Here is a 55128-nt window from a genome sequence, read left to right on the forward strand (position 1 = left end):
TGGCAGTACTGGTCCCGCCCCGGCTTTGTCAGGGCTGCTTCCCGCCCTCCCCGGCACCTCCCGGATCAGGCTGCCCTCAGCTTCAACCCCCTGCTACGACAGCGAGTTGGTGCAGGTTTCTCACCTCCACACGATCAACAAGCGCCTCACGGCGCACCCGTTCGACGACCCAGCGGTGACGGCCGAGCCTGTGGCCGGACTCGATGCCCCGGCGGGCGATGCGCGAGACGATGCCGCGGCTGCGCAGGAAGATCCGCAGGTGGGGGTAGTCGTAGCCCTTGTCCCCATGCAGCTTGGCGGGCCGGCGGCGTCGTGGCTCGCGCCGGGAGCGGATCGGCGGGATACTCCGTATCAGCGGTTGCAGGGCCAGGCTGTCGTGAGTGCCGGCCGCGCTGATCGCGATAGCGAGCGGCAGGCCGGTGCGCTCGGTGATGAGGTGGATCTTCGAGCCTTTCTTACCGCGATCGACGGGGCTGGGGCCGGTCAGGCCCCCCTTTGACCGCGCGCACGCTGACCGAGCCGATCGCGCACCGCGACCAGTCCAGCTCGCCTCGGGCGCCGAGTTCGTCCAGCAGGAGGCGGTACAGCTTGGCCCACACCCGGGAGGTGCTCCATTCGGCGAAACGGCGGTTGACCGTCTGCCAGGAGGCGCCGAAGACCGGCGGCAGCTGCCGCCAGGCGCAGCCGGTGGTGGCCACGTAGACGATGGCCGCAAGAATGACGCGGTCATTCACCCGTCGCCGCCCGCCGCCTTGCGGCCGGGCGGGCGCCGGGGGAACCACGCGCTGGAACAACTCCCACAGCTCGTCGGGCACCAGTCGTTGAAGGAACGCATCCACGAGTGATCTAACGACCGATCGCCAAATGAGTCACGGCCTAAACATCCCGACCACATCAGGCGTCCCAATCACATCAAATGTCCCAACCGCCGGGGTGTCTCCCAGGGGAACGGACGGGAAAGTGCCGCAACCGTCGACGCCCAGCAACGGCTCGCCGCCGAGGACACAGCCGAACGGCCGGCGCAGCATCCACTGGAACGGCGTGCATCTCGACGGCAATCCCAACGAGGACGGCTGCATGTTTATCACCAACGGCACCGCCACCACCGGAGTCGTCGAATCGGTTTCCTTCACCGTGATCTCCGGCCCGAGGTCGGCCGCCGCCCGCGCCAACGTCACGCACTGCGCGCCCACCGGAGCTCCCCCGTGTAATGGGATACGACTGGGGGCCGGCAGCTCGTGCCTCGCGGGAGCGATCCTCACCGGCGACGCCTCGCCGACCCCCTATCTCGTTCAGGCGGCGGTCCACTTCCGATACGTGTGTGTCACCGTGGAGGACACACCCTGCAACGAGGTGAAGGACTGGCAGGGGCCGCCTCCGACATTGGGAGCGCCGGTCGAGATCAGCGGGACGACCACTGACGTCCCTCAGATCGAGGTATACGTCGGCTCTTCCTCCTCCCCTTCCCCCTCCTCCTTGTCTTCCCCTTCCTCCTCGCCCCCGCCCTCGCCGTTGAGGGAAACATCCCCCGCCCCGTCTCCTACCACCATTCCGGAGAATCCCGGCCCGTCGACGGAGGAGCCGGAGGAGGAGTGACGAGCGAGGAACCGGCAGCGGAGGAACCGGCCCCGGCACCACAGGAACCGATCTCGACCCGGATCCAGCAGCTCACCGAGGCGATCGGCCCGACGACGCTGGCGACCGCGCTGCTGATCTACTTCGGCTATGTCGCAACGCGCGCCCGCTTCGACTACTTCGGTGTCTCCCTGGAGATGACAGGCCTGTCCAACCAGAGTCTGTTGTTGTACGGGCTTGAGGTCATCTACGTACCGGCAGCGCTGATCTTCCTGGGCGCGTTGCTGGTGGTCGGAGTCCACGTCGCCATGACGTGGCAGCTCGCCCGCCACCCGGACGACATCGCCAACACCTTTCTCGTGGCCGGGATCGAGCTCGTCGGCCTGCTCCTGATCGGCCGCGCACTGATCGGCGTGTTCGTCGAGGGCGCCGCCACAAGTGTGGTCATCGGCGTCACCCCGCTGTCACTGGCGTTCGGCCCGGCCACCGTGGTCTACGGCGTCTGGGCCTACGGAAAGAACCGCGATCGCCCGCTGGTGCCGCAACGTCTCGCCAGAAACAGTGTGATCTGCGCCATCGGCCTGGCCGTCGCAGGTCTGTTCTGGGCCTCAACCCAGGTCGCCTGGGCCTACGGCACCGGCAGAGGAGAGGAGGACGCCCACGACCTCGCCAAGCGCCCCGAAATCATCATCGACACCAAGGAGCCGCTGTCGGGGCTCCCGTCCGGCGTCACCCAGAGCGCTCTCAGGATCACCGGCAAGAATCCCGCCTTCGCCTACCGGTACCGAGGCTTCCGTCTGCTCCTGGCCTCCGACGGCCGTCTCTTCCTGGTCAGCGGGACCTGGACCCTCGGCCGTGACCAGACGATCGTCGTTCCCTACGACGACAAAACCCGGATCCAGCTTGTCTCCCAGCCGTGACGTCCTGGGCGAGACCCGCCGCAAAAATCCTCGCAGCACGGCCTTGCAAGCTCACGGCTGTTGTCCTTTCCTCCCACAGTCCCGCTGACAGAGTTGGCCACGTCAGGAGAGACCGGGCCCAGGTCGGCGGCGTGGTGGGCGGTCACGTGGTCGAACAGCGGGGTGAGCCGTCCCGCGCTCTGCCCGCTCCAGCCAGGCGATGCGTGAACCTATCGCGGAAACGCCTATCAGGCCCACTCTCCGAACTCTACGCTTACTGGCGAACACTCCGCGTCAGGAGCCCGGCGAGGGAGAGAAGACACATGGGAGAGCACCAAGGGAAGCCCGGCGAAAAAGAAGAGGACTTCGTGCCGCCACCGCAGACGAAGGAGAAGTCCGACGGCCGTCCCGACGACGGCAGGCATGCGAAGCCCAGCGCGAAGTGACCACCGGCGTGGGGCCGGGACGGCGGCGTCTGCGTGAGCACCTGCTGGCCTCCGGCGCGATGTCCCCGGACTGGGCACCCGCCTACGACGCCGTCCCCCGCGAGTTGTTCCTGCCCGAGGTGATGTGGCCCTCCGTCGAGGGACGGCGCATCGTGGTCTCCAAGGCCGACGACCCCGCCGAATGGCTGCGGTGGGCTGACGCGGATGTGCCCATCACCACGCAGTGGGACGACGGCCGTCACGACGGCCCCGAGCGCGGCGAGCTGGCGACCAGCTCCAGTTCGATGCCCGGTGTGGTGTTCGACATGCTCCGGGAGCTGTCGGTGTTCGACGGGGCGAGGGTGCTGGAGGTCGGTACGGGAACCGGTTGGTGCGCGGCCCTGTTGTCGGCCCGGCTGGGTGAGGACAACGTGGCGTCGATCGAGATCGACGAGGCGGTGGCCAAGACGGCGCGTACGGCGCTGGCCGCCGCCGGGTGGCATCCGCGGCTCGTCGTCGGTGACGGCCTGCTCGGCTGGCCGGAGCGGGCGCCGTACGACCGGATCCTCGTGACGGCGGGGGTGCGGGAGGTTCCGCGGTCCTGGATCGAGCAGACCCGGCCCGGCGGCGTGCTGGTAATGCCATGGGGGCCGGCCTTCACCGATCAGAACGCCCTCGTGCGGCTGGCCGTCGACGTCGACGGCGCCGCCGGCGGGCGTTTCGTCGGCCCCACCCGGTTCATGCACGTGCGTTCCCAGCGCGGCGAATGGCCCCGGCATCGGGACTACCTGCCCAACGGCTGGCCCGCCGACACCCGCGAGTCCACCACCTCGCTCACCGCGACCGACGTCCTGTCCGACGATTCCTACGCCGCGGTGGACTTCGTGCTCGGCCTGCTGATGCCCGAGTGCGTCTACACCCACGGGCGCTCTCCGCGCGGCACCATGACGGTATGGCTGTACGGCCTGGGTGACCTGTCGTGGGCGGCGGTGTACTTCAACGAGGACGACCCCTCGGCCTCGCGCGTCTCCCAGGGGGGACCGCGCAGCCTGTGGGGCGAGGCCGAGGCCGCTCACCGGTGGTGGAGCGCGCGGGGGCGGCCGGGACACGAGGAGTTCGGCCTCACCGTCACCGCCGACGGGCGACAGCGTGTGTGGCTGGGCGATCCGTCCGCCCTGATTCCGCAGGCTGAGGCATTGACTGGTACGGCAGCCGCCATTCGTTAGTTGAGCTGGGTATACGCGGTTACGAGACCACCAGCGGAATGATCGCCGCCCGGGTGCTCGATTCTCAGCAAGCGAGGCGGCTAGCGGGTGCGGTGCTCCACCCAGGCACGGCCGGCGTCGGCCGCGCGAGCACGTGACGCCCGGATGCGCTGAGGGCCGTTGCGGGCGACGAACTCCCGGAACAGGCTCCACACGGCCGCAAGACCGGTCACCGCGGTTTCCGGGGCGACTTTCCACACCGGGAGCCTCGCCGCTAGCGCCTCGGCCTCCGCCGGAGTGTGCCCGGCGGCGATGAGGCGGGGGATCAGCAGCGCGACCTCCGCCCATGCCGGTCCCTGGCAGGCCAGGCCCCAGTCGATAACGTGAAGGTGGTCCGTCCCGGCCAGGAGGTTGCCCTCGTGCAGGTCAGCGTGGAGCAGGGAGGTCCCGGTGAGCGCGTCCACCTCCAAGCCCCGGCGGGCGCTGCGGTACTGAGTCAGGCTCTCCAGGTCGGGCGGAGGGGCGGCGAGCAGCGCGTCGGCGCGGCGGACGAGAAAGGCCACGTTGTCGGCGAGGGGCGGCACATCGGCGCCCGGGTTGGGGGTGAGCCTCTCCCCCAGGAGCGCGACGACGTCAAGAAGAGCGACCACGTCAGGGGAGGGCGGCCCCAGATCGGCGGCGTGATGTGCGGTCACGTGGTCGAACAGCAGGGTGAGCCATCCCGCGTTCTGCCCGCTCCAGCACAGACGGGGCGTGGGCACCTCGGCGGGCAGTACGGCGTTGACGTGCCGTTCGCGCTGGTAGAGCACGGCCGAGGGGGAGTCGGCGGGCAGTGCCTTGAGGAAGAGGGGGCCTCGTTCGGTGTCCAGCCGTACGGCGATGCCTGCGGTCAACCCTGCGGGCACGGCGGTGACCTCACGGATGAAACCGCAGAAGTTCTCCACCTGAGCACGCACAGCGGCAGGAAGGTCGGTCCATTGGTGTTCGGTCACCCCAAGCACAGTACGCCGTCCGCAGGGCCGGGATCGACTAGTTACTGTCAGTGCACCCTTGGTGGCACTGGGAACACGGATCGGGTTTACACTTGCCCTCGCAGTTCGCCTTCACGGACCATAAATCATTGATCACTGGCAAACCCAGATCACGCATGACCGTGACAGTGGCGGAGGCGGTTGATCCGCTGCTGGGCCGATCGGGAGTGTCATCAGGAACATGATGGATGAATTGTCCCGCGACTCGGTGGCAAAAATCGGCATACTCACGGGTGTAAAGGACGAAGGCGTGCCAACCAAGGTCCACCAACTCAGAAGGAGCGAGCCGGACTGTCGGATGGGCGGCACATGCTGCCAGAAAGGCCAGTGTCTGTTCCATGATGGGCTCAGCGATGTCGGCGTGCTCCGGATGCTCAGCGGCGATGCGCTTGGTGAGCCGGGTAAACAGCTCAGGCGTGATCAATGTCCGGGGAGTAGCCGCAGAATCATTGGCAAGGCCGACCAAGCCCTTGCCGTACAGGTCGATCATGGGGTTTCCTCTCCGATCGCGTGCAGGACTAGCGACACACTCATTGCACATCGCCCGCCAATAGCGGTCAATAACAGTTTTCATCCGGCTCCACCGAAACTGACACCCAGCGCCATTCCTCTAGGTCAGCATGGTAAGGGACACCTTCCGGAACGGCCATCCTTGCCGGGGGATGAAAATTCTGTGGCCACTTCGGGACACAAATGAGCCCTGCGCACTTAATCTGAAGACGTTCCAGTTCTTCAGCGAAAGGGCAGGGCCATGTCTGACCGTAACATGACGGCCGAGCTTTCGGGGCTACTCAAATCCATTCGTAAGCGACGTGGTCTCACTCAAACCGAACTTGCCGAAAAGTCCGGTGTGTCGGCGAGTTGGATCAGTCAACTGGAGCGGGGAGCCGTCGAGGACACCCGACTGGAGACCGTCCACCGGCTCGCGAAGGCCTTGCGCGTGCCGACTTCGACCCTGCTCCCGGCAGGTGACGGTGCTCCCGCCCACACCTCCGACGTCGAACAGTGGACTCCCGTCCGACGTGCGCTGGAAGGCCAGTACGACGGGGCCGAACCCGAGGAGACCCCCACCCTGGAAGGGCTCACCGAGATCCTCACCGGCACCGCCGCGCCTGCGTTCGCAGCCACCCGTTACTCCACACTGCAAGCGATCTTCCCTCCCATGCTGCGCGACCTGGACCGGCTCGTGAACCTGTCGGAGGGGCAGGCCAAGGCCGACGCGCGCAAGCTCCGCTCGCAGGTGCTGCAGATCGCCGCCTGGCTCATGTCACACACCTGGCAGCACGAGGTGGCCGAGCAGGCCGTCGCCCTGGCCCTGGACGACGCCCCCGACGAGGAAACCGCCACGGCGGCGATCGACCTGAAGTGCTGGGGCCTGATCCGGCAGGGGCGGTTCGCGGAGACCCGGGATCTCGCCATTCGCTGGGCCGACGACATCGAGCCGCGCATGACCAAGGCCAGCCGCGGCGACCTGTGCGGCTGGGGCCGGATAATGCTCCGGATGTCGGTGGCCGCCTCCCGCGACAACCGGCCGGGCGAGGCGGAGAACGCCCTGCGGTTCGCGCAGATGGCCGCGGCCGGGGTCGGCCCCGACTACATCCGGGACGCCGGCAACTCGACCGTGTTCGGGCCGATGACGGTGGCCATGATCCGTTCGGAGAACGCCCTTATCCAGGACCGGCCCGAGGTGACCCTCAAAATCGGCGCGCGCATCGACCGCTCCAGGTTTCCGAGCACGCGAGTCTGGGCGCGCCACCGGCTCGATGTCGCCTCCGCATATGTCAGGACCGGTAACACCACGGAGGGGATGGAGATTCTGCAGGATATTCGCCGACGCACCCCGGAATGGATCACGACACAACGGTACGCACGCGACATTCTCGGAAAAGTCATTGAACGGCGCCGCACCCTCACTCCCGAGATTCGCGAACTCGCCGACGCGATCCGGCTGCCGTATTGACCGGAGAGAACCCGCCGTCACTGACAGTTAACCATCCAGTCTAAATAAACTGTGAGTGACTTACGGTGACGAGGGTTATACAGTTTTCCTGTGTCCCTCTTCCATTCAACGGCCACACAATTCGCGGCGGCTATGAAAACGCGCGAAAACAGGACCGGCGAAACTCTCATTCCGACCTTCGCCGGCCCGGTCACCCGCGAGGCCTACCATGCCTGACGCCGCCGCGACCACAGCCGTGTCGGGCGGCCGACGCCGGAAGTTCGTCTTCGGCCCCCGGCACAGGAGCGCCGTCGTCATGGCCGCCCAACTCCAGGACGCGCTGCTCGCACACGAGGTGAGGGCCGACGCCCACGTGCTCGCCTCCGGGCGCATCGCGCTCTCGGTCGCCCCCGGCCTGCTCGTCCGCACCGACGGCGAACACATCTGGTGGACGATTCAGGGGCCGGGCCGTCGCACCAGACCCCGGCTGGCCATGTACCGCACGCCGGTCCTGGCCGCCGAGCACCTCGCCAAGCACCTCATCCAGCAGCCGCCGGGTGCCCCGGAGCATCGCGATGCGCTCCCCCAATGACCTGATGGCCGACCCCACCGCCGAACGGATCCAGCCCCCGGCCAAGGGTGACCGACCGGTGGTGTGGCGGCTGTACGGCCACCACCCCGTCGCCTTCTCCTCCCGCTCCCCCGGCGGTCCGGCGATCGGGCCCGCGCCCTCGATCACCTGGCGGCGCGCCTCCACACCCAGGCCACCGGCCTCCGTACCCCGGCCATAGACCAGCGGCGGGCCCCATCCACCGCAGTGACCCCCTGCCCGCTTCCCCGGCACGAGGCAAAGGGGCCACGGCGGAGGCCCGCCGCTCCCAGTGGCCCCGGGAACACCCCCACTCCCCCCGCCCAGCCGCCAAAAGGAGGGGAGCCGGACGGGCGCTCCCGGGGCCACACCCCTACCCACCGGCAACGGAACCGACCACCCCCGCAACCCCACCCCAGCCCCATACCCCAGCCCCGGCCCCCAGCCCCGCCTTCAGCCCACCGGCCACGAAACACCATCCCGCCCCCCGCATCGCATCGGCAAAGGAGCCCACCGTGATCCTCTTCCCGCTCCCCCCGACAGCCCCACCGGACGCGGCCCTCCACCGGCCGCGCACCGCCGCCGTCGCCGCCGCCGGCCGCCTGCAACAGGCCCTGCACCACCACGGCGTCCACACCTCCACCGCCTACGACGACGGACTACCCCGCCTGCACATCAAAAACGACCTCACCATCTGGACCGACCCCACCGGCCACACCTTCTTCTGGTCCGCCCACCCCGGCCAACGCGCCGAACACGCCCCCGCCACCCAGATCGACCACATCGCCGCCCACATCGCCGCCCACATCGCCAACCACCTCACCACAACCGGCACCCCGGCCAAACCAGAGGCGGCGGAGGCGGAGGCGGACCCAGCAAAGGCCGCGGAAACGGCGAACCCGGCGGAAACGGCGAACTGAGACCGGCGCGGCGGCCGGACAGGAAGGCAAGCCCAGTGGGGGGCCGCCTCCCACCACCGCCGCCGCGCCCCCTTTCCGCGCCTCCCAGGGACACCGAAAGGACGGGACACGCGGAAAGACAGGTGCGGGCCGGTCCCAGGGGTGGCACTCAACCGGCCCGCACCACCCTCTCGCAACTCCACCAGGCCAGCCCCACCACACCCACCGGAGAGGCCATGCCCGCCCCCGACACCCCCGACCTTGGCCCCACCCCCAGCCCCGGCTTCGACCCCGGTCCAGGCCCCGGCCCCGGCCCCGGCTTCGACCCGAGCCTTGATCCCGCCCCCGGCCCCGGCTCCCGTCCGGGCCCTGATCTCACCCACGGCCCCGGCTCGGCCGACACCGCCCGCGACCTGGAGGCCCGCAACCCCGGCTGGGCCATCCTCTGGCGCCCCTGGGCCCGCCGCTACTGGGCCTTCCCCTGCTGGATCACCACCCACCCCGAACCCATCGAAACCCGAAACCCCCACGACCTCATCAACCTCATCCAGCAAACCGAACTCCACCACCCACCACCCGGCGGCCCCCGCCACCCACCCCCCTACCAGCACAACCCGCGACCGACCGCGTGAAGCGGGAAAACGGAGCGGGGAGAGGGCGTCCAGGCAACCAGGCCCGCCGCTGTCAGCTCCAGGGGTCGCAGGCGGGATGGTGGACGATGTGGTCAGACGCGGTCAGGCCCGGCCGGTCTTCGACAGGGTCGCGTAGACGATGATGTTGTCGGTGTAGTGATGGGTCTCACGGTTGTAGACGCCGCCGCAGGTGATCAGCCGCAGGGTCGCCTCACCCGTGTTCCCGTAGACCCGCCTCGACGGGAACGTCTTCTTACTGACCTGTTCCACCCCGTCCACCGTGAACTCCGCGACGGTCCCGTCCGACCGGAACACCCTGATCTTGTCTCCGCGCCGGATCTCCTTGAGGCGGCTGAAGACTGCGGCTCCGGCGCGGGTGTTCACGTGCCCCAGCAGCACCGAGGGGCCCTGCTGGCCGGGGATCGGGCCGAGTTTGTACCAGCCGGCCTGGTTCGGCTTGCTCAGCGGCGGGGTCTCGATCTCCTTCTTGGCGTCCACGCCGAGCGGCATCAGCGGAGCCAGGACACCGATCTTCGGGATGGCCAGCCGGGTCGGCTGTACGCCCTCGCCCTTGAGCGGCGCCGGTGGTTTGACGACGGGCAGCGGCGGGGGCGCGGTGGGGGCCGCGGCCGTCAACGGCACGTCCAGCCCGCCCGGCCCCACACTCGACGGCAAGGTCGTCGCGGGCTCCGGCCGCTGCTCCGGCCGCTCCGGGGCCGTCTGCTCCCCCGGCTCCGGAACATTCTCCAGGAACAGGGTGTTCGCCGCCTGCGGCACGGGAGGTCCGTACGACTCGTCCTCGGCCGCCGGCGACAGGTAGGTGAGCAGCCCCGCCATGATCGCGGCCACTCCGCCGAGCGAGCCGACCACGAGCAGGGTGGGGAGCAGGATGCTTCCCCTGCTCCTGGCCGCCCGGCTGTCGCCGTAATAAGCGTCCGGATCGTCCTGCGAAGGCCCTGGATACATCCCGGCCCCTCCTTACCTATCTTCGACCACGCACGTGCGCCGCCCGGCGCCTCTTCAGGGCCACTCCACCGAACACGCTGCCGAGAAGCATGGCAGTTCCCCCGCTGATCAACCCCATCCCTGAGGGACGGCCCTCATCGGGGGCCTCACCGGTATGGGCGCCTCCCGTGGGCGTCACGAACACCTGGGGAGCGGTCGGGGTGGGCCGGGTGGGGGTCACGGTCGCCGTCACGGTCAGCGTGGGCTTGGGGGTGGCGGTGGAGGCCGGCGGGGTGGTCGTGTAGGTGACCCCGGGGGTAGGCGTCTTGGTGACCGTGACCGTCGGAGTCGGAGTGGGAGACGGACTGACGGGCGTCCTGTCCACCTTTACCTTCAGCGTTCGAATCACAGTCTCGCTCGCCGGCTTGCAGACCACTCGGTAGGGGGACGGCTCATCGGCCGCAACGGTGGAAGAGTAGACCTTGAACGCGTCTACACGCATCGCGTTGTCGGACGCATTTTTCAACGTCAGAATGTGCTTCCCGTACGGGAGATTGGTTTTCGACCAGAGCGACTGCTTTACATACACGGTGTCACCGGTAATGGGCTGGCCATTATAAATCGAGGCGTTGACGGTGTCGGTGATGACCGGAGGCTTCGGCTCGGCCTGCGTTTCCAAGGAAACGTCTACGGCCCCCACGCCCTTGGCTCGCTCACCGAAATACTCTATGCCCGTTCCGATGAACTCGACTGTGGCGGTCGCACCCCTGGTCTTGGTCTCATGAATATCGTTACCGTAAGCCCTGTCATCAGGCTCTCTGTCCTGGCCTCGCGCTTCCTGGGTCCATCCTCCCCCCGGAGACGGCCCAAACCGAACGACATGAGGATCGTCCGAGCTCGGCCCGCCGGGGTCGCTGTCGTTGATCAAACGTTCGGCAGGGGCGAAGTCGACAGAAATATCTCCCGGAATGATGTCGGCGGTTCCGCCTTTCGGAGCCGTCACCTGGCCGGAAAGATCTTGTGGGATCTCAATTTGATCGTCGGCCTTAATCACAGAAAGATCTCTACGCCCCAGCGATGGGAGGGTGAGATAGGTCCGGCTGTTTTCTTCCCAGAGTCCAGTGATCTTAGAAGTCGCCGTGGCGAGGAAGTGCCCCCCCTTGGGAAAATCTCCGGGGGATGCCAGCTTGAAAGACCCCAGCTTCCACTTAACAACCAGTGGCCGATCCACATAAACCGGGCCGGGGACCGCGACCGTCACGGAAACCCGGCCGACTGGACCCTCGCCTTTGTGGCAGTCATAGAGATACGGCTCGTAGTCATCCGCGGCACTTGGGGGTGGAGAGGCTACGAGCAGCGCTCCCCAGATGAGACCGAGGGTCGAAACGACAAGAGATCTACGGAGCCCTGTTCCCCTGCGAAACATCGCGCACTCCGATCGTCGGCACCTGGTTACAAAGTGGTCATCTGATCACAAACTAGGCCCGGATCGTACTGCCCTCGGATGTCCCCTCGCAGGGGGATGACAAGACCCCCAGGAGACTGTGGCAAACCTGTGATCTGTCCGGGTTGCGAACGAAAACGGTACACAACCCTCACCAACTGGGCATATTCAAAGGCGCACCCGCCTGTACCTGAAAGTAACAGAATTGTATTCTGTTACTACAGGCTCCTGAGGAGGCAGTCAATGGAACGAGACATTTTCCAGGAGGAGCACCTGCTCTTCCGTGAGACCGTGCGCGAGTTCCTGGCCCGCGAGGTGGTGCCTCACCACGCCCAGTGGGAGAAGGACGGCATCGTCCCACGCGAGGTGTGGAAGAAGGCCGGAAAGATCGGGATGTTCGGTTTCGGGGTGCCGGAGGAGTACGGCGGGGCGGGGGTCAAGGACTTCCGCTACAACGCTGTGATCGTGGAGGAGATCATGGCGATCGGGGCGACCGGCCTGGGTTACTCCCTGCACAACGACGTGATGGCCCCCTACTTCGTCGATCTCACCAACGACGAGCAGAAGGCCCGCTGGCTGCCCGGGTTCGTGAGCGGTGAGCTGATCACGGCCGTCGCGATGACCGAGCCCGGGGCGGGCAGCGACCTTCAGGGCATCCGGACCACCGCGGTGCGCGAGGGGGACGACTACCTCCTCAACGGCCAGAAGACCTTCATCACCAACGGCATCAACTCCGACCTGGTCGTCGCGGTCGCCAAGACCGACCCGGAGGCGGGCGCCCGGGGCATCTCGCTGTTCGTGGTCGAGCGGGGCATGGAGGGCTTCGTCCGGGGTCGCAACCTCGACAAGATCGGCATGCACGCCCAGGACACCGCGGAGCTGTTCTTCGAGAACGTCCGGGTGCCCAGGGCCAACCTGCTGGGCGAGAAGGAGGGCCGGGGCTTCTTCCAGCTCATGGCCAACCTGCCGCAGGAGCGCCTGTCGATCGCCGTGATGGCCGTGGCCGCCGCCGAGACCGTCCTGCGGCAGACCATCGAATACTGCAGGACCCGGAGGGCGTTCGGCCGCGCCATCGGCGGCTTCCAGAACACCCGGTTCGTGCTCGCCGAGCTGGACACCGAGGTCGAGATCGCCCGGCACTACGTGGACAGGTGCGTCCTGGCGCTCAACGCCGGCCGGTTGAACGCCGTGGACGCCGCCAAGGCGAAGTGGTGGACCACCGAGCTACAGCACAAGGTGATCGACCGCTGCCTCCAGCTGCACGGCGGCTACGGCTACATGACGGAGTACCCGGTGGCCAGAGCCTGGATGGACAGCCGCGTTCAGACGATCTACGGCGGCACGACCGAGATCATGAAAGAGATCATCGGCCGCTCGTTCGACTTCTGAACCCAACTTCTGAACCCGATTTCCGCACCGTGCCCTCCGAGAGGATCGGGGTTCCGGCGCCCCTCAGGGGAAGGCCCCTCGGCCGTCCCTTCGGAGAGATCGGGATCCGGACACCCCTCCAGGCTCCGGACAGATCGGGACCTCGGAGGTCAATCCTTGACGATCTCCTCGATCCGCACGGCCATACCGTCCGAGACCATTACCTTGGCGTAGAACGAGACGCCCGCCTTGAGGGCCTTCGCCAGTTGCCTCGATGAGCACCGGTGCGGGATCGCCCCCTCGGCGCAGACGCTCCCCTGCGTGTCGAGCACCACCGTGTCGCCGGTGAGCAGCGCCTCCTTCACGCCCCGGCCGGTGTCCACCACGATCGACCCGGTGCCCAGCAGACTGAGCTGCCCGGTCTCCTCGGCGTCGATCTCTCTGATCCCGGAGACGTTCCCCTCGCCGAGCGGCGTCTCCCGCGAGGGCGTCGCGGTCCCGCCCGGGGTCGTGATCCCGCCCGGTGTCACGGCGTCCGGGGTCACAGCCTCACCGGGGGACGCGGCACCCGGAGACGTCACGGAGGCGGAGGCCGCCGGTGAACCGGAGGCCTCGACAGGCGAACCGTCCCCGCCCGAACAGGCGGACAGCCCCGCGGCCAGCACGGCCCCCAGCAGGACCGGCAGCACACGTGTCATCTTCGCTCTGGTCACGTGGGCAACCATGCCACGGGGCCCCGTGCCGTGGTTAATCCGTGCCCGGCCGTCATCCGATCGTCGTCGCGGTTAATCATCACAAGATCCTCACCGCCGGCGCATACTGGTCAGCGTAGGCTTCCCAGAGGCGGTGTTGATGGACAGCGGACTGATCTTGCTGATCTTCCTGGCGTTCCTGTTCGCCTGGGGGCTCAACCGGCTACGGCGGGCCGTACGGCTCGGCCCGATCGCCTACGCGGGCATCATGGTGGTGTTCATCCTGGTGATGCTCGCCCTGTGGGGACAGACGTTCCGCTAGGGGACGGCCTGTCCTCACGTCCAGGAGGGCTCAGCGGGTCTTGGTGGGGATCTCGAACCAGACGGCCTTGCCCTCCTTGGTGGGGCGTGAGCCCCAGCGCTTGGCGAGCTGGTCGACGAGGTAGAGCCCTCGGCCACCCTCGTCGTTCTCTCCGGCGCTGCGGATGCGGGGCAGGCGCAGGTCCTGGTCGAAGACCTCGACCCAGACCGACTCGCCGCCCCGGCGGAGGCGGAGCGTGAACTCCTTCTCGTTGACGATCTCCTCGTCGAGGCTGTCGAAGCCGGAGACGTCCCAGGACTCCTCGAACGGGATCGGCGCGGCGGCGCCCACCACGAGCCCTCGTCGCGGGACACTGGAGTTGGCGGCGTGCAGCACGACGTTGGTGACCACCTCCGAGACCAGCAGGCAGGCCAGCTCGGCCGGCTCCTCGGGGACGTTCCACCCGGTGAACGCCTCCGCCGCCATCCGGCGGGCCTCGCCGACCATGATCGGCTGGGCCGGGAAGGTGCGCTCCTCCACGTCGAGGTCGTCGCGGGCGGACCTGACCACCAGGATCGCCATGTCGTCGTCGATGTCGCCGGGCACCGCGTCCGTCGCGGCCTGGGCGATGTGCTCCGCCGGGGCGTCGCAGGTGTCGGCGAGTCTCTCGCAGAGGATGTCGAGGTTCTCCTCGGCGCTGAGCGGCCGGCCGTCGGCGTCGCGGCTGGGACGGCGGTCCACCAGGCCGTCGGTGTAGAGCAGCAGCGCGGCCCCGGGGGGCAGCATCCGCGTCTCCTCCTTGTAGACCAGGTCGGCGTGGAGGCCGGTGGCGCGGACGCCGAGCGGCTGGCCGACCTCCTCGATGTGCAGCTCGGTGCAGGTGCCGTCGACGAGGAGCAGCGGCGGGGAGTGCCCGGCGTTGGCGAACGACAGCTGCCGCGACCAGGCGTCGTAGACGAGGTACTGGCAGGTGACGATGGGCGGGACGCTGACGTCGACGCCGCTGTCGTCCCTCTCGGGGATGGCGACGATGTTCGTCCACTCGTCGAGCTTGGCGAGGATCTCCGCGGGGGGCTTGTCATCCTGGGCGAAGGCGCGCAGCGCGGCCCGGAGCTGGCCCATGACGGCGGCGGCCTTGGGGCCTCGGCCCTCGACGTCGCCGATGACGATGCCGACCCGGCCCGCCGACAGCGGGATGACGTCGTACCAGTCGCCGCCGACCTGGGTCTGAATGCCCTGGCCGTGCGAGGCGAGCGGGGCCGCCGGGCAGTAGCGGACCGCGATCTCCAGCCCGTCGAGCTCGGGCAGCTCGGCGGGCAGCAGGTGCTTTTGGAAGGACTCCGCGGTGTGCCGCTCCTCCTCGAACAGCAGCGCGTTGTCCACGGCCAGCGCGACCCGGGTGGCGATGGTCCCGACGAAGTCACGGTCGAAGGCGTCGTAGTGGGGGCTGCGCCGGTCGGTCAGGTTGGACAGGCCGAGGTACATCAGCCCGAGGACCTCACCGCGCACGCAGAGCGGCGCCACGATGGCCGAGGTCATCCCGACCTCGGCCGCGAGGCGGGACTTGGCCGGGCCCGTGCTGGGGTAGTTGGTCTGGGAGAAGTCCTCGACCAGGACGGTCTCCTGACGGCGCAGCGCGATGTCGGCGTAGTGCCCCGCCGGGTAGTTGACCTCGGCGCCGAGCGGTGCCCAGGTGTCGGGCGGCGGCTTCCAGCCCGGCACGTGGGTGGAGACCCTGCGGGTCATCCGGTCGCCCTGCATCAGCTCGATGAAGCAGTGATCGGCGAACTGCGGGACGAGCATCTCGGCGACGCGCTTGAGGGTCTCCTCGACGTACAGCGAGCCGGCCAGCCGCTCACCGATCCGCTCCAGCAGGCCGAACCGGTCCTTCTCCCGCTCGTTGCTGCGCATCGCCTCGCGGGCGGTGATGACGATCCCCGTCACCGATCCGGACGGGTGCCGCAAAGGCACCGCCTGGGCTCGGACGTAGATGATCGTCCCGTCACCGCGCCTGACGTCGAAGGTGCCCTCCCAGACGCCGCCCTTGAGCACGTGCTTGGCGAGCTCCACGGCGAGCGGGTGATCCTTCTCCATGATGCCCAGGGAGCGCGACCGGTCGCGGCTCGAAGTGCCGGGGTGGCCGAACAGCCTCTCGGCGAACGGATTCCAGTACACGACGTTGCTGAAGCGGTCGGTGACGACCACCGCCATCTCGGCATGGTCAAGGACGGATCCGGCCGAAAGGTGGTCGGCGGCATCCTGTGACAGATCCCCCCACCGTTTCATCCGGTGACCACTCCTCGGGGAAGGCTGTGCGCAAAGCGAACCACGGTGGCTCCTGCTGCGGTCTCGGCAGGGGAGTAAGGGGTCTCCCGAGGGGAATTCAACCAACCAGAGGGGCAGTGGTCAGCGTGTGGAGACGAAAACGTGCGCGGCGATGTCTCGCGGAAGATCCGCCAGAGTATTCTCCGCCTCGTCGTCACCTGTCACCCGCACACCGTCGTCGCTCGCCGCGAGCGTTACCTCGCGTCCGGGTTGTATCCCAACTTGCTTGAGTTTAAGCATCACAGCCGGATCGCTTTGCACTTGTTCGCTAATTCGACGGACGACAACGGGTATATCTCTGGGTCCGGCCATCGCCGCCATGGACGGCAGGGACTGCCACTCCACCCTCGGAGCGTCCATCACACCGAGCTCCTCAAGGCCGGGGATGGGGTTGCCGTGCGGGTCCTCGGTCGGGTTGTTCAGCAGGCTGACCAGCCTCGCCTCCACCGATTCGGACATCACGTGCTCCCAGCGGCACGCCTCGATGTGCACCTCCTCCCAGGGCAGCCCGATCACCTGGGTGAGCAGGCACTCGGCGAGGCGGTGCTTACGCATGACGCGGGTCGCGAGCGTGCGCCCCAGCTCGGTCATGGTCAGGTGACGGTCACCTTCGACCCTGACCAGTCCGTCGCGCTCCATACGGGCCACCGTCTGGCTGACGGTGGGGCCGCTCTGCTGAAGCCGCTCGGCGATTCGCGCGCGCAGAGGGACGATTCCCTCCTCCTCCAGCTCGAAGATCGTGCGAAGGTACATCTCCGTGGTGTCGATCAGTCCGTGTGCGGTCAAGGCTCCTCCCGCCCTACTCGTTTCCGGGCCCGTCGCGGCGTCCTCCCCCGGGGACCGCGCGGGACCGAAAAGTCTCAGACCACGACCCTATTGCGAGATCCGCCCACGATGGTCATGGACGCCAACACCCGGACGCCTCGAATCCTTCCCGGCCTGGTCAAACACTCCGCGCCACGGGCCGGTAACTCCTGAAGGCCGGTACGGCCAGCCCGACGGCGAGCACGACGACCGCGCACGCGATCCCGCCGCCCACCCACGCCCCGGTGGCCCCGAACCACACCGCGCTCGCCCCGGCCCGCAGATCCCCCAGCCGGGGGCCGCCGGCGACCACGACCGTGAACACGCCCTGCATCCGCCCGCGCATGTCGTCGGGGGCGTGGGTCTGCAGGATCGTCTGCCGCCATACGGCGGAGACCAGGTCGGCGGCGCCGCCGAGCGCCAGCAACGCGACCATCAGCCACAGCTCGCCCACCAGCCCGGCCACGGCGACGCTGAGCCCCCAGGCGGCGATGACGAACGTCAGGGCCATGCCCTGACGCCGCACCCGCCCCACCCAGCCCGACAGCAGGCCGCCGGCCACCGAGCCGATCGAGATGCTCGCCGACAGCCAGCCGAACGCGATCGGCGAGCCGCCGAACCGCTCGGCGACGATCTCCGGGAAGAGCGCCCTGGGCAGCGCGAACGCCATGGCGATGATGTCCACCACGAACGACATCATCACCACCGGGTGCCCGGAGATGTAGCGCAGGCCGTCCACGACGGAGCGGAGGCCGGGGCGGGTCACCTCGCCGACCGGTTCGAGCGCGGGCAGCCGTACCGCGGCGTAGAAGCCGACGCCGAACAGCAGCGCATCGATCAGGTAGGCGGTGGCGACGCCGCCCTGGGCGAGTACCACCCCGGCGACCAGCGGGCCGACCACGGTGCCGAGGTTGCCCACCAGGAAGTTGAGGGTGTTGGCCGCCGGGACCAGTTCGACCGGGACCAGCCGGGGGACGATCGCCCCTCTGGTCGGCCCTGTGAGGGCGAATCCGGTGGCGTGCACGGCCACGGTGGCCAGCAGCAGCCCGACGTGGGCCACCCCCAGGGCGGCCTGGAGCAGCAGGCCGAGTGTCGCGGTCCAGGCGATCAGCGAGCCGATCAGGAGCAGCCTGCGCCGGTCCACCGCGTCGGCGACCGCCCCGCCCCAGAGCCCGAAGACCACCAGGGGGATCAGGTTGGCCGGGCCGAGCATGCCGACCCAGAACGACGACCCGGTGATGGCGTAGATCTGGGCGCTGACCGCCACCGAGGTGAGCTGGAAGCCGATGAACGACACGCCCTGGCCCATCCAGAGCCGCCGGTAGGCCGGGATCGCCAGTGGACGGGTGTCCACCGCCAATCGCCGTACGAAGTTCCCGAATGCCACGCCGCCCCCTCAGTCCCGCCGGACATATGGGGATATATCACTAAGGGCCGGGTAGGACGATCAGGGGGCCAGGCGTTCCACCATCCAGGAGGCACCGGAACGGCGATAACGGAGGCGGTCGTGCATGCGGTCAAGCTGCCCCTGCCAGAACTCCACCTCCAGCGGAACGACCCGGAAGCCACCCCAGAAGTCCGGCACCGGCGGATCCTCCGGCCAGCGGGCGGCCAGCTCCGCGTAACGGTCGTCCAGCTCCTGCCTGGAGTGCACGGCGGCGGACTGCCGCGACGCCCAGGCCCCGATGCGGGAGCCGTACGGGCGGGATCTGAAGTAGGCGGCCGACTCCGCGCGAGACAGCCGGGTCACCGAGCCCTCCACCCGCACCTGGCGGCGGATGGGGTGCCAGGGGAAGAGCAGGCCGGCCCGGGGGTTCTCCGCCAGGTCACGGCCCTTGCGCGACTCGTAGTTGGTGTAGAAGACGAACCCCTCCTCGTCATAGCCCTTGAGCAGCACGGTCCTGGCCGTCGGCAGCCCGCCGGCCGAGCTGGTCGCGACCACCATCGCGTTCGGCTCGGGAAGCCCGGCGGCCACGGCGTCGTCGAACCATCGGGCGAACTGGGTCACGGGGTCGGGGGCGAGGTCCTCCTCCAGCAGAGGCAGACCTTCGTAGGTACGGCGAAGCCCGGCCAACGAGGGCGGGCGCGATGTGGCATCCACAGGGAGGTATTCTCCCGTGCTTGACGCAAAGAGTACGCACCGCCCCCCACCTGGGGCGATTCCGTTCAGGAGGGTCCGGCGGCACACCGTCGCCCCTCGCAGGGTTGAATAAGACCCGCCGGTATCTCGACATCAAGGCTTTGACTTCAAGAAAGGGAGGCGGCCGCGAATGTCCGACTTCAAACCCGGTCTCGAAGGCGTAGTGGCTTTCGAGACGGAGATCGCGGAACCGGACAAAGAGGGGGGCGCCCTCCGCTATCGGGGCGTCAACATCGAAGAGCTGGTCGGACGTGTCACCTTCGGACACGTATGGGGCCTGCTCGTCGACAACAAGTTCCAGCCGGGGCTCCCCCCGGCCGAGCCCTACCCCATCCCCGTCCACTCCGGTGACATCCGCGTCGACGTGCAGAGCGCGCTGGCCATGCTGGCCCCCGCGTACGGCTTCCGCCAGCTGCTCGACATCGACGACGCCCAGGCGCGCGAGGATCTGGCCCGGGCCAGCGTGACCGCGCTCAGCTTCGTCGCCCAGTCCGCCCGCGGCCTCGGCCTGCCGATGGTCCCGCAGAGCCAGATCGACAAGGCCAACAGCATCGTCGAGCGGTTCATGACCCGCTGGCGGGGCGAACCCGATCCCAAGCACGTGCAGGCCATCGACGCCTACTGGACGTCCGCGGCCGAGCACGGTATGAACGCCTCCACCTTCACCGCCCGCGTCATCGCCTCCACCGGCGCCGACGTGGCCGCGGCGCTGAGCGGCGCGATCGGGGCCATGTCCGGACCGCTGCACGGCGGCGCCCCCGCCCGCGTGCTCCACATGATCGAAGGCGTCGAGAAGCTGGGCGACGCCAAGAAGTACGTCCAGCGGGAGCTGGACAAGGGCCAGCGCCTCATGGGCTTCGGCCACCGCGTCTACCGCGCCGAGGACCCCCGGGCCCGTGTGCTCCGCCGTACCGCCAAGGAACTGAACACGCCGCGGTACGAGGTCGCCGTGGCGCTGGAACAGGCCGCCCTGGAGGAACTGCACGCCCGCAAGCCCGACCGGGTGCTGGCCACCAACGTGGAGTACTGGGCCGCGGTCATCCTGGACTTCGCCGAGGTGCCCTCGCACATGTTCACCTCCATGTTCACCTGCGCCCGCACCGCCGGCTGGGCCGCTCACATCCTGGAACAGAAGCGTACGGGCAGGCTCGTCCGCCCCAGCGCCAGATATGTGGGCCCGTCGCAGCGCTCGGTCAAGGACGTCCCCGGCGGCGCCGCGGTCGTCGGCTCGTTCTGATCCGCCTCACCTGACCCCTACGACCTGACCCACCCGGTCGCTCCGACCGGCCCGGCCGGTCCGGTCCCACTCCGTACGGCTGTCGCGCGGCCCCTCGCGCGACAGCCGTTCTCCGCACGGGACGACCGTTTTCACGTGCACCACACCCATCTCAGATTACGGACCCCGGCCTGTAGCAATCGGCGGGCTCAGTAGGCTGGCCAGGTGGCTGACATCGTGATTCCCTCTGACATCAAGCCCGCCGACGGCCGCTTCGGCTGCGGGCCATCGAAGGTACGCCCGGAGCAGCTCTCGGCTCTGGCCGCCTCCGGATCCAGCGTGCTGGGCACCTCTCACCGCCAGAAGCCCGTCAAGTCGATCGTGGGGCGCGTCCGCGCGGGCCTGTCGGAGCTGTTCTCCCTCCCCGAGGGCTACGAGGTCGTCCTGGGCAACGGCGGCACCACGGCGTTCTGGGACATCGCCGCCTTCGGACTCGTCCGCGAGAGGTCGCAGCACCTGCACTTCGGCGAGTTCTCCTCCAAGTTCGCCTCCGTGGTGGCCAAGGCCCCGTGGCTGGGCGAGCCGACCGTGATCAAGTCCGAGGTCGGCAGCCACCCCGAGGCCCGCCTGGAGGAGGGCGTGGACGTCTACGCGCTCACCCACAACGAGACCTCGACCGGCGTGGCGATGCCGATCAGGCGCGTGGGCCAGGAGGGTTCGCTCGTCCTGGTCGACGCCACCTCCGGCGCCGGCGGCCTGCCCGTCCAGGCGAGCGAGTTCGACGTCTACTACTTCGCCCCGCAGAAGAGCTTCGCCTCCGACGGCGGCCTGTGGATCGCCCTGATGTCCCCGGCCGCGCTGGCCAGGGTCGAGGAGATCTCCGGCGGTGGCCGGTACGTCCCCGAGTTCTTCAGCCTGCCGGTGGCGATCGACAACTCCGTCAAGGACCAGACCTACAACACGCCCTCGGTCGCCACGCTGTTCCTGCTGGCCGACCAGATCGAGTGGATGAACGGCAACGGCGGCCTGGCCTGGACCACCGCCCGCACCGCCGACTCGGCCCGGCGGCTCTACACGTGGGCGGAGAAGACCTCCTACACCACGCCGTTCGCCGCGCCCGAGTTCCGCTCCAACGTGGTCGGCACCATCGACTTCGCCGACGAGGTGGACGCCGCCCAGGTCGCCAAGGTCCTGCGCGCCAACGGCATCGTGGACACCGAGCCCTACCGCAAGCTCGGCCGCAACCAGCTGCGCATAGCGATGTTCCCGGCCATCGACCCCGACGACGTCGAGGCCCTGACGAACTGCGTCGACCACGTGGTCGAGCGGCTCTAGGCCACCCACCGCGGGCCCCGGGGGGAGAGCCGGCCCCACCCCCGGGGCCCTTCGGCCGGCCCCGCGGGCCGCCGGGCGACAAGGGACGGGTGACGGAGGACAGGGGACGGGCGGATCAGTAGGCGGGCAGCGCGCTCCGGCGCCTGCGGCGCAGCACCCAGGCCGCCATGACCCCGCCGACCAGCCCGAACAGATGCCCCTGCCAGGAGATGCCGGCCTCGCCGGGGAGCACACCCCAGATGATCGAGTAGTACGCCGCCGCCACGCCGAGGCCGATGAGCACGTCGAGGACGCGGCGGTCGAACAGGCCCCGGGCGACGACGAGGCCGAAGTAGCCGAAGACCAGCCCGCTCGCGCCGACCGTGATCACCGACGGCGAGCTGGCGAACCAGACTCCCAGGCCGCTGACGACGATGATGATCAGGCTGGCGAGCAGGAACCGGCCGATCCCGCGCAGCGCGGCGAGGAAACCGAGGATCAGCAGCGGCAGCGAGTTGGCCATGAGGTGGCCGAAGCCCGCGTGCAGGAACGGTGCCACGAAGATCCCGCCCAGCCCCCGCGGATCCCACGACCTGATGCCGTAGGCGTCGAACTCGGCGGGGAGCACGTAGTCGGCGACCTCGATCACCCACATGGCCGCCACCAGGACGACGATGAGCATCGCGGCACCCACGGCACCCACGGCCAGGGTGCTCGCCCTGCGTCTGAGCCGCTCGCCGACGACCCCGTCCGCAGGGGTGATCCGGGTCCCGTAGTCGTTCACTGCACTCTCCTGGCCTCGGAGCGGTCACCTGGACGTCAAGTGCCCCCGCCGCACCCGTCCACACCTTTACCGTACGCACTTGTGGGGGTGGACGCGCCGGGGGCGACCACCTGAATCACCCCCCGGACGCTCCTGGGGCCTCCCGCGCGCCCCGCCCCCACCCCCGGCCGCGGACGGGCAGGGGGGCGGGGGACGGAGAGCGGCGGAAGGGGCTACTCGCCCTTCCAGCGGGGGGCGCGCTTCTCGGCGAAGGCCGCCGCGCCCTCCATCGCGTCCTGGGAGCCGAACACCGGGGTGATGATCTCCTGCTGCCTGGCGAACATCTCCTCCCGGCTCCAGTCGGCCGACTCGACGATCACGCGTTTGGTCGCGGCGACCGCCAGCGGGGCGTTCGCCGCGATCCGCCCCGCCAGCTCCAGAGCCCTGGGCAGCGCCTCGCCCGGGGGCGTGACGTGGTTGACCAGGCCGACCTCCCGCAGCCGGGTCGCCGGGAAGTGGTCGCCGGTCAGCGCGATCTCCATGGCGATGTGATACGGGATGCGCCGGGGCAGCCGCGCCGCGCCGCCCGCCGCCGCGACCAGGCCGCGTCTGGGCTCGGGCAGCCCGAACACGGCCTGCTCGGAGGCGACGACGAGGTCGCAGGCCAGTGCCAGCTCGAAGCCCCCGGCCAGGGCGTAGCCCTCGACCGCCGCGACGATCGGCTTCTTCGGCGGAGCCTCGACGAGGCCGGCGAACCCCCGGCCCTCGATGTACGGGAGGTCCCCGCTCAGAAAGCCCTTCAGGTCCATGCCCGCGCAGAACGTACCGCCCGCCCCGGTGAGAACGTAGGCAAATACGTCCCCGCGTCCCTCCATCTCGTCCAGCACCGCGGCGACGCCCCGGGCGACCGCGCCGTTGACGGCGTTTCTCGCCTGGGGACGGTTGATCGTGATGACGGCCACACCGCCGTCGACGTCGACCAGCACCTCGTCGGACACCGCTTCCTCCTTCTCGCTCCCTCCCGCCCCTCGGGGGAGGCTCCTCGCTACTTGGGCTGGAAGCGGATGCCGCCGTCGAAACGGACGACCTCGCCGTTCATGTAGTCGTTCTCGATCAGCGAGCGGACCAGGTGCGCGAACTCGTCGGGGCGCCCCATCCGCTTGGGGAAGACCACCGGGGCCACGAGCCTGGCCTTGAACTCCTCGGCGTCGGCCGCGAAACCGTAGATCGGGGTGTCGATGATGCCGGGGCAGACCGTGTTGACGCGGACGCCGACGGCGGCCAGGTCCCGCGCGGCCGGGAGGGTCATGCCGACGATGCCGCCCTTGGAGGCCGAGTAGGCGACCTGCCCTGTCTGGCCCTCCAGCGCGGCCACGGAGGCGGTGTTGACGATCACGCCGCGCTGGCCGTCCGCGTCGACCGGCTCGGTCCTCGCGATGGCGGCGGCGCCGATGCGCATGAGGTTGAACGTGCCGATCAGGTTGACCTCGATGACCTTGCGGTAGGTCGCCAGGTCGTGGGGGGAGCCGTCGCGGTTGACCGTACGGCCGGCCCAGCCGATGCCGGCGCTGCTCACCACGGCGCGCAGCGGCCTGCCGGTCGCCACGGCCGCGTCCACCGCCGCCTGCACCTGCTGCTCGTCGGAGACGTCGGTCTTGACGAAGGTCGCGCCGATTTCGTCGGCGAGTGCCTTGCCGCGCTCCTCGTTGAGGTCGGCGACGACCACGGCCGCACCGTGCGCGGCGAGATCGCGGGCCGTGGCCTCACCGAGGCCGCTGGCACCGCCCGAGATGACTGCTGCTGCTCCGTTCAGATCCATGAGCGGACTTTAACCCGGAGACCGAATGAAGTTCTCCTCAGGGTGGATTAAATCTCGCCGACCGCGCTGCCCACGTCGGGATAGACCTTTATCCGCCGGTCGAGCCCCGTGGTACGCAGGATCCGGGCCACCGGGGCCTGCGGCGCCGCCAGGCAGACCCCTCCCCCCTCCCCCGTGGCCAGCCGCCACGCCTCGATGAGCACGGACAGGCCGCTGGAGTCCATGAACGACAGGGCGGTCAGATCCAGGACCAGTCTGGCGCCGTCGAGTTTGATGGCGTCCCGGACCTCGTCTCGCAGGAAGGGCGCGGTGAACAGATCGAGCTCGCCCTCGACGGCCACCACCACGGCATCACCGACTGCGCGACGAGCCAGCCGTAGCTTCATCAAATCTCCTTGAGCGTGGAGACCTCCGCCTTCGGGCGGGGGAGGAAACGCGGCGCGGCGCCGGGCGGTTCGGTAGGATATCCGGTGGTGCGGGCGGCCAAGTCTCCGGACGCGTTGGTCGTGGTGTCCTCGTCGCGAGGCGGGCGGAGCGGTGAAGCGCCTCCGGGGCCTGTGGAACCGGGGTAAGACCTCAACGAGAGACTCTCCTCTCTGACGGGCGACTGGCGGTGAGACAGGAACCCTCACGGGTGACCATGAGAATCCCCCTCGTTCACGAAGGAGAGGATGTCAACAGTCCTCCCCGCCCATGAGGCAGACCCAACTTTACTTCGCCGTCACCTTATGCGAGGTCGCGCGACTCCACGATCCGTCCTCCGCCGCCGACGGATCTGCCGCCCTCATCATCCCCCGCGCCTGAAAGATCATACATAGCATGAATAAGGGATCATATAAACCTTCACATCGGCGTGTCGTGACATACGTCCGATTTCAGGATGGGTGGCCTGGGCGAGGGGGCGCGAAGCCGTACGGCAGCTCCAGCCGGTGGGCGGCGAGCAGCTCGGCGTCGGAGAGGATCTCCCCGGTCGGCCCGTCCGCGGCGATCGTCCCGCCGGAGAGGATGAGCGCGCGGTCGCACAGCTCCAGCGCGTACGGCAGGTCGTGGGTGACCATGAGCACGGTCACGTCGAGGCTCCGGAGGACGTCGGCCAGCTCCCGGCGGGAGGCGGGGTCCAGGTTCGACGACGGCTCGTCCAGCACCAGGATCTCCGGCTCCATGGCCAGCACGGTGGCCACCGCCACCCGGCGGCGCTGACCGAAGGACAGGTGGTGCGGCGGCCGGTCGATCGTCTCCAGCATGCCCACCCGCTCCAGCGCGCCCTTGACCCGGCGCTCCAGCTCCTCTCCCCCGATCCCGAGGTTGGCCGGGCCGAAGGCCACGTCCTCCCGGACCGTGGGCATGAAGAGCTGATCGTCGGGGTCCTGGAAAACGAGCCCCACCCGCCTGCGGATCTCCCTCAGCGAGCCCTTGGAGACCGGCAGCCCGGCCACGGTCACCGTGCCGTGCCCGGCGGTCAGGATGCCGTTGAGATGCATGACCAGCGTGGTCTTGCCCGCGCCGTTCGGCCCGAGCAGCGCGACCCGCTCCCCACGCCCGATCTCGAAGTCCACGCCGAACAGCGCCTGCGTGCCGTCCGGATAGGCGTACGCCAGACGGCTCACCTCAAGCGACGGTGTCACAACGCCAACCCCCAGGTCCCCAGCAGCGCCACGAGCGCCGCACCGGGCAACATACCCGCGACGAGCCATTGCCGCGCGGACGCCGACAGGTCCTGGATGATCGGCATCGAGCCGCTGTAGCCTCGGCTGAGCATGGCCAGGTGCACCCGCTCACCCCGCTCGTAGGACCGGATGAAGAGCGCTCCGGCCGACCTGGCGACCACCGGGATGTGGCGCACGTCCCTGGCCGTGAAGCCCCGCGACTCCCTGGCCACCCGCATCCGGCGCATCTCGTCGACGATCACGTCCAGGTAGCGGAGCATGAACATCGCGATCTGCACCAGCAGCGGCGGCAGCCGGAGCCGCTGCGCGCCCAGCAGCATCAGCCGGGGCTCGGTGGTGGACGCCAGCAGCACACTGGCGACCACCCCCAAAGTGGCCTTGGCCAGGATGTTCCAGGCCGACCAGAGCCCCTCGGCGCTGAGCGACAGGCCCAGAAGGGAGACCCGCTCGCCGAACCCGATGAACGGCAGCGCCACCGCGAACACCACGAACGGGATCTCGATCACCATGCGGCGCAGCACGGAGAGCGCGGGGACCCGGGCGGCCACCGCCACCGCCGCCAGCAGCAGCGCGTAGAGCCCGAAGGCCCAGAACCACTCGCGCGGCGTGGCCACCACCACCAGTGCGAAGGCCGCCACCGCCGCCAGCTTGCACTGGGGCGGCAGCCGGTGGACAAGGGTGTCGCCCGCCCGGTAGATCTGGTGGTGGTGACCCGCGCCCACTACGCGGAGACCTCGTCCTCGGAGGCGTGCCTCCCGGCGAGACGGCGGACCGCGAAGAACAGCGCGGCGCCGACCACCAGGGTCACCACGACGCCGATCAGGCCCGCCACGCCGACCGGGATGCCGCCCACCTCGCCGTAGTCGGCGAGCGGCTGCCCTGCCAGGGCGTGGTCGGTGGCGTGGCCGATGAAGCCCTTGTCCTCCGCGACCCGCTCCAGGCCGTCGGGCGATGAGGAGGCGTAGAAGCTGACGGCCCCCGCCAGCAGCGCCGCCACCGCGATGCCGACCGGCAGGAACCAGCCGAGGCGGCGCGACCCGGCCTGCGCCCGCACTCGCGCCCCGGCCCCGGCCCCGGCCCCGGCCTCAACCTCGGCCGAGTTCCGGGCCGAAGTCCGCTGGGCCGGGGTACCGGCCGGGGCCTGCCGGACGACCGTGGCGTCGCCGTCGGCGCCGCGCAGCACCAGCGGAGCGGCCAGGCCGCGCGCGCCGTACACCAGGTCGGGCCGGACCGCCAGGACGGTGCTGACGGTGACCGCGGTGATCAGGCCCTCGCCGACGCCGATCAGCACGTGCACCCCGCCCATGGCGGCGGCCACCGTGCCGACCTCGATGGGCGCGGTGCCCCCGACCCAGAAGAGCAGGGTGAAGGCCAGCGCCGCGGCGGGCACCGAGACCAGGGCCGCGACGAACGAGGCCGCCACCACAACACCCCTGCTCCGCGTGCTCCGGGTGATCAGGCGGAAGACCGTCCAGCCGACCACGACGGCGACGATCCCCATGAGCGTGATGTTCACCCCCAGCGCGGTCAGGCCGCCGTCGGCGAAGAAGAAGCCCTGGACGAGCAGGACCACGGCCATGCAGAGCACAGCCGTATACGGCCCGACGAGTATCGCGGCGAGCGTGCCGCCGAGGAGGTGGCCGCTCGTGCCCGCGGCGACCGGGAAGTTGAGCATCTGCACGGCGAAGATGAAGGCGGCCACCAACCCGGCCATGGGCGCGGTCCGGTCGTCGAGCTCGCGGCGGGCGCCGCGCAGACAGACCGCGACACCGGCCGCCGCGACGGCGCCGGCCGAAATCGACACGGCTACATTGAAAAAGCCATCGGGTACGTGCACGACAAGCCTCCGAATTGCGGAATCGTTCCCACTTTAGGCCATGAGCTTGTAGTTGCAAGGGAGTGGCATTAGCGGAGCATCCGGCGGATCAGCGCCCAGGGGGTGTAGGTCCTGACCACCGTGCTGAGCCGCCCCTTCCCCGCCGTGGCGTAGGGCCTGACGCTCCGCAGGATCGGCCCCCGCCACCAGGTGCGCGGCGGCGCAATCGTCTCCGCGGCGGCGTCGATCCGGAAGCGCGCGGGCGGCCCCCCCAGATCCAGCTCCAGGTAGGCGTCCCACGTCCCCGGCCCCAGCCGGCCCAGCGCCTGCCGGGAGGCGAACGCGCCACCGGCCCCGGCCTCGACCGGCTCGCGCCGCTCCCGCCCCGACCACCGCTCCCGCCACACCAAATGCCGTACGGCGTGCGCCTGCGGCACGGCCGAGCCCACGCTGACCTCGCCGGCGAGCATCAGCCGGTGCCCCATCGCCCAGCGCGTCCGGGTCAGCCGCGCGCTGCCGGGCACGCTCACCACGTGCCCGCCGACGTCGAGGCTGAGGTTGCCGTGCGGCCGGGTGAAGTACGGCAGCGCGACGACACCGTCGATCACGCGGGGCGCCGGCGGGGCGATCCGCCCGTCACGGCCGGCGCCGAGCCGGGCGACACGGGTGATGCCCTCACACTCGACGTTGAGGTGGACGTCCCACACACCCGAGGGCAGCCCCGCGACGTCGACGAGACCGGTGAACCCTCCGGCGTCGCCGGTGACGGGGACCACGAGCTCGGCCGCCTCCACCGCCCCGCCCCACCCCGCCCCGCCGTACGGCTCGGCACCGCCTGAGGACCGGGAGGTGTCCGAGCGTTCGGCGCCGCCCGGCCTGCGCCGCAGCACGAGGGCCAGACCGCCCACCACCAGCTCGGGACGGTCACGCTGCTCCAGCACACTCAGCGCGACCGTCCCGGAGACGGTCAGCCGGCCCTCCCGCCCCCACCGCACTCCGGTGAGCTCCCTGCGGATGACGGCCGACTCGATGTGCGCCAGCCGTACCAGGCGGTCGATGTCCTGAAGCGCGGTGATCCGGCTCCGGTCGATGGGGCCGAGCCGCTCGCGGACCCCGTCGGTCAGCCAGCGCTCGCACATGTCGGTCACCTCGGCCACGATCTCCTTGCGCTGGACCTCCTCCGCCTCCAGAAAGGGCCTGCCGAGGCTGCCGAAGGCGTCCAGCCGGAAATGGCGCCGGAGCAGGTGGTCACGGAGGGCGCCCGGCCGTACGTGACCGACCATCAGCTCGACCACCTGCTTGATCATCCGCAGCCAGAAGACCGGGTCGCGGCTGCCCGGCCGCTGCATGATGCTGCTGCCGTCGGGCCGGGCGACCAGGTGGTAGCAGTCGTAGTCGGCGACCACCGAGATCACCGCGGCGTGGCAGTAGGCGTGGGCGGTGAAGAAGACGTCCTCCCCCACCAGCAGCGCCTCGTCGAAGCGGATGACGTGCCGCTCCAGCATCTCCCGGCGGAACAGCTTGAAACAGCTCAGGCTGTTGTAGACCGCGCTGTCGCCGAGCGCCACCCGGTCGGCGCTCTGCCGGAACATCGAGACCGGCGCCCTGCGATCGTGCCCGACGACCTTTCCCAGGACGATGTCGGAGCCGTTGCGCTCCGCCATCGCGAGCATCCGCTCCAGCGCCTCGGGGCCGAGATAGTCGTCCGCGTCGCAGAAGAACACGTATCTGCCGCGGGCGTGCGCGAGTCCCACGTTGCGGGGGCGGCCGGCGCCGCCGGAGTGGGGCTGGCGGACGACCCGGATGACCCCTCGGTGGTAGGAGGCGTAGAGGTCGAGGAGTTCGGCGCCGCCGTCCGTGGAGCCGTCGTCCACCACGACGATCTCCTTGCTGACCCGCTGGATCAGCAGCGAGGTCAGGCACCTGTCCAGATAGGGACGGCAGTTGTGGACGGGAACGACGACGCTGACGTCGATGTCGGCCCGGCCCGCCTCCTCCCTCGTCGCCTCGTCCTCCCGGACGCCCCCTCGCGTGATCTCCCGGACGCCCCGGCCCCCGGCCCTTCCACCCCGCTCGGCCACGGTCCCCCCGGCCGGCGCGGCTCCCCCGGCCGGCCCTGTGGCCTCGCCACCCTGCCCCGTGCGGACTCGTTGAAGCATCGTCCCCGTCACCGCCGTGCCCCTCGTCGGTCACTCAACGCTTATGTAGCGTTTCAGTATGTGACGAAGAGCGGCCCGTGCGTGGCCGAACGCCGTATCCGGCCCGGCTACGCCTCGCCGCCCGGCCGGAGGTCGCTCTCGCCGTCGCCGCGCAGCCCCCGGGCCGCGTCGAGCACGTGCGCGCGGTAGCGCCGCCGTGCCAGCCGTACGAGGTGGTGGAGCACCAGCGCCAAGCCGATCATCAGCGCGAACAGGTGCAGGGGGAAGATGACCACGGTCGCGCTCCGGCTGGACGGCCCATCCGGCCCCGGGATCGACACCCTCGGATGGCAGACGCACATCAGGGGCGGATCCGTCCACCGGACGGCGACGTTCCGGCTGGTCCCGCGGAGCACGGTGAAGTCGGGGAACGGGACCTTTCGCCCGTCGACCTCGACGCTCAGGCCGTCCCGGCCGAAGAAGTCACGGTGTACGGTGCCCACGTTGTCGACGGTGACCCCGAAGTCCACGGGGCCGCTCATCACGAAGCCGGGAGAGCTCAGGTCTCCAAGGCGCAGGGAGGTGTCGATCGGCCCCGGAACGGTGATGTAGATCGGCGCCCCGATAGCCCGGTTGATCTTGATGTTCTCGCCGGCGGCGCGGGGGCCGGGCGGCGCCACGAAGAGAACCGCGACCTCGTGCTCGCCGTTGCCCCGATTCGCCGGAGGGTCGATCCGTACCGCGACCGGCCGCCTCTCGCCGGGGATCAGATGGAATTTCGCCGGACTGACCTCGACCCACTCGGCCGCCGAGTGGGGGGCGTCCTCGTCGAGGACCATTCTCCCGTCCTCGCTCACGGTGAAACTCGCCCGGTTCACCACGACGTCGACCGGCAGCCGCCCCCCGTTCTGGACCTGGAACGTCTGAACACGGCCGAGTTCCTCCGGCCCCACGATGAGCCGCGTCGGGCTCACCGTCAGAGAGAAGTCAGGCGCGGGACCCACGCCTGACGCCCCCGACGCTCCTGGACCCACCGCCGACACCACGCCACCCGCCATCAGAAGCGCGACGAACGTGCGCTGAAGCCTTCCGGCCACTACGCGGCCCTCCCGTGCGGTCGTTGGACGAGTGATCTACGAAAGACGAGCGGGTGTCACAGAGTGGTCGCGATGTAGTTGATCGTTTCTCTGTAGATGTCCGGGCGGACGGCGGGAATGGTGATCCGATAGTCGTGGTTGATGACGTCGCCGTCGGCGGCCGACGCCGACGTCTTGCGCACCACCTCCACCGGGGTGGTGAGCGACAGGGGGGTGAACGCGCCCGCCTGCGCGGGACCGCTGACCTCCAGCAGGGTCATCGGGATGGTGTCGGTGTTTCCCGCGGTGTCGCCGGTGAGTGCCGGGGCGGCCGGCTGGACGGTGACGGCGTACCCGGTGAAGCTGTTGGTCGTCACCCTCATCGTGACGGGGCTGGGGGTCGTCACCGTGGCTCCCGGGGCGCCGGTCAGGGTGAACGAGGGGCTCAGGTCGCTCAACGTGATCGCCAGATTCACCTGGACGTTCGCCGTCGTGCTTCCGGTGTCCGTGTCCGCCCGCGCCGGCCCCGTCCGCCCGGAGAGACCGCCGACCGTGGCCCCCGCCACCAGTAGGCCCACCAGCAGCGGTCTGATTCTGGAAACTGTCGCCATAGGATTTCCCCCAAGATCTTTTTCACTGATAGTAGCTATTCGACTACGTTGAGTGCAAGCTCCGTGGAGGTCGTGTTCTTGCCCCGCTGGGCGACTTATAGGTTTATGTTGTCAATTGCGCTGCATATGAGCGGACAATTTCCGTCACTCGCCGTCGGCCGCGAGCCTCGCCTCGACCTCGATGAGCGCGCGCCGCCACGGATAGACGTCAGAGCGGTCGTCTCCGGAACCGAGCTGATGCGGGCCTGACTCCTCCGGACGGGGAAGAACACACACGTTCTCGGCCCGGAGCGTCTCGACACTGCGGCGGAACGGGACCCTGGAGGCGAGGGCGTCGTTGACGAAGGGCACCACGACCACGGGGATGCCCAGCCCCGGGGCTTCGGCCAGCAGCCCGAGGGCGTAGGTGTCGGCGACGCCGCGGGCGAACTTGTTGACGGTGTTGTAGGTGGCCGGGGCGACGATGATCGCGTCGGCACGCGGGGGCTTGGGCTCATCCGGCGCGCGGTGGCGACTGCGCACCGGGCGGCCGGTCCGCGCCTCCAGGGCCGGGACGTCGACGAAGGCGAGGGCCGACGGGGTCGCGACGATCTGGACGGTCCACCCACCCTCCTGGGCCGGCCCGACCAGGCGACCGACATCACCGGCGGCACCCGCCGCGCACACGACGATGTAGAGCACACCTCTGAACCGCGTCATCGACGTTCCTCCACCGGGAGCCGGGGTTCCGCCACGGGGCGCGGGGGCTCTTCCCCCGAGGCGCCGGAACCGCTCCACGAGACCTTGGAGGGGACCCGGGCCATGCCATGAGGCGTCGAACTCCCCCATAGAGCTTCTACCACGGAGCTTCTATCACGGAGCTTCTCCACCGCGAGGACGGGACATCGGCACCGTTGTGGAGAGCCGGAGGGCGGGAACGCGCTCACCGGCGCGGCCTCCGTCATCACGAGATCACGGCGCAGCCCGGGAGCCCCCCACCGGGAACGTTTAGCTCAGCATGATCACACCATGGGTTTGTCCGGTGCCCAATGCAGTGAAAAACCTCCGGTATGACTGGCAATCGAGGCCCCGGGGCACCCGGGCTCACCTCTGCCCTGGCGCTCATGGTCGTGTGCGGACTGCTCGCGGCCCCCCGTACCTCCGCCACGGTCGACTCCTCGAAACCGCGGATCGGCTCCTCGAAACCGCGACCGGCCTCGAACGCGTCTCCGCGTTTCAGGCAAAGATCACGACCCACCTCGACCACACCCCTCCGCTTCCGGCTGGAGGCGGCGGAGAACTCAAGCGAGGCCGTCCACGACGGCCGCAGGATCCGTGGGCGGTTCACCGTCAAGGTGAACGTGCAGAACCTGAACGACAGGCCCGTGACGATCTCCGGAATAGGCCGGAACGGGCCGGGGCTGAGACTCCTGTCCCCCCTCAGGCGCCCGCCCCGGACGCTCCAGCCGGAGCAGACGTCGGGTTTCGAGCTGAAATACCGGGTCACCGGATGCGGGGCCGTCCCCGTGGGGGACTGGCCGATTCCCATCCGCGTGAAGGCGAACGGCGGCGAGAGGACCGCCTACGCCCCCCTGACGATGACCGCCGTCAACCCGGTGAACGACGAAGGCGAAGGGGAGTCCGACGGCCAGCCCTGGCAGACCGTTCTGACCGCCCAGGTCTGCGACCTCTGACAGCCGCACCGCCCGCAAGGACGGTGATTCCGGCCACCCCGCCCCCCCGGCGGGTCTGCCGGCCGTCCACCACGTCGGCCGGTCGGGGACGGTCCCCTAAAGTCACAGCCGTGACCGTCGCGCGCTCCCTCCTGCTGTTCCTGCCGGCCGCCCTCGCCGAGATCGGCGGGGCCTGGCTGGTGTGGCAGGGGGTGAGAGAACACCGCGGGCCGCTCTGGGCCGGAGCCGGATTCGTCGCCCTGGGCCTGTACGGGCTCGTGGCCACCCTGCAACCGGACGCCGACTTCGGCCGTGTCCTCGCCGCTTACGGCGGGGTGTTCGTCGCGGGCTCACTCGTGTGGGGCATGGCCGTGGACGGGTTCCAGCCCGACCGCTGGGACGTCATCGGAGCCACCGTCTGCCTACTCGGCGTACTCGTCATCATGTACGCCCCCCGCGGTTGACCAGAGCGGGGGGCGACACCTGCGAGGACGGCGAGAGCCCGCAGTCCCTCAGGTGACCGTGCAGTGGATGTCCCAGCGCGCCCATACGGCGATCCGGGCCGCGATCCGCGCCGCGGTGTGCGCCGCGGTGTCGACGCCTCGGGCGAGACCGGACACGATGGTGACCTGACGTTCGGTGAGCAGGCCGGACATCCGGCGTGCCCGGCGCAGCCCGTCCTCGCTCGCCTGGCGGGCGCCGACGACGGCCACGCTGCGCGGGTCCGCGTCGCGCAGCTCGCCTCGGACGAACAGGAACGCCGGAACGACAAAGGCCCAAGTTCAGGGGTCACGCCCCCGAACTGGGCCTTTGCTGTACGAGCCGACGAGGGGAATCGAACCCCTGACCTACAGTTTACAAGACTGTCGCTCTGCCGATTGAGCTACGTCGGCACGGTCGCCTGATGAGTGTAGTCCGCTTACACCTCAGGCGTCACCGATGGGAGCGCAGAACGCTAGCGGCGGCGGTGGCGGGCCACCTCGTACAGGGCGATGCCCGCGGCGACGCCCGCGTTGAGCGACTCGGCCGCGGCGTTCATCGGAATGCGGACGACCAGGTCACAGGAGTCACGGACCAGGCGGGACAGGCCCTTGCCCTCCGAGCCTACGACGACGACCAGCGGGCCGTCGAGGAGGTTGGCGTCCTCAAGGTCGACCGTTCCCTCTCCGTCCAGGCCGATCACGAACAGGCCGGCCTCACGGTAGTCGCGCAGGGTCGCGGTCAGGTTGACGGCGCGGGCGACGGTGAGGGTGGCCAGCGTGCCGGCGGAGGTCTTCCAGGCGCCGCCCGTCACCCCGGCCGAACGACGGGAGGGGACGAGCAGGCCGTGGGCGCCGAAGGCCGTGGCGGAACGGGCGATGGCACCGAGATTTCGCGGGTCGGTGACGCTGTCGAGGGCGACGATCAGCGGCACCTCGGCCGCGTCCTGGGCGAGGCGGATCAGGTCCTCGGGGTGGGCGTACTCGTACGCCGGGATCTGCAGGGCGACGCCCTGGTGGATCGCCCCCTCGGTGACGCGGTCCAGCTTCTCCCTGCCGACCTCCAGCATCGCGATGCCACGGCCGGCCGCGATCCGGACGGCCTCCTTGACCCGGTCGTCGTTGTCGATGCGCAGGGCCACGTACAGCGTGTTGGCCGGCACGCCGGCGCGGAGCGCCTCCAGCACGGGGTTGCGTCCGCCGATGTACTCGGGGGCGTCCTCGCTCCGCCTGCCGCGGGGCGCGGGCCGCGCGGAGGACGCGGAGGAGGGCCGGCCGCCCTTCTCCTCCCGCTCGATCCGCTCGGCGCGGGACTTGTCCTTGTGCCAGTGGCGCATGTGCGCCGGGGGGGTCGCCCCCTTGCCCTCCAGACCACGGCGGATGTTGCCGCCCGTGCCCTTGGTCGGACTCTTCTTCTTCGCGGGTCGCCCGGACCCTCTACCGCCACCAGCCATGCTGTCTAGGGTACGGCCTGCTTTTACCGCGAAAGTTCCCAACGGGGTCCCTGGGCGGTGTCCTCCACCAGGATCCCGGCCTCGGCGAGCCGGTCGCGGATGCCGTCGGCCGCCGCGAAGTCCTTACGGGCCCGTGCCGCCTGGCGCTGCTCCAGAGCCACGCGGACCAGCGTGTCCACGGTCGAGTGCAGCTCGGATCCGCCGCCGGAGGAGCGCCACTGCTCCGAGCGCGGGTCCAGGCCGAGCACGTCGAGCATGTTCTGCGTCTCGGCCAGCAACCTGGCGACCTGTTCCTTGTTGCCCTGGGCCAGCGCGACGTTGCCCTCCCGGACCACCTCGTGCACCACGGCGAGCGCCTGGGGGGTGCCCAGGTCGTCGTCGAGCGCGTCGGCGAACGCCTGGGGCAGCGGCGCGTGCGCGTCCACGTCGTGGATCACCTCGGCCGCCCTGGTGACGAAGCCCTCGATGCGCTGGTACGCCGAGGCCGCCTCGAAGAGCGCCTCCTCGGAGTACTCGATCGCCGAGCGGTAGTGCGGGGCCGCCAGGTAGTAGCGGAGCTCGACCGGCCGGACCTTCTTGGTCACCTCGGGGACGAGCAGGGAGTTGCCGAGCGACTTGCTCATCTTCTCCGCGCCGATCTTGAGCATGCCGTTGTGCATCCAGTAGCGCGCGAAGCCGTCCCCGGCCGCCTGCGACTGGGTCAGCTCGTTCTCGTGGTGCGGGAAGATCAGGTCGACGCCGCCGCCGTGGATGTCGAAGGTCGGCCCGAGATACTTCGTCGCCATGGCGGAGCACTCCAGGTGCCAGCCGGGACGGCCACGGCCCCACGGGGTCGGCCAGGTCGGCTCCCCGGGCTTCTCGCCCTTCCAGAGCGCGAAGTCGCGCGGGTCGCGCTTGGCCGAGTCGTTCTCGGTGTCACCGGCGCCGCGGAGGTTCTCCAGCCTCTGGTTGGAGAGCGAGCCGTACCGGTCGGCGTAGGACATCACGTCGAAGTAGACGTCCCCGCCGGAGGCGTAGGCGTGGCCGGCCGCGATCAGCCGCTCCATCAGCTCGATCATCTCGGGCACGTGGCCGGTGGCCCGGGGCTCCACGGTCGGCGGAAGGCAGCCGAGCACCTGGTAGGCCCAGGTGAAGGCGCGCTGGTTACGCTCGGCGACGACGAACCACGGCACACCCTCGGCCGCCGCGACCTGAATGATCTTGTCGTCGATGTCGGTGACGTTCCGGCAGAAGGTCACCTGGTAACCCGAGCGGACCATCCACCGGCGGAGCACGTCGAAGTTGACGCCGGAGCGAACGTGGCCGATGTGCGGGGGAGCCTGCACGGTGGCACCACACAGGTAGATCGACGCCCGGCCGGATTCGACCGGAACGAATTCACGGACCGTACGTACGCTGGTGTCGTATAGGTGCAGGCTCACGGAGGCAAGGCTAACGCCTTACATCCCCTCACAAGCCTGGTTACGAGACGTTGAGGCTGCCCAGTAGCACTTTTTATAACAACGACCGCGAATACCGTCTGTGCCCATTCGAGGATCACCCTCGCGGGTGGCCCCGCTCGGGGACCGACCCGCACGATCGCCCTCCGTGCCCGCGGGTCAGCCGTCTCTCCTCCTCGTGCCACACGAGTCCGCCGATCACGCCAGGTACCCGTTCTGTAGGCTCGAAGCGCCATGGACGTGAAATCCCCCGCGGCGGCAGACATGGTCTCCCGCCCGTCCTCACCACCGCCCGCCCAGCCGAGCAGGGCGATCGTCGCCCTGCGCCGTGCCGGGATCGCCCTCGTCGGAGTCGGCGTGGCCGCGCTCACCGCCGCCGCGTGCGTGCTCTCCTTCGAGGACCTGCGTGGTCTCGCCATCACCGGCGAGGCTCCGCCCGGACTCGCCTACCTCTACCCCGCGGTCTTCGACGCGCTGCTCGCCATCGCGCTGATCACCGTGTTACTCCTCCGAGGCGGACGCTGGACGGTGCGCCTGCAGGCGGGCGTGGTCCTGGTCCTGCTGTTCACCGCCGCGGTCGCCGCCGAGGTGGCCACCGCCGTCCGGGTCACGGTGGACGTACGGCGGGCGGCCGTCGTGGTCGCCGTCGCCCCCTGGACGGCGCTGTTCCTGGCCCTCTGGCTCTGGCTGCTGCTGATCAACCACGCCGCCGCCCGGCGGGCCGTCGCCTACACGGCCATGGCGGGCGACGAGCGTGACATCGTGCCGTTCCCCGAGGCCGGCCCGCCGGCCGCCGAGTCCCCGGCCGGGCAGGAACACTCCGGCTCCCCCGTCCCTCCGGCCCGGCGGGAACAGCGCGCTCATCCGGGGCATCCCGCCCATCCGGACCACCCCCCTGTCCATCACCTGCCGGCCGAGAGGGCTCCGGCCCCATGGGCCGCCCCGCCGCTGGAGTCGGCTCCACGTCACGACCTTCCGGCCGCCCTCCCGGTGGTCGGTCCCACTCCGGCGCCGGAGACGCCCGAGATCGTGGAGAACGGCGCCGCCGAGGTCCTCACGGAGACCGGTACCGCGACCGGCACGGAGACCGGCATGGAGACCGGCATGGAGACCGGCATGGAGACCGGTACCGCGACCGGCACCGGGAACGCCCCCGGAAGCGCGGAGCCCCCGGAGGCCCCCGTGGATCCCGCGCCGGGCAGACCGGTGCGCTGGGGGGACCTGATCCGGCCGCGCCAGGGCGACCTGCTGGTCCATCCGCCCCGCGGCGCCGTACGGGGGGCGGCCCGTCCCGGGAGCCGGGCCGGTGAGCGGGTGGAGACCGCGGACGCCGGCGCGGACTCCCCGCCGGCCCCGCGCGACGAGCGAACGGAGAGTCCGGAGGCCACCTCTCGGGGGGACCGTGAGGCCCTCTCGGCCGAGGAGAGCCGGCAGCCCGAGGTGGGCGACCGCGACGCCGACACCCAGCCGATCCTGACGGTGACCGGGAAATCCTCACCGGCGCGCCGCAGGCCGTCCGGCGCCGCCCGGGATCCGGGGCCGGGCGCCCCGCCGACCGGGGAGGACGCGGCGGAAGAGGTGGTCGTGCGGCCCGAGGAGGAGTCGGCGGCCCCACCCTCCGGGCGTGTGCGCAGCACCCCCACCCCCCCGGAGGGGTGAGGAGCCGCCGCGCGCCCGGCCGGCGGCCGGGAAGCCGGACCGGCCCGCGGCCATTCGCCCACGATCAGGTGGGCGGCGCCCCGCCGCGGGCCGGCGGTTCACTCACCTCCGGCCCGCCCCGGGCGGCCGGAAGCCGGTTTCGGGTGTTCCCCGAACCGGCCCCGAACCGGCCCCGAACGGCTGAGACCCGCTCGGTTCACCGGACGGAACCGAGCGGGTCTTCCGGCGGGCGGCGACCACATGCGTGTCACCGCGTCCACCTGTGGGGCCGGAGGGCGTCTTGGGCCTTTCACGGGGCCACCAGGCGCGCGCACCCCGCTGTCTAGACCCTGGAGCGCTTCAGACCGGCGACCAGGCCGACACCGATGACGGCCAGCACGACCTGCATCACGAGTTCGATCCAGTCGATGCCGTTGGTGGTGGCGACACCGAGAACCTGGGCGATGGCGGTGCCGATGAGGGCGGCCACGATGCCCACGACGATGGTCAGGATCCATCCGATCGCCTGCCTGCCGGGAAGCAGGAGACGGCCGACGGCACCCACGACGGCGCCGATGACGATGGCCCCGAGGATGGACTCGATAGTCATACTCATCAACCTCCCAGTGAGGTGTCCTTCACGCTCACGGGAGATGGGTACCCTCCACGTCAGGGTTATTCCTGAGAGCGGCAAAATTCCAGCTCAGTGAGTCTTTCTCGCGCGCATCTGGACCACGAGCAGCACTCCCAGGACGGCGAGCGCGAGCTGGATGATGTGCTCCCACCAGTTGATTCCCCGTGTGTGGACGAGCCCCAGGGCGGCCGCGATGGCCGTGCCGATGAGCGCGGCCACGATGCCGACGACGAGCGTCAGCCCGATCGAGAAGTTCTGCCGTCCGGGAACGATGAGGCGCGCCAGCGCGCCGATGATGGCGCCGATGATGATCGCGGCGATAATCGAGCCAATCATGTCGGCTCCCCCCGATGACGAGACATGGTCAATAGGGGGCTACCCACGACATTCATAAGTCATTCCGAAAACGGGCGGTCCGTCCCGCGCGGGCGGACGGGCCACCGCCCCGGCCGGCGTCCGCACCGCCGATCGGAGCGCTTCTCCGCCCGGGTCAGGAGACGTCCGGCGGCGAACCGAGGTTCGCCACGATCGCGGTCGCGATGGCCGCCACGCCCTCGCCACGCCCGGTGAGGCCCAGACCGTCGGTCGTGGTGGCGCTGACGCTCACCGGCGCCCCCACGGCGGCGCTGAGCGCCTTCTCGGCCTCGGCACGGCGGGGTGCCATCTTGGGGCGGTTCCCGATCACCTGGACGGCCACGTTGCCGATCTCGAAACCGGCGGCGCGCACCTTTCTGGCGGTCTCCTCAAGCAGCGCGGTGCCCGAGGCACCCGCCCAACGGGGGTCGGCGGTCCCGAAGAGACCGCCGAGGTCGCCCAGACCCGCCGCGGAGAGCAGCGCGTCGCAGGCGGCGTGGGCCGCGGCGTCACCGTCGGAGTGCCCGGCCAGGCCCGTCTCGCCCGGCCAGTGCAACCCCGCGAGACGAAGCTCGCGACCGGATGCGAACGGGTGGACGTCGACTCCGACGCCCACCCGTGGAAATGTCGTGTTCAGGAGTTGAGAACCTCGTCGAGCAACGCCTCGGCCTTGTCCTCGTTGGTCTTCTCGGCGAGCGCCAACTCGCTGACCAGGATCTGCCGCGCCTTCGCGAGCATGCGCTTCTCTCCTGCGGAGAGCCCGCGCTCCCTGTCTCGTCGCCACAGGTCGCGAACGACCTCGGCCACCTTGTTGACGTCACCGGACGCCAACTTCTCCAGGTTGGCCTTGTAGCGGCGGGACCAGTTCGTGGGCTCTTCGGTGTGAGGCATGCGAAGCACGTCGAAGACGCGCTCAAGACCCTCTTGACCGACGACATCGCGAACACCTACGAGTTCGGCGTTGTCAGCCGGCACCTGGACGGTAAGGTCGCCCTTGTCGACCTTGAGAACCAGGTAGGTCCTTTCCTCACCTTTGATGGTTCGGGTCGTGATGGCCTCGATCCGAGCAGCCCCGTGGTGGGGGTAGACGACAGTGTCGCCGACCTGGAAAGTCATGTGACAAGTACCCCTTCCGCTGTACTCAAGAGTACCACGTATCCACAGCCTCTCGGAACAGTGAAATCCCCATAACTGCAGGTCAAAGCCGCATTTTAAGGCTTGACAAGTGCGCGACTCTATGAATCAGGGGTGTGAAAAGCCTTCATGACCTGCGTTCCGCGCCTCCTGACGACCGGTTGGGCCGCCGGAAAACCCGGCGAAGTCCATGGATAAGGTGGGCTCTGCCCAACCTCTTGTGTGACAAGGAGACCTCGCACCGTGACCCGCAACAGCCGTCACTGGGCGATCGCCGCCGCCGCGTTCATCGCCGCAGCCCCGGTCCTGACCGGCTGTGGTGCCGGATTCGACGCGATTACCAGCCATCCTTACTCCCCGACCGAGGCGTCGACCGCCAAGGTGAGGGGCATCGACATCTCCCAGGCCTTCTTCCTGGGCCCCGACTCCGGCTCGTCGCTGCCGGCCGGAGGAGCGACGCCGCTGTACCTGTCGCTGGTGAACACCAACCAGGGCGCCGACACACTCATCGGGGTCGGTGTCGACCCGGCCGTCGGCTCGGCGAAGGTCGCCGCCCCGGTCGACCTCCCCGCCCACAAGCGGGTCGGCGTCGGCAGGCCCTCCCCCACGATCGTGATCGAGGGCCTGAAGAAGCCCCTCCGCGGCGGTGAGAGCATCCAGCTGCGGCTGCAGTTCGCCAAGGCGGGCGTCGTCCCCCTGGCGGTCCCGGTCCTCACCCGCAGCCGCGAGTTCGGCGGGCTCCCGCAGGCCCCGGGAGGCACCGTGGGGACGCCCCCGCAGACCGGCGCGTCGCCCACCCCGGCACCCGCCCCCTCCACCACGGAGCAGCACGCCGGGGACGGCCACTAAGCCGCGGGCCGGGCCGTCGGCGCCGCCCGCGGAAGGCCGGTAAGAGACAACAGACAGGGGGGTACGGCTCGCGCGAGCCGTACCCCCCTTTCATGCGCGTCTCCCGCCGGGCCGGCGACGGCGGGCAGAGGGCACCCGGAGGCGCCCGGGAAAGCCCGCGGTCTCACTCCTCCGCGGGGTCGAACTTGTAGCCCAGGCCGCGGACGGTGAGGATGTGGCGGGGGGTGGACGGGTCGGCCTCGACCTTGGCGCGCAACCGTTTGACGTGCACGTCCAGGGTCTTGGTGTCGCCCACGTAGTCGGCGCCCCAGACACGGTCGATGAGCTGGCCCCGGGTGAGCACCCGGCCGGCGTTGCGGAGCAGGACCTCCAGCAGCTCGAACTCCTTCAGCGGAAACTGCACCTGGGCGCCGCGCACCGCGACGATGTGCCGGTCGACGTCCATCCGGACCGGGCCGGCGGCCAGCACGGCCGTCTCCGCCCCCTCCGCGTCCCCCTGCCGGCGCAGCACCGCGCGGATGCGGGCCACCAGTTCCCTGGAGGAGAACGGCTTGGTCACGTAGTCGTCGGCGCCCAGCTCCAGTCCGACGACCTTGTCGATCTCGCTGTCCTTGGCGGTGAGCATGATCACGGGAACCTTGGAACGCTGGCGCAGCGAACGGCAGACCTCGCTGCCCGGCAGGCCGGGCAGCATCAGGTCGAGCAGTACCAGATCGGCGCCGTTGTGGTCGAAGGCGTCGAGTGCCTCGGGCCCGGTGGCCGCCACGGCGACCTCGAAACCCTCCTTGCGCAGCATGTACGACAGGGCGTCGGAGAACGACTCCTCGTCTTCGACAACGAGTACGCGAGTCACCGCTCGGCCTCCTGGGGGATCGTGGTGGTACGTGGTACGGCTACCGCCGTGCCGCCGAGGGCGGGCAGGCACAGGGTGAAGGTGGAGCCCGAGCCTTCCTTGCTCCACACCGTGACCGCGCCGTTGTGGGCGGCGGCGACGTGCTTGACGATGGCCAGGCCGAGGCCCGTGCCACCGGTGGCGCGCGAGCGGGCGGCGTCGGCGCGGAAGAACCGCTCGAAGATGCGTTCCTGGGCGTTCTCCGGGATGCCGATCCCCTGGTCGCTCACGCTGATCTCGACCGATTCGTTGTGGAGGCCCGTCGTGCGCGCGCTGACCACGACGCGGGTGTGCTCGGGGCTGTAGGAGATCGCGTTGTCGATGAGGTTGCGCAGCGCGGTGACGAGGAGCTCGTCGTCGCCCCATATCCGCAGCCCCTCGACTCCTCCGGTCACCAGCGTTATGTCCTTGGCCGCCGCCGGGGTGTTGCAGCGGTCGATGGCCTCGTGCACGGCCTCGTCGACCGGGACCGGGCCGGGAGTGGGGACGGGGTCGGCCCCCTGGATCCGGGAGAGGGTGATGAGGTCCTGGACGAGATAGGTGAGCCGGGCGGCCTCGTGCTGCATGCGCCCGGCGAAGCGGGTGACCGCCTCGGGGTCGTCGGCGGCGTCCTGGATGGTCTCCGCCAGCAGCGACAGCGCCCCCACCGGCGTCTTGAGCTCGTGGCTCACGTTGGCGACGAAGTCGCGGCGGACCGCCTCGACCCGCCGGTGCTCGGTCTGGTCCTCGGCGAGGACGAGCACCTGGCCGTGGGCCCCCAGGGGGGCCACCCGGACCGCGAAACTGGTCGACTCCTGACCGAACTTGTGCCCGGCCACCTCGATCTCGCTCTCCCTGATCTCGCCGTCCCTGCGCACCTGCCTGGCCAGCGCGAGCAGCTCGGCCGCCATCAGATGGTCACCTCTCACCAGACCGAACGCCCGCGCGGCCAGACTGGCCCGCAGCACCCGGTCCTCCTTGTCGAGCACGACCGCCGAGGACGGCAGCACGGCCAGCACCGAGGCGACCCCCTGGGGGAGCGGGGCGGGCTCGACGTCGTCCGCCACCACCCGTCGCCGTCCGGCGTGCCGGCGGACGACCATCACGGTCAGCGCCCCCGCGACGAACCCGGCCAGCGCGGCCAGGATCGCCATCAGCTCACTCACGTGATCCTCCTGTAGGCTTCACACCCCGATGGTAGGCGAGGGTTTTCCCGTTGGGGCAGCTCAGGGGGCGCCGACACGGCCTTTCCCACAAAGTTCACTTTACGGTCGAGGTTCGTTCACCACCGCACACGTACCGTGAACCCCATGCGCGACGCCTACCATGAAGACCTCGATGCCCTCACCGGCCGGTTGGTCGAGATGACCCGACTGGTGAGATCGGCGATATCCCGGGCCACCACCGCACTTCTGGACTCCGATCTCCAGCTCGCCGAGAGCGTCATCTCGCAGGACGAGGAGGTCAACCGGGTCTTCGCGGAGATCGAACTGTCGATCTTCGACCTGATGGCCAGGCAGCAGCCGGTGGCCGTCGACCTCCGGATGATCATCGCGGCCCTGCGGATGGGCACCGACCTCGAACGGATGGGTGACCTGGCCGAGCACGTGGCGAAGGTCGCCCGGCTCCGTCACCCGGAGTCGGCGGTCCCGCCGGAGCTCCGCTCCACCATCGTGGAGATGGGCCAGATCGCCGAGCGGCTGATCGCCAAGACCGGCAGCTGCATCGCCTCGCGCGACGTGGAGACGGCGCTGGAGCTGGACTCCGACGACGACGCGATGGACAGACTGCACCGCAGGCTGTTCAAGGTCCTGATGGCCGACGACTGGAAGTACGGCGTCGAGCCGGCCATCGACGTGACCTTGATCGGCCGCTACTACGAGCGTTACGCCGACCACGCGGTCCGCGTCGCCCACGACGTGGTGTATCTGGTGACCGGCTCCCGGACACCGGACGCCGACGTCCTGTGAGATCCGCGACGTGTGAGGGGGCCCGCCGGATCGGCGGGCCCCCTCACACGTCTGCGGGCTACCTGCCCTGGTTGGCCACGGCCTCGATGGCCGCGTCGGCCGCCTCGGGGTCGAGGTAGCGGCCCCCCCTGACGATCGGGTGGAAGTCGTCGTCCAGCTCGTACAGGAGCGGGATGCCGGTGGGGACGTTGAGCCCGGCGATCGCGTCGTCGCCGATCCCGTCCAGGTGCTTGACCAGCGCCCTGAGCGAGTTGCCGTGCGCCACGACCAGCACGGTCCTGCCCGCCGACAGATCCGGCACGACCGCGTCGTACCAGTAGGGCAGCATGCGCTCGACGACGTCCTTGAGGCACTCGGTCCTCGGCAGCAGCTCGCCGGGCAGCAGCGCGTAGCGCGCCTCGCCGGCCTGCGAGAACTCGTCGTCGTCGGCGATCGGAGGCGGCGGGGTGTCGTAGGAGCGGCGCCAGAGCATGAACTGCTCGTCACCGAACTCGGCGCGGGTCTGCGCCTTGTCCTTGCCCTGCAACGCGCCGTAGTGGCGCTCGTTGAGCCGCCAGGACCGGGTCACCGGGAGCCAGAGCAGGTCGGCGGCGCCCAGCGCGAGGTTGGCCGTCTGGATGGCCCGGGTCAGCAGCGAGGTGTGCACCACGTCGGGCCGCACTCCGGCGTCCAGCAGCAGCCGCCCGCCGCGACGCGCCTCCTCCTCGCCCCGGGCGGAGAGCCCGGCGTCCACCCACCCGGTGAACAAACCCTTAGCGTTCCACTCACTCTCACCATGCCGCAGCAGCACCAAAGTCGCCATACGGACCAGCTTAGTGGGCGGCCGTTCAGCGCCCGGGGTCGGCGAAGCGGGCGAACGCCCGCAGGTTGGCGAGCGACTCGCCGCGCTTGGCACGCCACTCCCACTCCCGCCGGATCGAGGAGGCGAAGCCGATCTCCAGGGCGCGGTCGAAGCTCTCGTCGGAGTAGGTCAGCACGCAGCCGAGCAGCCGGTCGATCTCCCTTTCGGAGATCGCCTCCAGCGGCACCCGGCCCACCAGGTACACGTCGCCGACCGGGTCGAGGGCGAAGTGCACGCCGTAGGTGGAGCCGTTCTTGGTGAGCAGCCAGCGGTAGAACTCGGTGTGGTTCTCGTCGGGCTGCCGGCAGAAGAACGCCTCCACGTGCAGGGCCTGGTCCCCGACGATCAGCCACGTCATGGTCGCGAGCTTGTGCCGGCCGGGCAGCCGCACCAGGAAGGCGCCGGGCCTGGGCTCCTCGAACGACGCCCCGGCACCCTTCAGCGCCGCCTCGATCACTTCACGCATACGCCCACCCTACGAGCCGGATCTCCCACGCGCTCACCCGCCGGGCGCCGCCCGCCCCGCGAGCCGCCCTACGAGCTGACCGCGATCGGGACGCGGTGCAGATGCGCCATCGCCTCGGCGTAGACGTCGGCGAGCCTGGCCGCGGTGGCCGACCAGCCGAAGGCCGCGGCCTGCGTCACCGCCCCGGCCGACAGCGCGTCACGCCAGGCCGGCCGGCGCACGAACCCGCCGAGCGCCCGCGCCCAGTCGTGCGGGTCGTGCCCCTCGACGAGCACGCCGGAGACACCGTCGCGTACGGCGGTGCGCAACCCCCCCACGGAGGCCGCGGCGACCGGGGTGCCGCACGCCTGGGACTCCAGGGCGACCAGGCCGAACGACTCGCTGTGCGAGGGGACCACGGTCACGTCGGCCGCGCGGTACCAGTCGGCGAGTTCCCGCTGGGGCGCGGGGGGAACGATTCTGACCACGTCCGAGATGCCCAGCGAGGCGGCCACCTCGGTCAGGTAGGAGGGCCGGGCCAGGCCGTTGCCGCTGGGGCCGCCGACGCAGGCGACGACGAGCCTGGAGCGGAGCGACGGGTCGTCGACGAGCATCCGGGCCGCGGCGCGCAGCAGTACGTCGGGGGCCTTGAGCGGCTGCACGCGTCCCACGAACAGCAGCACGCGGGCGTCCTGGGGCAGGTTGAGCCGCCGGCGGGACTCCCCCATGGACCCGGGTCTGAAGACGGCGAGGTTGACCCCGGGGTTGACGACCTCGACGCGGCCGGGGGCCGCGCCGTACAGGTCGACGAGCTCCCTGGCCTCGGTCGGGGTGTTGGCCACCAGGCGGTCGGCGATCTCGACGACCTGCTGCTCGCCCATCACCCGGATGGGCGGCTCCGGCCGATCGTCGGTGGCGAGCAGGAGGTTCTTCACCTTGGCCATGGTGTGCATGGTGTGCACCAGCGGCACCCCCCAGCGCTCCTTGGCCAGCCAGCCCACCTGCCCGGAGAGCCAGTAGTGGGAGTGGATCACGTCGTAGCGGCCCGGCTCGTACATGGCCTCGGTGCGCAACACCCCAGACAGGAACCCGCACAGCTGCCCCGGCAGGTCGCGCTTGTCGAGCTCCTCGTACGGCCCCGCGGTGACGTGCCGGACGGACACGCCGGGGACGATCTCGGCGACCGGCGGCAGATCACGGGCCGTCTGCCTGGTGAAGATCTCGACTTCCACCCCGAGCCCGGCCAGACGCTTGGCCGCCTCCACGATGTAGACGTTCATACCGCCCGCGTCCCCGGTCCCCGGTTGATCCAGGGGGGACGTGTGCATGCTGATCGTCGCGACCCGGTTGACCCGCCGTCGCCTCACCGGCACCACCTCCGAGAGGGCTATAACCACTCAAGAGGGCGCAACATTCCCCCTCCATTCCCACTCCATCTCCTCTCGATTCCCCCCGGGATTCCCGCCGTGCCCCCCGCCCGGCCCCCGCCCGGACCCTGGCCGGGACCCCGGCCCGCGGGCGCCGGGAGACCGGCGCCGAGAGGCCCCGGCGAGATGCTGGCAGGATGGAGGACCATGACGAGGACAGCAGTGGTGACCGGCGCCAGCAGCGGGATCGGCGAGGCGACGGCCCGCCGCCTGGCCGCCGAGGGGTTCGACGTGGTGGCCGCCGCCCGGCGCCGGGACCGGCTGGACAGGCTCGCCGCCGAGGTTCCCGGGATCCGCGCGGCGACCCTGGACGTGACCTCCCAGGAGTCGGTGGACGCGCTGGCCGCCTCGCTGGACCGCTGTGACGTGCTCGTCAACAACGCCGGCGGCGCGATCGGGGTGGAGCCGGTGGCGAAGGGGGACGTGGCCGACTGGCAGCGGATGTACGACGTCAACGTGCTCGGCGCGCTCCGGGTGACCCAGGCCCTGCTGCCCGGTCTCGTCGCGTCGGGCGACGGCGTGCTGGTCATGCTGACCTCGGTCGCCGGGCTGGTCTCCTACGAGGGCGGCGGCGGCTACAACGCGGCCAAGCACGCCCAGACCTCGATGGCCGAGGTGCTCAGGCTGGAGCTGTGCGGCGAGCCGGTCCGGGTCGTCGAGGTGGCCCCCGGCCTGGTCCACACCGAGGAGTTCTCACTGAACCGCCTCCGCGGCGACTCGGCCGCCGCGGACCGCGTCTACGAGGGCGTCCCCGGCCCGCTCTCGGCCGACGACGTGGCCGACGCCGTCGCCTGGTGCGTCACCCGGCCCGCCCACGTCAACATCGACCGCCTGGTGATACGTCCCCGCGCCCAGGCCGCCCAGTACAAGCTCCACCGCGTCCAGCCGAGGTGAGGCCGATCGGGGAGATCACCAGGGGGACGACGGGGCACAACCGGCTCCGGCGGGCCGACCGGTGGATCGCCGCCGTCCACGGCGGCCTGCTGCGATCGGCGGACCGTCCGCTGGTGGTCGACCTCGGCTACGGGGCCTCGCACACCACGACCTCGGAGCTGTTCACGCGGCTGCGGAGGGTCTGCCCGTCGGTCGAGGTCGTCGGCGTCGAGATCGACCCGGCCAGGGTGGCCGGGGCCAAGCCGTACGAGCGGGCCGGCCTGTCCTTCGCGCTCGGCGGCTTCGAGCTCCCGGTGAGCCGGCCGCCCCTGCTGATCCGGGCGTTCAACGTGCTCAGGCAGTACGGCGAGGCCGAGGCGTGGGACCACTGGGCGACGCTCGGCACGAAGGTCGCCCCGGGCGGGGTGATCGTCGAGGGCACCTGCTCGGAGGTGGGCCACCGCGCGGTGTGGGCCGGGCTCGACGCCACGGGCCCCAGGACGCTGACCTTCTCCGCCCGGTTCGGCGGCTTCGATCGCCCCTCGGACCTCGCCGAGCGCCTGCCCAAGACACTGATCCACCGCAACGTCCCCGGCGAGCCCGTCCACGCCTTCCTGCGTGACTTCGACCACGCCTGGGCGGTCAACGCCCCCCTCGGCGCGTACGGCTTCCGCCAGCGCTGGATCGCCACCGCGCGGACGCTCGCCGGGACGTGGCCGGTGGCGCCGGCCCCGCCGCTCGGCGGCCGGTCACGCTGGCGGCTCGGCGAGCTGACGCTTCCCTGGGCGGCGCTGGCCCCCGATGCGGCCGGACGGCCCCGCTGACGCCTCCCTGTGCGGCACCGGCCTCCGATGGCCCCGCTGACCCTCCCGGGACGCTCCCGGGACATCCCCGCGGGCGGCCTTTCCGCGGCGCCCCGGAGCGTCCGCGCCGTCCTCGGCGACGACCGGAACGAGATATACATGGTTTTGGCGACCGTAAAGACGCGTGAGGCCCGGTCAACGTGACGGAAATCACTCGACAACCCGTAGTACTACCCCTCGTGGTGCAGGAGTTAGGCTTATTCGTGTGAAGGGACTGGGCGAGCTTGAACGCACTATCATGGACATCATCTGGGCACAGCCGTCCTCGGTGACGGCGCGCGAGGTCGGGCGGCTGATCGCCGACCGGGATCTCGCGCCCACCACCGTGATGACGGTGCTCGACCGGTTGACCAGGAAAGGCTTCCTGGTCCGCACCCGGGACGGGCGCGCGTGGCGCTACGAGCCGGCCGAGAGCCGCGACGCGTATGTCGCGGAGCTTATGCTTGAGGCGCTCGGCATGACCGGAGACCGGCCGGCGGCCCTTACCCGGTTCGCCCAGGCCGTCTCGGGCAGCGAGGCCGAGATCCTGCTCAGAGCCCTGACGGAGCTGGAGGACGAGTGATCACCGCAGCAGTCCTGGCGACCCTCGCCCTGGTCTGCGCGGTCGGAGCCTGGCGGCTCACCCGGGCTCGGTGGTCCTATCGCGCCCCGCACGTGGCCATCGTCCTGTGGCAGGCGCTCGGCGTCACCTGGGGCCTGGCCGGAACCGGCGCCCTGCTGTCCTACGCCCTGGAGCCCTACGGTCAGGGCGTGCTGCAGGGGCTGCGCGCCTTCGCCGCCTCTGCCCTCAACGGCGGCCACGGGCTGCCCGAGCCGTACACCCTGCCGAGAATCCTGGCGCTCGTCGTCGGGCTGACCGCGCTCACCGTGCTGATCGTGGTGCTTCTCACCGCGGGCGTGCAGACGTTCCGCGCCCGGCAGCACCACCGCACCCTGCTCGCCCTCGTCGCCCGGGAGGACCCCGAGTTCCCCGGGGTGCGGGTGGTCGACCACCCGGGCCCCGCCGCCTACTGCGTTCCCGGCCTCCGCTCCCAGGTGGTGGTCAGCGCGGGGACCCTGAAGCTGCTCTCCCCCGCCGAGCTGACCGCGGTGCTCGCCCACGAGTCCGCGCACGTCCGCGAGCGCCACGACCTGGTGCTGCTGCCGTTCGCCGCGCTGCGCCGGGCACTGCCCTGGTCACGGGTGGTCGGCAAGGTGCAGAACGAGGTCGGCCTGCTGGTCGAGATGGCCGCCGACGACGTCGCCCGCCGCTACTGCTCGCCCCGCCGCCTGGCCACGGCCCTGCTCCGCTTCGGTACGGCGGGTGCCGCCTCCACCCCGCAGGGCGCCCTGGGCGTCTCCGACTCGTGCGCCGCGGTGATGGCCCGGGTCGAGCGCCTGGTCACCCCGGCGCCGGTGCTTCCCCGCCGGATCCGCTACTCCATCGTCGCCTTCTCCGTCACCCTGACGGCCTCCGCCCCGCTGCTCTGGCTGATACCGCGCTGACCCCCGCCCCGCCGGCCCCATCGCCACCCCGCGGCAAAGTGCTTGCAACCGTTAGCCAAAGCGTTTGCAATTGCAAGCAGCGTCCGGCAGACTGGCGTCATGGCACTACCCAAGGTCGGCTCGATCGGCGAATACATCCGTGAGCAGCGCACGCACGCGAAGATCTCGCTGCGCCAGCTCGCCGCGGCGGCGGGGGTCTCCAACCCCTACCTCAGCCAGATCGAAAGAGGGTTGCGCAAGCCCAGCGCGGAGATCCTGAACCAGATCGCCAAGGGTCTGCACATCTCCTCGCGGGCGCTCTACGTCCAGGCCGGGCTCATCGAGGAGCGCGAGCCGGACAGCGACGTGCTGACCGCGATCAGGGCCGACCGTCTCATCACCGAGCGCCAGCGCCAGGTGCTGATCGACATCTACGAGTCGTTCCGCAAGGAGAACCGGGTCGAAGCCCCGGCCGGCGACGCGCAGACCTCCCAGAAAGCGCATCCCGCACCGGGGCCCCGTGGGGGCGACGCGGACTCCTCGCCGAACGGCGAGGCTCCACCAACCAAGGGGTATCTCACCGCGTTGAAGCCCTACGCGGCACCCTTGGGCAGCGAAAACGTCACACCGGAATCCAGGAAAGGTTAACCCATGACTCTCGCTACCGAAGTCAGGAAACTGGCCGAGTCCAAGCCGTTCTACGCCGTCGCCGGCGCCGGCGACTTCGCGGTCGAGAAGCTCCGTGAGCTCCCCGAGCAGATCCAGCGGCTGCAGAGCCGCCGCGGGGAGATCCGTGAGGCCGCCAAGGACCTCCCGGAGAAGGCCAAGGAGTTCGCCGGCAAGGCCGAGGGGTACGCCAAGGACCTCCCCCAGAAGGCGCGCGGCTACGCCGACCAGTTCACCGTCAGGGCCACCAGGCTCTACGAGGAGTTCGCCAGCCGCGGTCGCAAGGTCGTCTCCAAGACGAGCGGCGACGCGGCCCTGGAGCTGAAGGAGGTCTCCATGGCCGCCCGGCCCGCGACCACCCAGTCCACCAGGAAGAACGCCCGCACCCCGAAGACCACCTCCACGAAGTCCTGACCGGGGTCTCGGAGGTTCCGGGGTGGGAGAGCCCTCCGGGGCGGAAACGCCGGAGCGGCCCCTACAGTGCCGGAGCGACCTGCCCGGAAGGCCCGTCCCACCGGGGCGGGCCTTCCGCCGTCCCGGCCGGATCACGCATCTGTGGGGCCGGGCACGACGCGGAGGGGGTTTTCGGCACTAGGCTGGGACCAACCGGCGAAACAAGCGCGTTGGAGCAACGATGATCTTCGAGGGCCTGAACCTCATCTTCTGGATTCTCAGCATCATCGCTTTCGGCATGTCGGCCTGGGCCCTGTTCCACTCGGTCCGCACGCCCGCGCGAGCCTTCGCGATCACCGGCAAGCAGAGCAAGAAGCTCTGGCTGATCATCCTGTCACTGGCGACGCTGTTCTCGTTCGCCTCCGCCGTCGGCTACTTCGGGAGCGGCCTCGGCCAGCTCAACCTCTTCGCCATCGCCGCGGTCATCGCCGCCGGAGTCTACCTGGCCGACGTGAAGCCGGCCGTGAGCGAGATCGGCAAGGGCGGCAACCAGGGCCCCTACGGCCCCTGGTAACCGGCGGCCCGCGACCGGCGGCGCCCCTCGCCCGCCCCTCGCCGCTCCCCGGCGTTCCCGCCCTGCCCCAGGGGCGGCCGGAGGACGCCCGGAGAACACAGTTGCCCGAATCACATTCGGACAGGTAGACACTCGGGGTGATGTTCGCGAGGAAACCCACCCTGGCAGGGGAGCGCGTGACGCTCCGGCCCGTCGGTCCCGAGCACGTGGACGGTCTCTGGGAGCTGGTCAACAACCCGGAGACCGTCCGGCTGACCGGATCCCACGCCCCGTTCGACCGGTTCGGCATCGGCTGGTGGTACGGCTCTCGCGGCGACCACGACGACCGGCTGGACCTGGCGATCTGCACCGCCGAGGACGACGCCTACGTCGGCGAGGTGGTGCTCAACGAACTCGACGCCGACAACCTCTCCTGCAACCTGCGCATCGCCCTGGTCGGCCCCCGGGCGTTCGGCAGGGGCTACGGCACCGAGGCGATCCGGCTGGTGCTCGACCACGCCTTCAGCACCACGGAACTGCACCGGATCAGCCTGGAGGTCTTCGACTTCAACGACCGGGCGGCCCATGTCTACCGCAAGGTCGGCTTCGTCGAGGAGGGGGTGCGCCGCGACGCGCTGCGCTGGAACGGTGGCTGGCACAACGCGATCATGATGTCGATCCTCGCCCCCGCCTGGGCGGCGCGGAAAACCTGAGACCTGTTCAGCAATTTTCCGGAAACGTCTCCTGGCGCCTCTGAGGCGATGCTACGTTCACCGAAGCGCTCTTACCCGCACAAAATCGGCACAGGGGGGCATGCCGGGTCCACCCGCGCCTCCCCAGACCACCACGGAAACAGGAGTTCCCCATCACGTCCCGGACACCCGCCGGGTTCGCTCAGGGAGCGGCACGCCGTACCACTCGCGGCGGCGGGCGCCGGCGGCGGCCGGCGCGGAACAGAGCCCTTAACCGACGAGTCCCGCCGGGGACGGAAGTCGCCGGACAAGCTCGTGGCGGTCGCGCCGGCCTGACCGGGCGCCGGGTCAGGAAGGGCCGGGCGGAACGCCACGGACGGCGGCGGCCACCGGAACCCACCGGTGGCCGCCGCTCGACGGACCGCCCGCGTCCGGCTCCCACCGCACCGCGTGCTCGGCCCCGCGTCACGCGCGGCACCGCGTCACCCGTTAGGCGCCGCCCGCTCCTCTCGCCATCTCGCGGCACTACCGGCCCACCGCCTTAAGGCCACCCGCGAAATCACCCGCGAACGGGAAAACCAATGGGGCGCCCGAAACGAATATTCGCCTCTCCAAAGCGACGGGCCGTTATCGTGGAATCGCCGCGCGAACGCGAGGGGGAGCAGAGATGTCCGGGCGCGATTGGAACCTCGATCCAGGCGGTGGCGAGAGCGAGACGACAGGTCGCCGAATCGCTCGGGCGCGGAAACGGCGAGGACTCACCCAAACCGGCCTGGCGGCCAAGGCAAATGTCTCCCGCAGTCTGATCGCACAGGTCGAGTCGGGCCATAAACCGGCCACCCCGTCGTTTGTCGCGGCGGTGGCCAGGGCCTGCGCGGTCGACGCCGCCGAGATCAACGGTCAGCCCTACAGGGGCTCGGACAAGCGCACCGACGCCGTGCACGCGACGATGCCGGCGGTCAGGCGCGCGCTGTCGTACGCCGGCATCTCCCCGGAACTGGAGGTCCCCCCGAGGTCGCTCAACGAGTTGACCCTGGAGCTGGGCAGGCTCCAGAGGCTCCAGGGAGCCGCCGCGCACATCAGCCTCGGAGGCCGCCTGCCGGCGATCATGGAGGAGCTGACGGTTCACGCGGTGGAGTCGGGGGCGTCAAGGGCCTGGCGCCTGCTGAACCGCGCGTACGCCATCGCGATCTCCCTCACCCGCCGCCTGGGCTACCACGACCTGGCCCACGTCGCCGTCGAACGGGCCGCGGTCGCCGCGCTCCGCGCCGACGACCCGCACCTGCGACACCTGGTCTCGCTGTCCCGCGCGCTCCTGCTGCTCACTCTCGGGTCGGAGGACATCGCGCTGGCCATGGTGAGACGGGCGGCGAGCGATGTGGATCGTTCCGAACCGGTGGGACTGGAGGTCTACGGGTCGCTCCACCTGCGCGCGGCCGTCTCAGCCGCCCGGCTGGGGCGGCAGTCGGAGGCCTGGGAGCACCACGGCCTCGCCGACGAGGCGGTCTCCCGGATCAGCCCTCGCGATCGGCTCGATCCGTACGGGCTACAGGTCAACCCGTTCAACGTGGTGATCCATGGCTGCGCGGTGGCGACGGAACTGGGCGACTACGACAGGGCCGTCCGTCTGGACGCGGACTTCAGACCGCCCCCCGGGCTCTACGCCGAGCGCAGGGCCCACCACGAGATCGACATGGCCAGAGCCCACCTGTCACTCAACGATCACGACAGGGCGCTGAGGCGCATACTCAATGCCGAGCGAATTGCCCCACAAATGGTGCGACTGCACCCCACGGCGCGAGAGACCGTCCGGCAGCTCGGTTTTTACCACCGCAGCATTCCGGAGGAGCTCCGCAGACTGGAGAATCGCATGGTGTTCTAATCTATATTCGAACGATTTGTTCACGGGAACCGTGAACTTTGACGGCCGTGATGATTCATAAAGTCGCCATGGCGGAGAAAAGCACGGCCTTCGCCGCCCGAATCCAATGATTCCGACCTTGGAGGCCAAGATGGCGCACGACGGGGTGACGAGCACAGCAGGACACAGGGCGTGATCGCGATGTCGCCGCACGGCTCCAGAGCGGTGCGGGCGGCCGAACGGCTGCGCGAGGCCCTGATCCGGCACGGAATCACCGTCGACGTTCACGACGGCTACGGCCTGGCGCTCATATCGGTCTGGACCGGCCTGGTGGTCTGGTCCAACGGCGACCGGTTCTGGTGGTGCGCGGGGTGGGACACCCGGCGGCGCCGATCGGTCTACGCCTCACACAGGGCGAGCGAGCCCGAACGAGCCGCGCAGCGGGTCGCCCTCCACTACACCCGCCTGCGTGAACAGCACCCCGAACCCCGGCAACTCACCGGCGATCCCCTGTGAACGAGGCCGCCCCCGGCCCCGTACCCCTCCTCAGCCGTCCATTCCCGCTCCGTGTTCGCGGAGCGCGGTGACCAGCCAGTGCGCGAGCCGTACGTGGCCCCGGGGGGTGGGGTGGACGCCGTCCGGCAGGATCGCCCCATTTCCCCAGTTCTGGCCGAGCGGGTCCAGGAAGGACACCCTCTCCTCTCCCGCGGCGACCGCGACGGCGTCCCTGACGCCGTAGGCCCAGCGGGGTGCCGGACCCATCCAGATGGGCCCGACCACCACGATCCGGGTCTGCGGCCAGTGAACGCGGATCAGCCCCAGCAGACGTCTCACGGCCGCGTGGACCCTGCCGGGGGTGGCGCGGTCGTTGTGCCCGCCGGAGATGATCAGCAGGTCGGGGGCCGGGCGCCAGGAGAGCTCCTCGGCGAACGAACGCTGGAAG

General features: G+C 70.1%; 62 protein-coding genes and 1 tRNA gene (1 of these 63 only partly in view). 27 read left to right on the plus strand and 36 right to left on the minus strand.

Annotated elements, in window-relative coordinates; translation table 11 throughout:
• Positions 1–82 precede the first annotated feature (82 nt).
• Positions 83–839, minus strand: a protein-coding gene (locus ABZ194_RS18715) for an IS5 family transposase (protein WP_355597797.1) whose coding sequence is annotated in 2 segments (ribosomal slippage) — positions 83–488 and positions 487–839 — 759 coding nt in all. Because the reading frame shifts where the segments join, the coding sequence is not laid out codon by codon here.
• Positions 840–869: 30 nt separating this feature from the next.
• Positions 870–1193 (minus strand): hypothetical protein, encoded by a 324-nt coding sequence (locus ABZ194_RS18720; protein ID WP_355597799.1) that lies wholly within the window; start codon positions 1191–1193, stop codon positions 870–872.
• 399 nt (positions 1194–1592) lie between these two features.
• Here ABZ194_RS18720 and ABZ194_RS18725 point away from each other — a divergent pair, with 399 nt between their 5' ends.
• From ABZ194_RS18725 to ABZ194_RS18735, 3 genes are all read left to right on the plus strand, one after another.
• Positions 1593–2495: a hypothetical protein gene (locus tag ABZ194_RS18725; protein WP_355597801.1), complete on the plus strand. Its 903-nt coding sequence runs from the start codon at positions 1593–1595 to the stop codon at positions 2493–2495.
• A 302-nt stretch (positions 2496–2797) separates the two neighbouring features.
• Positions 2798–2920, plus strand: coding sequence for a hypothetical protein (locus ABZ194_RS18730; RefSeq protein ID WP_355597803.1), 123 nt, complete (start codon positions 2798–2800; stop codon positions 2918–2920).
• Positions 2917–4125 carry a methyltransferase domain-containing protein gene (locus ABZ194_RS18735; RefSeq protein WP_355597805.1) on the plus strand — a complete coding sequence of 403 codons (1209 nt, stop codon included), beginning with the start codon at positions 2917–2919 and terminating at the stop codon, positions 4123–4125. Before ABZ194_RS18730 ends, ABZ194_RS18735 begins: the two co-directional genes overlap by 4 nt.
• Positions 4126–4205: 80 nt before the next feature.
• Here ABZ194_RS18735 and ABZ194_RS18740 read toward each other — a convergent pair whose 3' ends face one another.
• Positions 4206–5096, minus strand: coding sequence for an aminoglycoside phosphotransferase family protein (locus ABZ194_RS18740; RefSeq protein ID WP_355597807.1), 891 nt, complete (start codon positions 5094–5096; stop codon positions 4206–4208).
• A gap of 37 nt (positions 5097–5133) precedes the next feature.
• A complete protein-coding gene (locus ABZ194_RS18745) occupies positions 5134–5625 on the minus strand; it encodes a hypothetical protein (RefSeq protein ID WP_355597809.1) in 492 nt (163 codons plus the stop codon).
• A 276-nt stretch (positions 5626–5901) separates the two neighbouring features.
• Here ABZ194_RS18745 and ABZ194_RS18750 point away from each other — a divergent pair, with 276 nt between their 5' ends.
• The 5 genes from ABZ194_RS18750 (at position 5902) to ABZ194_RS18770 (ending at position 9194) form a co-directional block, all read left to right on the plus strand.
• Positions 5902–7095, plus strand: a complete 1194-nt coding sequence (locus tag ABZ194_RS18750; RefSeq protein WP_355597811.1) for a helix-turn-helix transcriptional regulator — start codon at positions 5902–5904, stop codon at positions 7093–7095.
• Between the two features lie 208 nt (positions 7096–7303).
• Positions 7304–7666 (plus strand): hypothetical protein, encoded by a 363-nt coding sequence (locus tag ABZ194_RS18755; RefSeq protein ID WP_355597813.1) that lies wholly within the window; start codon positions 7304–7306, stop codon positions 7664–7666.
• Positions 7650–7865, plus strand: coding sequence for a hypothetical protein (locus ABZ194_RS18760; protein ID WP_355597815.1), 216 nt, complete (start codon positions 7650–7652; stop codon positions 7863–7865). Before ABZ194_RS18755 ends, ABZ194_RS18760 begins: the two co-directional genes overlap by 17 nt.
• A 313-nt stretch (positions 7866–8178) precedes the next feature.
• Positions 8179–8583, plus strand: coding sequence for a hypothetical protein (locus ABZ194_RS18765; RefSeq protein WP_355597817.1), 405 nt, complete (start codon positions 8179–8181; stop codon positions 8581–8583).
• A gap of 215 nt (positions 8584–8798) precedes the next feature.
• Positions 8799–9194 carry a hypothetical protein gene (locus ABZ194_RS18770; RefSeq protein WP_355597819.1) on the plus strand — a complete coding sequence of 132 codons (396 nt, stop codon included), beginning with the start codon at positions 8799–8801 and terminating at the stop codon, positions 9192–9194.
• Positions 9195–9296: 102 nt separating this feature from the next.
• Here ABZ194_RS18770 and ABZ194_RS18775 read toward each other — a convergent pair whose 3' ends face one another.
• Together ABZ194_RS18775 and ABZ194_RS18780 are read right to left on the minus strand one after the other, a co-directional pair.
• Positions 9297–10160 (minus strand): class F sortase, encoded by an 864-nt coding sequence (locus ABZ194_RS18775; protein WP_355597821.1) that lies wholly within the window; start codon positions 10158–10160, stop codon positions 9297–9299.
• Between the two features lie 16 nt (positions 10161–10176).
• The gene (locus tag ABZ194_RS18780; RefSeq protein ID WP_355597823.1) at positions 10177–11193 is read right to left on the minus strand and encodes a hypothetical protein; all 1017 of its coding nucleotides are present in this window, start codon (positions 11191–11193) and stop codon (positions 10177–10179) included.
• Between the two features lie 633 nt (positions 11194–11826).
• On the opposite strand from ABZ194_RS18780, the gene ABZ194_RS18785 reads away from it, so the two are divergent.
• Positions 11827–12972 carry an acyl-CoA dehydrogenase family protein gene (locus ABZ194_RS18785; RefSeq protein ID WP_355597825.1) on the plus strand — a complete coding sequence of 382 codons (1146 nt, stop codon included), beginning with the start codon at positions 11827–11829 and terminating at the stop codon, positions 12970–12972.
• 149 nt (positions 12973–13121) lie between these two features.
• Here the strand turns inward: ABZ194_RS18785 and ABZ194_RS18790 are convergent, their stop codons facing one another.
• Entirely contained in the window at positions 13122–13664 is a 543-nt protein-coding gene (locus ABZ194_RS18790) for a hypothetical protein (RefSeq protein WP_355597827.1), read from the minus strand.
• Positions 13665–13803: 139 nt separating this feature from the next.
• On the opposite strand from ABZ194_RS18790, the gene ABZ194_RS18795 reads away from it, so the two are divergent.
• Entirely contained in the window at positions 13804–13965 is a 162-nt protein-coding gene (locus tag ABZ194_RS18795; RefSeq protein ID WP_355597829.1) for a hypothetical protein, read from the plus strand.
• 30 nt (positions 13966–13995) lie between these two features.
• On the opposite strand, the gene ABZ194_RS18800 is transcribed toward ABZ194_RS18795, so the two are convergent.
• The 4 genes from ABZ194_RS18800 to pdxH form a co-directional block, all read right to left on the minus strand.
• Positions 13996–16230, minus strand: a complete 2235-nt coding sequence (locus ABZ194_RS18800) for a SpoIIE family protein phosphatase (protein WP_355597831.1) — start codon at positions 16228–16230, stop codon at positions 13996–13998.
• Positions 16231–16350: 120 nt separating this feature from the next.
• A complete protein-coding gene (locus ABZ194_RS18805; protein ID WP_355597833.1) occupies positions 16351–17055 on the minus strand; it encodes a metal-dependent transcriptional regulator in 705 nt (234 codons plus the stop codon).
• Between the two features lie 157 nt (positions 17056–17212).
• The gene (locus ABZ194_RS18810; protein WP_355597835.1) at positions 17213–18460 is read right to left on the minus strand and encodes an MFS transporter; all 1248 of its coding nucleotides are present in this window, start codon (positions 18458–18460) and stop codon (positions 17213–17215) included.
• A 60-nt stretch (positions 18461–18520) separates the two neighbouring features.
• Positions 18521–19174 (minus strand): pyridoxamine 5'-phosphate oxidase, encoded by a 654-nt coding sequence (pdxH, locus tag ABZ194_RS18815; RefSeq protein WP_355597837.1) that lies wholly within the window; start codon positions 19172–19174, stop codon positions 18521–18523.
• A gap of 169 nt (positions 19175–19343) precedes the next feature.
• Between pdxH and ABZ194_RS18820 the strand changes: the two genes are divergently transcribed.
• Together ABZ194_RS18820 and serC are read left to right on the plus strand one after the other, a co-directional pair.
• The gene (locus tag ABZ194_RS18820; RefSeq protein ID WP_355597839.1) at positions 19344–20450 is read left to right on the plus strand and encodes a citrate synthase 2; all 1107 of its coding nucleotides are present in this window, start codon (positions 19344–19346) and stop codon (positions 20448–20450) included.
• A 204-nt stretch (positions 20451–20654) separates the two neighbouring features.
• Positions 20655–21764 carry a phosphoserine transaminase gene (gene serC / locus ABZ194_RS18825; RefSeq protein WP_355597841.1) on the plus strand — a complete coding sequence of 370 codons (1110 nt, stop codon included), beginning with the start codon at positions 20655–20657 and terminating at the stop codon, positions 21762–21764.
• A gap of 115 nt (positions 21765–21879) precedes the next feature.
• Here serC and ABZ194_RS18830 read toward each other — a convergent pair whose 3' ends face one another.
• From ABZ194_RS18830 to ABZ194_RS18880, 11 genes are all read right to left on the minus strand, one after another.
• Positions 21880–22527, minus strand: coding sequence for a rhomboid family intramembrane serine protease (locus ABZ194_RS18830; RefSeq protein WP_355597843.1), 648 nt, complete (start codon positions 22525–22527; stop codon positions 21880–21882).
• Between the two features lie 212 nt (positions 22528–22739).
• Positions 22740–23504 carry a crotonase/enoyl-CoA hydratase family protein gene (locus ABZ194_RS18835; protein WP_355597845.1) on the minus strand — a complete coding sequence of 255 codons (765 nt, stop codon included), beginning with the start codon at positions 23502–23504 and terminating at the stop codon, positions 22740–22742.
• Positions 23505–23551: 47 nt separating this feature from the next.
• The gene (locus tag ABZ194_RS18840) at positions 23552–24325 is read right to left on the minus strand and encodes an SDR family oxidoreductase (RefSeq protein ID WP_355597847.1); all 774 of its coding nucleotides are present in this window, start codon (positions 24323–24325) and stop codon (positions 23552–23554) included.
• Between the two features lie 47 nt (positions 24326–24372).
• The gene (locus tag ABZ194_RS18845; protein ID WP_355597849.1) at positions 24373–24711 is read right to left on the minus strand and encodes an STAS domain-containing protein; all 339 of its coding nucleotides are present in this window, start codon (positions 24709–24711) and stop codon (positions 24373–24375) included.
• A 489-nt stretch (positions 24712–25200) separates the two neighbouring features.
• On the minus strand, positions 25201–25950 hold the full coding sequence (locus tag ABZ194_RS18850; RefSeq protein ID WP_355597851.1) for an ABC transporter ATP-binding protein: 750 nt from the start codon (positions 25948–25950) through the stop codon (positions 25201–25203).
• Positions 25947–26714 carry a cobalt ECF transporter T component CbiQ gene (gene cbiQ / locus ABZ194_RS18855; RefSeq protein WP_355597853.1) on the minus strand — a complete coding sequence of 256 codons (768 nt, stop codon included), beginning with the start codon at positions 26712–26714 and terminating at the stop codon, positions 25947–25949. Before cbiQ ends, ABZ194_RS18850 begins: the two co-directional genes overlap by 4 nt.
• Positions 26714–27829: an energy-coupling factor ABC transporter permease gene (locus tag ABZ194_RS18860; RefSeq protein WP_355597855.1), complete on the minus strand. Its 1116-nt coding sequence runs from the start codon at positions 27827–27829 to the stop codon at positions 26714–26716. The genes cbiQ and ABZ194_RS18860 overlap by 1 nt, the downstream gene beginning before the upstream one ends.
• Positions 27830–27897: 68 nt before the next feature.
• Complete coding sequence (locus ABZ194_RS18865) at positions 27898–29967, minus strand: glycosyltransferase family 2 protein (RefSeq protein WP_355597858.1); 2070 nt, start codon at positions 29965–29967, stop codon at positions 27898–27900.
• 107 nt (positions 29968–30074) lie between these two features.
• Complete coding sequence (locus ABZ194_RS18870; RefSeq protein WP_355597860.1) at positions 30075–30920, minus strand: hypothetical protein; 846 nt, start codon at positions 30918–30920, stop codon at positions 30075–30077.
• 179 nt (positions 30921–31099) lie between these two features.
• Complete coding sequence (locus ABZ194_RS18875; RefSeq protein ID WP_355597862.1) at positions 31100–31633, minus strand: hypothetical protein; 534 nt, start codon at positions 31631–31633, stop codon at positions 31100–31102.
• A 144-nt stretch (positions 31634–31777) separates the two neighbouring features.
• The gene (locus tag ABZ194_RS18880) at positions 31778–32332 is read right to left on the minus strand and encodes a flavoprotein (protein ID WP_355597864.1); all 555 of its coding nucleotides are present in this window, start codon (positions 32330–32332) and stop codon (positions 31778–31780) included.
• 350 nt (positions 32333–32682) lie between these two features.
• On the opposite strand from ABZ194_RS18880, the gene ABZ194_RS18885 reads away from it, so the two are divergent.
• Entirely contained in the window at positions 32683–33306 is a 624-nt protein-coding gene (locus tag ABZ194_RS18885) for a hypothetical protein (protein WP_355597866.1), read from the plus strand.
• A gap of 110 nt (positions 33307–33416) precedes the next feature.
• Complete coding sequence (locus ABZ194_RS18890; protein WP_355597868.1) at positions 33417–33749, plus strand: YnfA family protein; 333 nt, start codon at positions 33417–33419, stop codon at positions 33747–33749.
• 48 nt (positions 33750–33797) lie between these two features.
• Here ABZ194_RS18890 and ABZ194_RS18895 read toward each other — a convergent pair whose 3' ends face one another.
• The 4 genes from ABZ194_RS18895 to cysS all read right to left on the minus strand — a co-directional run bounded on the left by ABZ194_RS18895 (position 33798) and on the right by cysS (position 36639).
• Positions 33798–34040, minus strand: a complete 243-nt coding sequence (locus tag ABZ194_RS18895; RefSeq protein WP_355597992.1) for a DNA-processing protein DprA — start codon at positions 34038–34040, stop codon at positions 33798–33800.
• 65 nt (positions 34041–34105) lie between these two features.
• A tRNA-Thr gene (locus ABZ194_RS18900) sits at positions 34106–34178 on the minus strand.
• 62 nt (positions 34179–34240) lie between these two features.
• Entirely contained in the window at positions 34241–35218 is a 978-nt protein-coding gene (gene rlmB, locus ABZ194_RS18905; RefSeq protein WP_355597870.1) for a 23S rRNA (guanosine(2251)-2'-O)-methyltransferase RlmB, read from the minus strand.
• 23 nt (positions 35219–35241) lie between these two features.
• Entirely contained in the window at positions 35242–36639 is a 1398-nt protein-coding gene (gene cysS / locus ABZ194_RS18910) for a cysteine--tRNA ligase (RefSeq protein ID WP_355597872.1), read from the minus strand.
• A 252-nt stretch (positions 36640–36891) separates the two neighbouring features.
• Between cysS and ABZ194_RS18915 the strand changes: the two genes are divergently transcribed.
• The gene (locus tag ABZ194_RS18915; protein ID WP_355597874.1) at positions 36892–38316 is read left to right on the plus strand and encodes a DUF2637 domain-containing protein; all 1425 of its coding nucleotides are present in this window, start codon (positions 36892–36894) and stop codon (positions 38314–38316) included.
• Between the two features lie 322 nt (positions 38317–38638).
• Here ABZ194_RS18915 and ABZ194_RS18920 read toward each other — a convergent pair whose 3' ends face one another.
• The 4 genes from ABZ194_RS18920 to ABZ194_RS18935 form a co-directional block, all read right to left on the minus strand.
• Positions 38639–38905: a GlsB/YeaQ/YmgE family stress response membrane protein gene (locus ABZ194_RS18920; RefSeq protein WP_355597876.1), complete on the minus strand. Its 267-nt coding sequence runs from the start codon at positions 38903–38905 to the stop codon at positions 38639–38641.
• 93 nt (positions 38906–38998) lie between these two features.
• The gene (locus ABZ194_RS18925; RefSeq protein WP_355597878.1) at positions 38999–39265 is read right to left on the minus strand and encodes a GlsB/YeaQ/YmgE family stress response membrane protein; all 267 of its coding nucleotides are present in this window, start codon (positions 39263–39265) and stop codon (positions 38999–39001) included.
• A 154-nt stretch (positions 39266–39419) separates the two neighbouring features.
• Positions 39420–39899, minus strand: a complete 480-nt coding sequence (gene ispF, locus ABZ194_RS18930; RefSeq protein ID WP_355597880.1) for a 2-C-methyl-D-erythritol 2,4-cyclodiphosphate synthase — start codon at positions 39897–39899, stop codon at positions 39420–39422.
• A gap of 17 nt (positions 39900–39916) precedes the next feature.
• Positions 39917–40399 carry a CarD family transcriptional regulator gene (locus tag ABZ194_RS18935; protein WP_030924410.1) on the minus strand — a complete coding sequence of 161 codons (483 nt, stop codon included), beginning with the start codon at positions 40397–40399 and terminating at the stop codon, positions 39917–39919.
• Positions 40400–40660: 261 nt separating this feature from the next.
• On the opposite strand from ABZ194_RS18935, the gene ABZ194_RS18940 reads away from it, so the two are divergent.
• Entirely contained in the window at positions 40661–41266 is a 606-nt protein-coding gene (locus ABZ194_RS18940; protein WP_355597882.1) for a copper chaperone PCu(A)C, read from the plus strand.
• Positions 41267–41429: 163 nt separating this feature from the next.
• Here ABZ194_RS18940 and ABZ194_RS18945 read toward each other — a convergent pair whose 3' ends face one another.
• Positions 41430–42119: a response regulator transcription factor gene (locus tag ABZ194_RS18945; RefSeq protein ID WP_355597884.1), complete on the minus strand. Its 690-nt coding sequence runs from the start codon at positions 42117–42119 to the stop codon at positions 41430–41432.
• A complete protein-coding gene (locus tag ABZ194_RS18950; protein ID WP_355597994.1) occupies positions 42116–43240 on the minus strand; it encodes an ATP-binding protein in 1125 nt (374 codons plus the stop codon). Before ABZ194_RS18950 ends, ABZ194_RS18945 begins: the two co-directional genes overlap by 4 nt.
• A gap of 207 nt (positions 43241–43447) precedes the next feature.
• On the opposite strand from ABZ194_RS18950, the gene phoU reads away from it, so the two are divergent.
• Positions 43448–44107 carry a phosphate signaling complex protein PhoU gene (gene phoU / locus ABZ194_RS18955; RefSeq protein WP_355597886.1) on the plus strand — a complete coding sequence of 220 codons (660 nt, stop codon included), beginning with the start codon at positions 43448–43450 and terminating at the stop codon, positions 44105–44107.
• Positions 44108–44165: 58 nt separating this feature from the next.
• Here phoU and ABZ194_RS18960 read toward each other — a convergent pair whose 3' ends face one another.
• The 3 genes from ABZ194_RS18960 to mshA all read right to left on the minus strand — a co-directional run bounded on the left by ABZ194_RS18960 (position 44166) and on the right by mshA (position 46766).
• Positions 44166–44909: a phosphoglyceromutase gene (locus tag ABZ194_RS18960; protein ID WP_355597888.1), complete on the minus strand. Its 744-nt coding sequence runs from the start codon at positions 44907–44909 to the stop codon at positions 44166–44168.
• Positions 44910–44934: 25 nt separating this feature from the next.
• The gene (locus ABZ194_RS18965; RefSeq protein WP_355597890.1) at positions 44935–45414 is read right to left on the minus strand and encodes a YbjN domain-containing protein; all 480 of its coding nucleotides are present in this window, start codon (positions 45412–45414) and stop codon (positions 44935–44937) included.
• A gap of 68 nt (positions 45415–45482) precedes the next feature.
• On the minus strand, positions 45483–46766 hold the full coding sequence (mshA, locus tag ABZ194_RS18970) for a D-inositol-3-phosphate glycosyltransferase (protein WP_355597892.1): 1284 nt from the start codon (positions 46764–46766) through the stop codon (positions 45483–45485).
• A 201-nt stretch (positions 46767–46967) separates the two neighbouring features.
• On the opposite strand from mshA, the gene ABZ194_RS18975 reads away from it, so the two are divergent.
• From ABZ194_RS18975 to ABZ194_RS19020, 10 genes are all read left to right on the plus strand, one after another.
• Complete coding sequence (locus tag ABZ194_RS18975; RefSeq protein ID WP_355597894.1) at positions 46968–47714, plus strand: SDR family oxidoreductase; 747 nt, start codon at positions 46968–46970, stop codon at positions 47712–47714.
• Positions 47711–48517: a class I SAM-dependent methyltransferase gene (locus tag ABZ194_RS18980; protein ID WP_355597896.1), complete on the plus strand. Its 807-nt coding sequence runs from the start codon at positions 47711–47713 to the stop codon at positions 48515–48517. Before ABZ194_RS18975 ends, ABZ194_RS18980 begins: the two co-directional genes overlap by 4 nt.
• 244 nt (positions 48518–48761) lie before the next feature.
• The gene (locus ABZ194_RS18985) at positions 48762–49118 is read left to right on the plus strand and encodes a BlaI/MecI/CopY family transcriptional regulator (protein WP_355597898.1); all 357 of its coding nucleotides are present in this window, start codon (positions 48762–48764) and stop codon (positions 49116–49118) included.
• On the plus strand, positions 49115–50041 hold the full coding sequence (locus tag ABZ194_RS18990; RefSeq protein ID WP_355597900.1) for a M56 family metallopeptidase: 927 nt from the start codon (positions 49115–49117) through the stop codon (positions 50039–50041). The genes ABZ194_RS18985 and ABZ194_RS18990 overlap by 4 nt, the downstream gene beginning before the upstream one ends.
• Positions 50042–50140: 99 nt before the next feature.
• Positions 50141–50668 (plus strand): helix-turn-helix transcriptional regulator, encoded by a 528-nt coding sequence (locus ABZ194_RS18995; protein ID WP_355597902.1) that lies wholly within the window; start codon positions 50141–50143, stop codon positions 50666–50668.
• 3 nt (positions 50669–50671) lie between these two features.
• Positions 50672–51100: a hypothetical protein gene (locus ABZ194_RS19000; protein WP_355597904.1), complete on the plus strand. Its 429-nt coding sequence runs from the start codon at positions 50672–50674 to the stop codon at positions 51098–51100.
• 220 nt (positions 51101–51320) lie between these two features.
• Positions 51321–51653, plus strand: a complete 333-nt coding sequence (locus tag ABZ194_RS19005; RefSeq protein ID WP_355597906.1) for a DUF2516 family protein — start codon at positions 51321–51323, stop codon at positions 51651–51653.
• 140 nt (positions 51654–51793) lie between these two features.
• Complete coding sequence (locus ABZ194_RS19010) at positions 51794–52345, plus strand: GNAT family protein (protein WP_355597908.1); 552 nt, start codon at positions 51794–51796, stop codon at positions 52343–52345.
• A 646-nt stretch (positions 52346–52991) separates the two neighbouring features.
• Positions 52992–54206, plus strand: a complete 1215-nt coding sequence (locus tag ABZ194_RS19015) for a helix-turn-helix domain-containing protein (protein ID WP_355597910.1) — start codon at positions 52992–52994, stop codon at positions 54204–54206.
• A gap of 171 nt (positions 54207–54377) precedes the next feature.
• Positions 54378–54701 (plus strand): hypothetical protein, encoded by a 324-nt coding sequence (locus ABZ194_RS19020; RefSeq protein WP_355597912.1) that lies wholly within the window; start codon positions 54378–54380, stop codon positions 54699–54701.
• A gap of 30 nt (positions 54702–54731) precedes the next feature.
• Here ABZ194_RS19020 and ABZ194_RS19025 read toward each other — a convergent pair whose 3' ends face one another.
• A protein-coding gene (locus tag ABZ194_RS19025) for an SGNH/GDSL hydrolase family protein (RefSeq protein ID WP_355597914.1) crosses the window boundary here: on the minus strand, positions 54732–55128 show its 3' portion. Its footprint extends 152 nt past the window's final position; only the last 397 of its 549 coding nucleotides appear in the window; its start codon lies beyond the right edge, outside the window — the gene reads right to left on this strand; it ends in the stop codon at positions 54732–54734.

Source organism: Streptosporangium sp. NPDC006007 (assembly GCF_040614315.1).
In the GTDB taxonomy this organism is placed as follows: Bacteria; Actinomycetota; Actinomycetes; order Streptosporangiales; family Streptosporangiaceae; genus Streptosporangium.

What these genes read in the sequence shown, in the direction of transcription:
- ABZ194_RS18770 (WP_355597819.1), top strand. Translation starts at nt 8,799, where the DNA reads ATGCCCGCCCCCGACACCCCCGACCTTGGCCCCACCCCCAGCCCCGGC.
- ABZ194_RS18795 (WP_355597829.1), top strand. Translation starts at nt 13,804, where the DNA reads ATGGACAGCGGACTGATCTTGCTGATCTTCCTGGCGTTCCTGTTCGCC.
- ABZ194_RS19000 (WP_355597904.1), top strand. Translation starts at nt 50,672, where the DNA reads ATGACTCTCGCTACCGAAGTCAGGAAACTGGCCGAGTCCAAGCCGTTC.
- phoU (WP_355597886.1), top strand. Translation starts at nt 43,448, where the DNA reads ATGCGCGACGCCTACCATGAAGACCTCGATGCCCTCACCGGCCGGTTG.
- ABZ194_RS18960 (WP_355597888.1), bottom strand. Translation starts at nt 44,909, where the DNA reads ATGGCGACTTTGGTGCTGCTGCGGCATGGTGAGAGTGAGTGGAACGCT.
- ABZ194_RS18820 (WP_355597839.1), top strand. Translation starts at nt 19,344, where the DNA reads ATGTCCGACTTCAAACCCGGTCTCGAAGGCGTAGTGGCTTTCGAGACG.
- ABZ194_RS18785 (WP_355597825.1), top strand. Translation starts at nt 11,827, where the DNA reads ATGGAACGAGACATTTTCCAGGAGGAGCACCTGCTCTTCCGTGAGACC.
- ABZ194_RS18755 (WP_355597813.1), top strand. Translation starts at nt 7,304, where the DNA reads ATGCCTGACGCCGCCGCGACCACAGCCGTGTCGGGCGGCCGACGCCGG.
- ABZ194_RS19010 (WP_355597908.1), top strand. Translation starts at nt 51,794, where the DNA reads ATGTTCGCGAGGAAACCCACCCTGGCAGGGGAGCGCGTGACGCTCCGG.
- ABZ194_RS18750 (WP_355597811.1), top strand. Translation starts at nt 5,902, where the DNA reads ATGACGGCCGAGCTTTCGGGGCTACTCAAATCCATTCGTAAGCGACGT.
- ABZ194_RS18925 (WP_355597878.1), bottom strand. Translation starts at nt 39,265, where the DNA reads ATGATTGGCTCGATTATCGCCGCGATCATCATCGGCGCCATCATCGGC.
- ABZ194_RS18995 (WP_355597902.1), top strand. Translation starts at nt 50,141, where the DNA reads ATGGCACTACCCAAGGTCGGCTCGATCGGCGAATACATCCGTGAGCAG.
- ABZ194_RS18920 (WP_355597876.1), bottom strand. Translation starts at nt 38,905, where the DNA reads ATGACTATCGAGTCCATCCTCGGGGCCATCGTCATCGGCGCCGTCGTG.
- ABZ194_RS18880 (WP_355597864.1), bottom strand. Translation starts at nt 32,332, where the DNA reads ATGACGCGGTTCAGAGGTGTGCTCTACATCGTCGTGTGCGCGGCGGGT.
- ABZ194_RS18935 (WP_030924410.1), bottom strand. Translation starts at nt 40,399, where the DNA reads ATGACTTTCCAGGTCGGCGACACTGTCGTCTACCCCCACCACGGGGCT.
- ABZ194_RS18800 (WP_355597831.1), bottom strand. Translation starts at nt 16,230, where the DNA reads ATGAAACGGTGGGGGGATCTGTCACAGGATGCCGCCGACCACCTTTCG.
- ABZ194_RS18950 (WP_355597994.1), bottom strand. Translation starts at nt 43,240, where the DNA reads ATGGTCGTCCGCCGGCACGCCGGACGGCGACGGGTGGTGGCGGACGAC.
- ABZ194_RS18845 (WP_355597849.1), bottom strand. Translation starts at nt 24,711, where the DNA reads ATGAAGCTACGGCTGGCTCGTCGCGCAGTCGGTGATGCCGTGGTGGTG.
- ABZ194_RS19005 (WP_355597906.1), top strand. Translation starts at nt 51,321, where the DNA reads ATGATCTTCGAGGGCCTGAACCTCATCTTCTGGATTCTCAGCATCATC.
- ABZ194_RS18915 (WP_355597874.1), top strand. Translation starts at nt 36,892, where the DNA reads ATGGACGTGAAATCCCCCGCGGCGGCAGACATGGTCTCCCGCCCGTCC.
- ABZ194_RS18965 (WP_355597890.1), bottom strand. Translation starts at nt 45,414, where the DNA reads ATGCGTGAAGTGATCGAGGCGGCGCTGAAGGGTGCCGGGGCGTCGTTC.
- ABZ194_RS18975 (WP_355597894.1), top strand. Translation starts at nt 46,968, where the DNA reads ATGACGAGGACAGCAGTGGTGACCGGCGCCAGCAGCGGGATCGGCGAG.
- ABZ194_RS18840 (WP_355597847.1), bottom strand. Translation starts at nt 24,325, where the DNA reads ATGGATCTGAACGGAGCAGCAGCAGTCATCTCGGGCGGTGCCAGCGGC.
- ABZ194_RS18730 (WP_355597803.1), top strand. Translation starts at nt 2,798, where the DNA reads ATGGGAGAGCACCAAGGGAAGCCCGGCGAAAAAGAAGAGGACTTCGTG.
- ABZ194_RS18745 (WP_355597809.1), bottom strand. Translation starts at nt 5,625, where the DNA reads ATGATCGACCTGTACGGCAAGGGCTTGGTCGGCCTTGCCAATGATTCT.
- ABZ194_RS18885 (WP_355597866.1), top strand. Translation starts at nt 32,683, where the DNA reads ATGACTGGCAATCGAGGCCCCGGGGCACCCGGGCTCACCTCTGCCCTG.
- ABZ194_RS18865 (WP_355597858.1), bottom strand. Translation starts at nt 29,967, where the DNA reads ATGCTTCAACGAGTCCGCACGGGGCAGGGTGGCGAGGCCACAGGGCCG.
- ABZ194_RS18775 (WP_355597821.1), bottom strand. Translation starts at nt 10,160, where the DNA reads ATGTATCCAGGGCCTTCGCAGGACGATCCGGACGCTTATTACGGCGAC.
- ABZ194_RS18875 (WP_355597862.1), bottom strand. Translation starts at nt 31,633, where the DNA reads ATGGCGACAGTTTCCAGAATCAGACCGCTGCTGGTGGGCCTACTGGTG.
- ABZ194_RS18760 (WP_355597815.1), top strand. Translation starts at nt 7,650, where the DNA reads ATGCGCTCCCCCAATGACCTGATGGCCGACCCCACCGCCGAACGGATC.
- rlmB (WP_355597870.1), bottom strand. Translation starts at nt 35,218, where the DNA reads ATGGCTGGTGGCGGTAGAGGGTCCGGGCGACCCGCGAAGAAGAAGAGT.
- ABZ194_RS19015 (WP_355597910.1), top strand. Translation starts at nt 52,992, where the DNA reads ATGTCCGGGCGCGATTGGAACCTCGATCCAGGCGGTGGCGAGAGCGAG.